Annotated in this window: 53 protein-coding genes (2 of these 53 running past the window's edge); 26 read left to right on the top strand and 27 right to left on the bottom strand. The window is 38.5% G+C overall.

The annotated features are described in order from the left end of the window. The 5 genes from ES711_RS08500 to ES711_RS08480 all read right to left on the bottom strand — a co-directional run. A protein-coding gene (locus ES711_RS08500) for a SusD/RagB family nutrient-binding outer membrane lipoprotein (RefSeq protein WP_146892579.1) crosses the window boundary here: on the bottom strand, positions 1-1,207 show its 5' portion. It extends 200 nt beyond the left edge of the window; 1,207 of the gene's 1,407 nt are visible here — the first part of the coding sequence; its start codon is at positions 1,205-1,207; its stop codon lies off the left edge, out of view. A 94-nt stretch (positions 1,208-1,301) separates the two neighbouring features. Then, on the bottom strand, positions 1,302-4,439 hold the full coding sequence (locus ES711_RS08495; RefSeq protein ID WP_146892578.1) for a SusC/RagA family TonB-linked outer membrane protein: 3,138 nt from the start codon (positions 4,437-4,439) through the stop codon (positions 1,302-1,304). 544 nt (positions 4,440-4,983) lie between these two features. Further along, the gene (locus ES711_RS08490) at positions 4,984-6,009 is read right to left on the bottom strand and encodes an aminotransferase class I/II-fold pyridoxal phosphate-dependent enzyme (RefSeq protein WP_146892576.1); all 1,026 of its coding nucleotides are present in this window, start codon (positions 6,007-6,009) and stop codon (positions 4,984-4,986) included. A gap of 4 nt (positions 6,010-6,013) precedes the next feature. Further along, entirely contained in the window at positions 6,014-7,027 is a 1,014-nt protein-coding gene (locus tag ES711_RS08485) for a dipeptide epimerase (protein ID WP_146892574.1), read from the bottom strand. Positions 7,028-7,182: 155 nt separating this feature from the next. Further along, positions 7,183-7,956 carry a DnaJ domain-containing protein gene (locus tag ES711_RS08480; protein ID WP_146892573.1) on the bottom strand — a complete coding sequence of 258 codons (774 nt, stop codon included), beginning with the start codon at positions 7,954-7,956 and terminating at the stop codon, positions 7,183-7,185. Between the two features lie 203 nt (positions 7,957-8,159). Between ES711_RS08480 and ES711_RS08475 the strand changes: the two genes are divergently transcribed. From ES711_RS08475 to ES711_RS08440, 6 genes are all read left to right on the top strand, one after another. After that, positions 8,160-8,570, top strand: a complete 411-nt coding sequence (locus tag ES711_RS08475; RefSeq protein WP_146892571.1) for a BrxA/BrxB family bacilliredoxin — start codon at positions 8,160-8,162, stop codon at positions 8,568-8,570. A gap of 110 nt (positions 8,571-8,680) precedes the next feature. After that, the gene (locus ES711_RS08470; RefSeq protein ID WP_146892569.1) at positions 8,681-9,073 is read left to right on the top strand and encodes a hypothetical protein; all 393 of its coding nucleotides are present in this window, start codon (positions 8,681-8,683) and stop codon (positions 9,071-9,073) included. Positions 9,074-9,109: 36 nt separating this feature from the next. Continuing rightward, the gene (locus ES711_RS08465; RefSeq protein WP_146892567.1) at positions 9,110-9,847 is read left to right on the top strand and encodes a lysophospholipid acyltransferase family protein; all 738 of its coding nucleotides are present in this window, start codon (positions 9,110-9,112) and stop codon (positions 9,845-9,847) included. Positions 9,848-9,858: 11 nt separating this feature from the next. Then, positions 9,859-10,848 carry an acyl-ACP desaturase gene (locus ES711_RS08460; protein WP_146892566.1) on the top strand — a complete coding sequence of 330 codons (990 nt, stop codon included), beginning with the start codon at positions 9,859-9,861 and terminating at the stop codon, positions 10,846-10,848. Between the two features lie 333 nt (positions 10,849-11,181). Further along, positions 11,182-11,478, top strand: a complete 297-nt coding sequence (locus ES711_RS08455; protein ID WP_246139151.1) for a GxxExxY protein — start codon at positions 11,182-11,184, stop codon at positions 11,476-11,478. Positions 11,479-12,264: 786 nt separating this feature from the next. Then, the gene (locus ES711_RS08440) at positions 12,265-12,921 is read left to right on the top strand and encodes an HD domain-containing protein (RefSeq protein ID WP_146892564.1); all 657 of its coding nucleotides are present in this window, start codon (positions 12,265-12,267) and stop codon (positions 12,919-12,921) included. On the opposite strand, the gene ES711_RS08435 is transcribed toward ES711_RS08440, so the two are convergent. Beyond that, positions 12,922-13,995, bottom strand: coding sequence for a PA0069 family radical SAM protein (locus ES711_RS08435; protein ID WP_146892562.1), 1,074 nt, complete (start codon positions 13,993-13,995; stop codon positions 12,922-12,924). Between the two features lie 224 nt (positions 13,996-14,219). On the opposite strand from ES711_RS08435, the gene ES711_RS08430 reads away from it, so the two are divergent. Further along, positions 14,220-16,376: a S46 family peptidase gene (locus tag ES711_RS08430; RefSeq protein ID WP_146892560.1), complete on the top strand. Its 2,157-nt coding sequence runs from the start codon at positions 14,220-14,222 to the stop codon at positions 16,374-16,376. 288 nt (positions 16,377-16,664) lie between these two features. On the opposite strand, the gene ES711_RS08425 is transcribed toward ES711_RS08430, so the two are convergent. The 6 genes from ES711_RS08425 to ES711_RS08400 form a co-directional block, all read right to left on the bottom strand. Continuing rightward, positions 16,665-17,447, bottom strand: a complete 783-nt coding sequence (locus ES711_RS08425) for an enoyl-CoA hydratase/isomerase family protein (protein WP_146892558.1) — start codon at positions 17,445-17,447, stop codon at positions 16,665-16,667. Positions 17,448-17,588: 141 nt separating this feature from the next. Continuing rightward, positions 17,589-19,040, bottom strand: coding sequence for a sensor histidine kinase (locus tag ES711_RS08420; RefSeq protein WP_146892556.1), 1,452 nt, complete (start codon positions 19,038-19,040; stop codon positions 17,589-17,591). Positions 19,041-19,153: 113 nt separating this feature from the next. Continuing rightward, positions 19,154-19,702: a CopD family protein gene (locus ES711_RS08415; protein WP_146892554.1), complete on the bottom strand. Its 549-nt coding sequence runs from the start codon at positions 19,700-19,702 to the stop codon at positions 19,154-19,156. Positions 19,703-19,715: 13 nt separating this feature from the next. After that, on the bottom strand, positions 19,716-21,068 hold the full coding sequence (locus ES711_RS08410; RefSeq protein WP_146892552.1) for an MATE family efflux transporter: 1,353 nt from the start codon (positions 21,066-21,068) through the stop codon (positions 19,716-19,718). Next, entirely contained in the window at positions 21,068-22,102 is a 1,035-nt protein-coding gene (gene hemH, locus ES711_RS08405) for a ferrochelatase (protein ID WP_146892550.1), read from the bottom strand. Before hemH ends, ES711_RS08410 begins: the two co-directional genes overlap by 1 nt. 82 nt (positions 22,103-22,184) lie before the next feature. After that, positions 22,185-23,072 carry a helix-turn-helix transcriptional regulator gene (locus tag ES711_RS08400; RefSeq protein WP_146892548.1) on the bottom strand — a complete coding sequence of 296 codons (888 nt, stop codon included), beginning with the start codon at positions 23,070-23,072 and terminating at the stop codon, positions 22,185-22,187. Positions 23,073-23,278: 206 nt separating this feature from the next. Here ES711_RS08400 and hemA point away from each other — a divergent pair, with 206 nt between their 5' ends. The 11 genes from hemA (at position 23,279) to ES711_RS08345 (ending at position 34,795) form a co-directional block, all read left to right on the top strand. Next, entirely contained in the window at positions 23,279-24,538 is a 1,260-nt protein-coding gene (gene hemA, locus ES711_RS08395) for a glutamyl-tRNA reductase (protein ID WP_146892546.1), read from the top strand. Further along, positions 24,531-26,108: a hydroxymethylbilane synthase gene (hemC, locus tag ES711_RS08390; protein WP_146892544.1), complete on the top strand. Its 1,578-nt coding sequence runs from the start codon at positions 24,531-24,533 to the stop codon at positions 26,106-26,108. Before hemA ends, hemC begins: the two co-directional genes overlap by 8 nt. Before the next feature lie 295 nt (positions 26,109-26,403). Continuing rightward, on the top strand, positions 26,404-27,435 hold the full coding sequence (gene hemE / locus ES711_RS08385; RefSeq protein WP_146892542.1) for a uroporphyrinogen decarboxylase: 1,032 nt from the start codon (positions 26,404-26,406) through the stop codon (positions 27,433-27,435). 65 nt (positions 27,436-27,500) lie between these two features. Continuing rightward, positions 27,501-28,262 (top strand): EI24 domain-containing protein, encoded by a 762-nt coding sequence (locus tag ES711_RS08380; RefSeq protein WP_146892540.1) that lies wholly within the window; start codon positions 27,501-27,503, stop codon positions 28,260-28,262. Further along, on the top strand, positions 28,252-28,785 hold the full coding sequence (locus ES711_RS08375) for a GNAT family N-acetyltransferase (protein ID WP_146892539.1): 534 nt from the start codon (positions 28,252-28,254) through the stop codon (positions 28,783-28,785). The genes ES711_RS08380 and ES711_RS08375 overlap by 11 nt, the downstream gene beginning before the upstream one ends. Then, entirely contained in the window at positions 28,782-29,693 is a 912-nt protein-coding gene (hemF, locus tag ES711_RS08370) for an oxygen-dependent coproporphyrinogen oxidase (RefSeq protein WP_146892537.1), read from the top strand. The genes ES711_RS08375 and hemF overlap by 4 nt, the downstream gene beginning before the upstream one ends. Positions 29,694-29,764: 71 nt before the next feature. Beyond that, a complete protein-coding gene (gene hemB / locus ES711_RS08365) occupies positions 29,765-30,757 on the top strand; it encodes a porphobilinogen synthase (protein WP_146892535.1) in 993 nt (330 codons plus the stop codon). A 444-nt stretch (positions 30,758-31,201) separates the two neighbouring features. Next, positions 31,202-32,320 carry a CNNM domain-containing protein gene (locus ES711_RS08360; protein WP_146892534.1) on the top strand — a complete coding sequence of 373 codons (1,119 nt, stop codon included), beginning with the start codon at positions 31,202-31,204 and terminating at the stop codon, positions 32,318-32,320. Next, positions 32,320-32,793 (top strand): methylated-DNA--[protein]-cysteine S-methyltransferase, encoded by a 474-nt coding sequence (locus ES711_RS08355; RefSeq protein ID WP_146892532.1) that lies wholly within the window; start codon positions 32,320-32,322, stop codon positions 32,791-32,793. Before ES711_RS08360 ends, ES711_RS08355 begins: the two co-directional genes overlap by 1 nt. A 127-nt stretch (positions 32,794-32,920) precedes the next feature. Next, positions 32,921-34,078: a serine hydrolase domain-containing protein gene (locus tag ES711_RS08350; RefSeq protein WP_146892530.1), complete on the top strand. Its 1,158-nt coding sequence runs from the start codon at positions 32,921-32,923 to the stop codon at positions 34,076-34,078. Between the two features lie 6 nt (positions 34,079-34,084). Further along, complete coding sequence (locus ES711_RS08345; protein ID WP_146892528.1) at positions 34,085-34,795, top strand: 3'-5' exonuclease; 711 nt, start codon at positions 34,085-34,087, stop codon at positions 34,793-34,795. Between the two features lie 525 nt (positions 34,796-35,320). On the opposite strand, the gene ES711_RS08340 is transcribed toward ES711_RS08345, so the two are convergent. The 7 genes from ES711_RS08340 to trhO all read right to left on the bottom strand — a co-directional run bounded on the left by ES711_RS08340 (position 35,321) and on the right by trhO (position 42,827). Beyond that, a complete protein-coding gene (locus ES711_RS08340) occupies positions 35,321-35,974 on the bottom strand; it encodes a 3-oxoacid CoA-transferase subunit B (protein ID WP_146892526.1) in 654 nt (217 codons plus the stop codon). Between the two features lie 40 nt (positions 35,975-36,014). Beyond that, positions 36,015-36,368, bottom strand: coding sequence for a four helix bundle protein (locus ES711_RS08335; RefSeq protein ID WP_146892524.1), 354 nt, complete (start codon positions 36,366-36,368; stop codon positions 36,015-36,017). Between the two features lie 23 nt (positions 36,369-36,391). After that, positions 36,392-37,090: a CoA transferase subunit A gene (locus ES711_RS08330; protein ID WP_146892522.1), complete on the bottom strand. Its 699-nt coding sequence runs from the start codon at positions 37,088-37,090 to the stop codon at positions 36,392-36,394. Between the two features lie 179 nt (positions 37,091-37,269). After that, positions 37,270-39,582, bottom strand: coding sequence for a transglycosylase domain-containing protein (locus tag ES711_RS08325; RefSeq protein ID WP_146892520.1), 2,313 nt, complete (start codon positions 39,580-39,582; stop codon positions 37,270-37,272). A gap of 8 nt (positions 39,583-39,590) precedes the next feature. Next, positions 39,591-40,079, bottom strand: a complete 489-nt coding sequence (locus tag ES711_RS08320; RefSeq protein ID WP_146892518.1) for a gliding motility lipoprotein GldH — start codon at positions 40,077-40,079, stop codon at positions 39,591-39,593. After that, the gene (locus ES711_RS08315) at positions 40,069-41,367 is read right to left on the bottom strand and encodes a PSP1 domain-containing protein (RefSeq protein ID WP_146892516.1); all 1,299 of its coding nucleotides are present in this window, start codon (positions 41,365-41,367) and stop codon (positions 40,069-40,071) included. Before ES711_RS08315 ends, ES711_RS08320 begins: the two co-directional genes overlap by 11 nt. 395 nt (positions 41,368-41,762) lie before the next feature. Beyond that, complete coding sequence (gene trhO, locus ES711_RS08310; RefSeq protein WP_146892514.1) at positions 41,763-42,827, bottom strand: oxygen-dependent tRNA uridine(34) hydroxylase TrhO; 1,065 nt, start codon at positions 42,825-42,827, stop codon at positions 41,763-41,765. Between the two features lie 675 nt (positions 42,828-43,502). Between trhO and recA the strand changes: the two genes are divergently transcribed. The 4 genes from recA (at position 43,503) to ES711_RS08290 (ending at position 47,146) form a co-directional block, all read left to right on the top strand. Continuing rightward, complete coding sequence (recA, locus tag ES711_RS08305; protein ID WP_146892512.1) at positions 43,503-44,519, top strand: recombinase RecA; 1,017 nt, start codon at positions 43,503-43,505, stop codon at positions 44,517-44,519. A gap of 136 nt (positions 44,520-44,655) precedes the next feature. Then, a complete protein-coding gene (locus ES711_RS08300; protein ID WP_146892510.1) occupies positions 44,656-45,084 on the top strand; it encodes a hypothetical protein in 429 nt (142 codons plus the stop codon). Positions 45,085-45,094: 10 nt separating this feature from the next. After that, positions 45,095-45,637, top strand: a complete 543-nt coding sequence (locus ES711_RS08295) for an RNA polymerase sigma factor (RefSeq protein WP_146892508.1) — start codon at positions 45,095-45,097, stop codon at positions 45,635-45,637. Continuing rightward, the gene (locus ES711_RS08290; protein WP_146892506.1) at positions 45,638-47,146 is read left to right on the top strand and encodes a hypothetical protein; all 1,509 of its coding nucleotides are present in this window, start codon (positions 45,638-45,640) and stop codon (positions 47,144-47,146) included. It begins immediately after the preceding gene. A 50-nt stretch (positions 47,147-47,196) separates the two neighbouring features. Here the strand turns inward: ES711_RS08290 and ES711_RS08285 are convergent, their stop codons facing one another. Next, the gene (locus ES711_RS08285; protein WP_146892504.1) at positions 47,197-47,961 is read right to left on the bottom strand and encodes a lysophospholipid acyltransferase family protein; all 765 of its coding nucleotides are present in this window, start codon (positions 47,959-47,961) and stop codon (positions 47,197-47,199) included. Between the two features lie 111 nt (positions 47,962-48,072). Between ES711_RS08285 and trpS the strand changes: the two genes are divergently transcribed. Continuing rightward, positions 48,073-49,041 (top strand): tryptophan--tRNA ligase, encoded by a 969-nt coding sequence (gene trpS / locus ES711_RS08280; RefSeq protein WP_146892502.1) that lies wholly within the window; start codon positions 48,073-48,075, stop codon positions 49,039-49,041. A gap of 217 nt (positions 49,042-49,258) precedes the next feature. On the opposite strand, the gene dprA is transcribed toward trpS, so the two are convergent. Beyond that, the gene (gene dprA / locus ES711_RS08275; protein ID WP_146892500.1) at positions 49,259-50,362 is read right to left on the bottom strand and encodes a DNA-processing protein DprA; all 1,104 of its coding nucleotides are present in this window, start codon (positions 50,360-50,362) and stop codon (positions 49,259-49,261) included. Between the two features lie 103 nt (positions 50,363-50,465). On the opposite strand from dprA, the gene ES711_RS08270 reads away from it, so the two are divergent. The 3 genes from ES711_RS08270 (at position 50,466) to ES711_RS16560 (ending at position 52,304) form a co-directional block, all read left to right on the top strand. Further along, the gene (locus tag ES711_RS08270) at positions 50,466-51,404 is read left to right on the top strand and encodes an HU domain-containing protein (RefSeq protein WP_146892498.1); all 939 of its coding nucleotides are present in this window, start codon (positions 50,466-50,468) and stop codon (positions 51,402-51,404) included. A 210-nt stretch (positions 51,405-51,614) separates the two neighbouring features. Beyond that, positions 51,615-52,124, top strand: a complete 510-nt coding sequence (locus ES711_RS08265) for an acyl-CoA thioesterase (protein ID WP_146892497.1) — start codon at positions 51,615-51,617, stop codon at positions 52,122-52,124. A gap of 51 nt (positions 52,125-52,175) precedes the next feature. Continuing rightward, complete coding sequence (locus tag ES711_RS16560) at positions 52,176-52,304, top strand: hypothetical protein (protein ID WP_262713419.1); 129 nt, start codon at positions 52,176-52,178, stop codon at positions 52,302-52,304. 60 nt (positions 52,305-52,364) lie between these two features. Here ES711_RS16560 and ES711_RS08260 read toward each other — a convergent pair whose 3' ends face one another. The 6 genes from ES711_RS08260 to ES711_RS08235 form a co-directional block, all read right to left on the bottom strand. Beyond that, positions 52,365-53,528 carry a murein hydrolase activator EnvC family protein gene (locus tag ES711_RS08260; protein ID WP_246139149.1) on the bottom strand — a complete coding sequence of 388 codons (1,164 nt, stop codon included), beginning with the start codon at positions 53,526-53,528 and terminating at the stop codon, positions 52,365-52,367. Positions 53,529-53,587: 59 nt separating this feature from the next. Next, positions 53,588-54,361: a DUF4292 domain-containing protein gene (locus tag ES711_RS08255; RefSeq protein ID WP_146892493.1), complete on the bottom strand. Its 774-nt coding sequence runs from the start codon at positions 54,359-54,361 to the stop codon at positions 53,588-53,590. After that, on the bottom strand, positions 54,358-55,719 hold the full coding sequence (locus ES711_RS08250) for a tetratricopeptide repeat protein (RefSeq protein WP_146892491.1): 1,362 nt from the start codon (positions 55,717-55,719) through the stop codon (positions 54,358-54,360). Before ES711_RS08250 ends, ES711_RS08255 begins: the two co-directional genes overlap by 4 nt. Before the next feature lie 47 nt (positions 55,720-55,766). Further along, positions 55,767-56,786 (bottom strand): sugar phosphate nucleotidyltransferase, encoded by a 1,020-nt coding sequence (locus ES711_RS08245; RefSeq protein ID WP_146892489.1) that lies wholly within the window; start codon positions 56,784-56,786, stop codon positions 55,767-55,769. Between the two features lie 226 nt (positions 56,787-57,012). Beyond that, positions 57,013-57,447: a dUTP diphosphatase gene (gene dut, locus ES711_RS08240; RefSeq protein ID WP_146892487.1), complete on the bottom strand. Its 435-nt coding sequence runs from the start codon at positions 57,445-57,447 to the stop codon at positions 57,013-57,015. Positions 57,448-57,504: 57 nt separating this feature from the next. Then, positions 57,505-57,671, bottom strand: the final stretch of a protein-coding gene (locus tag ES711_RS08235) for an oligosaccharide flippase family protein (protein WP_146892485.1). 1,297 nt of this gene lie beyond the right edge of the window; 167 of the gene's 1,464 nt are visible here — the last part of the coding sequence; the start codon falls outside the window, past its right edge; it ends in the stop codon at positions 57,505-57,507.

The raw sequence follows: 57,671 nt of genomic DNA, 5'->3' as shown, positions 1-57,671 counted from the left end.
GCGCAATGTATTTCTCTTTAAAAATCGTTTTTAAGGTTAAATTGCTAGCCCCAACGGCTACAACCGGATTGCTTAAATAACTATTTATATCTCCTTGCGCCACGTTCAATTTCTTCATGTGTGCTTCAATGCCTTCTAAATAAGCAGTATAAGCTTCCGTTGGTTTATTATCTCTCAGCTGCACCTCAGCTTCTATAAATTTCAATTCTGGGTAAGTAATTATAAATAGTGGTGATTCAGGACTGGAATAATATCCATCCGTGCTTAAATAAACCTCATAAGGGACCGTACCATCTCCAACCCTTCCGAAACCATTTTCAGTACCAATATAAGAGCCATCGGGCAGAGGATTTGTTATTTTTGGCAGCCTAGGATCAAAAACACCATAAGTGGTTCCATTCATAGCATCAACAACTTGTTCAGATAGCCAACCATCTAAAATGAGACCAGCGTTATTAATTGCCACCTGAGCCCAAGGATTTCTCTGTTGGAAATTGGTAAGTGCTGCATCGTCGGCATTAGATGTATAAGATTTACTTAACGCGTCTAAAACACCTGCTTTATCATATTTGGAAGTTGCAGAAAGATGATTCAAATATCGAGCTTTTAAAGCTTCAGCAGTTTTTTTCCAGGCCTGAATATTTCCATTGTGAATAAAATCATTCGCAGCAGTTAACGCTTCTCCTTCATTTGTCTGGTTAAATGCAACCAAGGCTTCATCTAACAAAGTTAGTATCTCAGAATACACAACCTCATCATCATCATAGGAAGGGGTAATAGTTTCAAAAGAAAACGATTCAGTATATGGAATGTCTCCATAAATGTCGACAGCCATTCCCATATTTAGTGCCATCAGAGTCTTTGCTACGCCAATATATTCAACGGAGTTGTTCTCCATAGCAAATTTTTCCATATCGTAAATATCGGAACTTACACTATAGATATTATTCCAGATTGAATTTGTACTGACTCGATCTTGAATATCCGTAGTACTCCCTGCATTAGGCGAGGAAAAATATTGAACATAATAATTGGTCGTATAAGCAGTTCGATAAACGTTTATCGCTGAATTGTACGTTACGTTTGACAGCAAACCCTTTATTGGTGGAGTTGTGGCTCCATTGGGGTTTTCATTAATTTCTAAATAATCATCACAGCTCATCACGGTTGATAAGATTAAAAAGAATATATATATTTTGTTTTTCATCTGTATATTTTTAATTGTTATTTCTTGTCAGATGGAATACTTAAAATTAAATATCCATGCACGTTGATATATTAAATGAGTATTTCATGTTTGTTTAAAAATTCATACGTAAAGTAAGTGCATAAGACCTTAATCCAGGATACGCGCCTAAGCCTGCAAAACCATCAGCATTTCCTTGACTTTCTGAAGCTTCAGGATCAAAACCTGTAAATTTTGTCTTCAACCATAAATTAGTCCCGCTGGCTGTTAAAGTCGCTCTATTTATTACGGTTCTGTCCAATAACGATTTCGGCAAATCATAGCTCAGTCTTACATTTTTTAGACGAATCCAAGAGGCATCCTGAACAAAATTTTCAGTTGCTCCACGATGTCTCACTCTATAATAACCATCTCCATAATTTTTACCATCTGGACCTATACCCTGTCCTAAGAAAACTGGAGTAGTGTTAGGTGTTCCATCTGCTTTAAATCCTTCAAAAACGATGGTCTGATCTCTGTTTTCTGTATATGGCGCAATCCCAAATGCCGCAAAGTAATTGTCTAAGTTATTATACTTTTCAAAACCTTGTCTAAAGTCAAAATTGAAACCAAGTGTAAGATTTTTATAGGTGAATTCATTACCAATATTCATCATCCAGTCTGGAGTAGAATTCCCCAAAATCTTTTGAGTAGTATTGATAATTGGAAACCCATCGGCACCAATTAATAAAGGTCTGCTTCTATCTAAAGTCAAAGCGGCCGCATCTGCAGGATTATCATAATACCTGGCAAAACTTCTTCCAAGAATGTTTCCATAAGGTTCTCCTACGTGTAAAACTTGGGAAGCAGAACTACCTGCATATCCAAAATTACTTTCGAGAAATATATTTTCAATCCCTTCTTTTATTGAAACCACTTCGTTTTTATTAGACGAAAAATTCACGTTCATATTCCAAGAAAAACTTTCATTTCGAATGGGAGTTGCATTCAACATAATTTCGAGACCTCGGTTCTCAATCTCTCCAGCATTGGTTGTGTAAGAACTATATCCCGAAGAATAAGAAAGTGGTACACCCAATATTTGATCTGCTGCATTGGACTTATAGACAGAAACATCTAAACCAAGTCTATTTTTGAAGAATCTTAGTTCTGCTCCAAATTCAATTTCTGTGGTTAATTCAGACTTTAGTAAAGGATCCGCTTTGTTATCCGGTCGGGTCCAACCAGTAACGTCTCCCACAGGAAAGTTACTCGCTGTAGCCCTGTAAACATCAGAAGTTAAATAGGCCCCAACAGCATCTTTTCCAATTTGTGCCCAAGAACCTCTCAGCTTACCATAATCAAACCAATCTGGCATGTTAAAATTTTCAGAAAATACATAACCGACACTAACGGAAGGATAATTAAAAGATCTATTATTCTTAGGCAAGGTAGACGCCCAATCATTTCTATCTGTTACCGTTAGATAAAGGAAGTTATCATAAGCCAAACCTAGTTCCCCGTAAAGGCCGACAGTTCTTGTTTTAGTTATTAACTGAGACGTTGTAATTAATGCGGCATTGCTCAAATGATAAAGATTATAAACTTCTAATTCATTTCCATTGGTAGTAACTCTATCGTAACCACGCTGAAAAACGTCAAAACCAGCTCTTAACGTCAAGTCAAATTTTTCATTTAATGCTGTGGTATAGGACACCATTATGTTGGAAGTGAGATCTTTGCTTAGTATTCTCGTTTCAGATATATAGCCATCATCATTATCTTCAAAATAATTTTCTCCTGCAATCCCAGTTCTCCCCGGAGCCGTTGCGGTACGTTTGTCAGAATAATAATCCATTCCAAAACGGTAATTGATATTCAATCCTTCGAAAGGGTTATAATTGAACCCAATATTTCCAAAAAAACGATCTACGTTATCTACATATCTATTCACTTTGTTCCCATATATGGGATTATTCCCTCCGGCTCCATCACCTTCATAACCTTTCATTGTGCCTTTTAAGGGGCCGTCTGTAAATTCGTAATCTCTAACATCCTTGGCGGGTGCCCAATAGGTCAATCTTTCATTAAAGTCACTGGCATGTATTTTAGGACCACCAGAATTGACGTAATCCAAAGAACTGAACACTTTAAATTTATCTGACAGTTTTATATCTCCAGAAATTTTAGCCCCTGTCTTTTTATAGGCAGAGAAATCCAAAACTCCTTGTTGATCAAACCTAGAAAAAGACGAATAAAAAGTCGCTTTATCACTTCCTCCAGAAGCACTAAAATGAATATTATTGGAATGACCAGTCTTATAGGCATTTTCATAATTATTAAAAATTTCCTTAGGATGAGTAGGATCTAATGCCCGAGCTTCCTCGACGGTAGGACCCCAAGATGGCCAAAAACTATCACGGTCGTAAACGCCTTTATAACCTTGAGTATATGTTTTTTGAGTTTCAGGAAATTTATTGACTTCATCCACAGTTGTCGTTGAAGAAAAACTAAAAGAGGCTTTCCCATCCCTTCCTTTCCTAGTAGTTATTATTATAGCGCCATTGGACGCTCTAACCCCATACAGAGCAGTAGCTGCTCCACCTTTCAATACAGTTAAATTTTCAATATCCTCCATATTAATATCTGCCCCTCTATTGGTGGCAGCTCTACCGGCACCTCCACCTGCAGTAAATTGATCATTACTAACTGGAACACCATCAACAATAAACAAAGGCTGGTTGTTGGCTCCTGGGTCTAACGAGTTAATACCTCTAATAATTATCCTTGCACCTTGACCTGGAGCGCCGCCTTGGCTTGAAATCTGAGCCCCCGCAATTTTCCCAGATAAAGCATTGACTAAATTGCTTTCCGGTGTCTTCATTAAATCTTCTGATTTCAATTCCTGAACCGAATATCCAATAGATTTTTTCTCTCTGGAAATCCCCATAGCAGTAACAACCACTTCGTCCAAGGCAGACGCGTCCTCTAACAAATTAACATTTAGCGTAGTATCTGAAATTATTACTTCTTGGGTTTTAAATCCTAAATATGAAAATGTTAAAACCACTCCTTTCGTTGCTGATATTTGGTATTTTCCATCAATATCAGTGGTTGTTCCCGAATTTGAATCCTTGACTTGGATGCTTACACCTGGTAATGGCATTCCATTTGCATTAGAAACTGTACCACTGACCGTGATATTTTGAGCAAATACAAATGAGCTTAATGTGGTAAAAACAACAAGGAAGGAAACTCTAATTTTTTTTCTCATAAGTTTGTGATTGATTAGTTAAAAATAAAACTCCAAAGATGGTTTTTGCACAAAAACACGTGTTAGATGCAGATGCTCGTTTTACAATTTAAATCATATTTTAAAATGATTTACTAAGGAATTAGCAAAAGTTTTAGATGATTTTTACATTAGATTTATATTTTAAGTTAATTTAACTAATATAATGAGTTTTTTTCGCAACCACAATAGTGTGGAACGATATTAACATCAATAAAATTTAGAAGTAGTAGTATGGCTTAGTAGAAATATTTCTAAATACATCGGAAAGTTTAAAAAAATCAAATCAGAAATTGACTTACTTTCATGTTGCAATAAACTTCTATAAGTAAACATTAGCTTTTAGGCTTTTTGATGATCCTTTAAGCGTTTCCTATCTTTAGAGAACTGGGTGCTACTATTTATAAACTGAGAATTGATTGTCTCATGGTGGTCACCCGATACATATTAGATGTAGCAAAAACATTAGTGAAGCACGGTACCATTTTTGTAAAATAGTACATAATTAAATTTGAAGGGTTTCTTTTTAGAATAACGTCAAAGCCGATTTTAATTGTTGCAAATCGGATTTTGTATGGTTGGCAGTAATCACAATCCGATTCATCAGCGTATCATAATTGGGATACTTAAAATTAGTGATGATAATGCCTTTGGATTTTAGGTAGTCAAAAATACCGTCGCTAGAAGAATAGATCACAGGATAATCCGAATTGTAAATAAAATTGTTGGGCAAATGTGTATCCTCAAATAAAAACTGAAGATGAGTTCTCAATTTTTTGAGTTGAGTTTGCAGTAAATCTTGACCATCCACCAAAGTTTGCAAGAATATAGGATTCATGCCTGCTGCCGAAACAAACACGGCTTCATTCTTAATAATCTCAATGAGGTGTTGATCTCCCCCAATGACCCCTCCAGAACAGCCATAAGCCTTGGTTAGAGAGCTGATCATTATTTTTTGTACGATTCGCGGATGATTAACGGTTTTAAAAATGCCATCACCAAAAGGTCCCACCACACCTAAACTGTGGGATTCATCCAGCACTAAGGTAATGCGTTTGCTGGGTGAGATAGCGTTCAGAAAATCAAAATCAGTAGGTATTACGGCCAACGACAATAACGCATCAGCAGTTATAACTATGGCTTCCTCTACAGTATTCGTCAAATCAGGATGCAAGGCTCCGTTAACGAATAAGGGCAGACTAGAAGATTTTAAAATAGCAGGATGCGTTTTGGGGTAGTGGTAAAATTTCTGGTGTTCTATTGACAAGTGATCAATCACAATTTTTCCTGCCAAAGTACCTGAAGACACCGTTAGTGCGGCATCAGCGCCAATAATTTTTGCCAATAGAGTTTCTGCCTTTTGATATATGCTCAATTTTATATTGGCATTTCTAGAACTTCCGTAGGCCGTCCCCCAAGTCTTAATACTATTAATCAATAAGTCTTGAAACTCAGGATGCGTGGCCATTCCCAAATATGACGTGCCTCCAAAATACAGATAAGATTGACCTGCAACAGTAATGGTCCGATCCGGAAAGTGTTCAACGGTCATTAAATTACGCGGTTAATGTAACGCCAGTTCCGTTCAAATCGCTGTAGATGACCTTGCCATCCTCAAGACTTACGCCAGTAGCAATGTCTTCGCCCAACAATAACGCTCCGTCCATATCCACATAATCCAACAGCGGTAATAAGTGGGCAATGGCTGAAATACCTACTGTAGATTCCGTCATACAGCCTACCATGGTTTTCATTCCTAACTGCCTTGCCTGTACCAACATGCGTCGGGCTGGTGTGAGTCCGCCACATTTAGTTAATTTCACATTTACGCCATGAAAATACTGGTAGCATTTTTCAACATCTGCTTCAACCTGGCAACTTTCGTCGGCAATTATTGGTAATACGGAGTTTTCGAAAACTTTTTTATGACCTTCCCAATCGTCTGCTGGTAAGGGCTGCTCGATAAATTCAACGCCCAATTCTTTTAGCGCAATGGCATTAGCAATGGTTTCATCTGCCGTCCATCCGCAATTGGCATCCACTCTAAAAACGGCATCGGTATGCTTACGCAATTCTTTTACAATCTCAATATCCCGATCAGATCCCAATTTAATTTTATAAATAGGCCACGGCATTTCCTCCATTTTAGAGACCATTTTTTCAATCGTATCAATGCCAATTGTATAATCAGAGAGTGGATTATTGTCAATATCGTAATCCCACAATTCATACAATTTTTTACCTTCTTTTCTGGCATACAAATCATTATAGGCCAAGTCTAATGCGCATAATGCAAACTTATTATTTGGCAATTGTGAGGCCATTTTCTCCCAAAATTCTTCGGGAGGCATTCCTGAGGAATCTGCAATAAGAGGCTCTATTTGTTCTAAATCCCGCATCATTCCTTTAATGCTGACGTTATAGTATGGATTGGACGTTGCTTCTCCATAACCAGAAAAACCATCTTCTCTTAATTGGACAATTAAAGACGGTTGTTCATCACGTGATTCTCTTGAAATGGTAAAAGTGTGTTTTAATTTTAAAATATAGGGCTTAAGAATAAGTTGCATGCTGTAGCTTTTTTTAAGACATCTCTCCCATTGCTAAAACAGGAATTTACGATGCAGTTTAGGTGAAACTAAATTAATAAATATTTAATATACTTGAGACGTAAGCGGCATAAAACAATAGTGAAATAACACTAAGAGTTTGCATAGCGTACTATTTAAAAACGGCGTTCTTTCTGAAGTTTTTCATAGGCCTCTTGCACCTGACGGAATTTATCCACAGCTCCTTTCTGATGTTCTTCCCCCAAATGAATCACACGGTCTGGATGGTATTTCTTGGCCATCTTTCTATACGCGGCTTTAATTTCGTCATTCGTGGCGTCCTTGGTGATTTCTAAAATTTTGTAAGCGTTATCGCTACTGTTGTAGAACATCGCTTTAATACTTTCATAGTCACGAGAACTGATGCCCAAATAGCCAGAAATGGTAAAGATTTGTTTAACTTCACTATCGGTCACCATCCCATCGGCCTTAGCAATTCCGAAAAGGAAATGCAAAAGTTGCAAGCGAGACGGATGATCCATCATTCGCTGTATTTGGAGACATACCTCGCGCACCGGTATGTGTTGCTGGTTAATGCCTTTAAATAATTTAAAAGCTTGATTGGCGCGATCCTGCCCATACATCCCTACAAATTGTTGACGCACATAATCCAACTCCCTTTGGTCCTGATGGCCGTCAGCTTTGATCACTACTGAAGCTAAGATTAAAAGACTGACCTCAAAATCTCCCGGTTGGGTTTGCGGTCGCGCTTGGGGTTCACTTCTGTAAGTGGGGCGTCTTTTTTGATCCGATTGCCAGTCCCCTAAAAGCGGCGTCCCATTTCCTGAAAGAGAATCAACAATACTCCCTAAAACCATTCCTATTATAGCGCCAATAGGACCTCCAAAAGACCATCCTAAACCTGCGCCTATCCATTTTGAAAAATTCATCTGTAATTTTTAATTTTTTGAACTTCAAATATACTATAGTTCAAGCTTTTTAGTTGAAAATATCCCTTGAATTTTTTGGATAGAAATCACGAATGGCAGCATTCAATCTCACTACTAAGAACTACTTTGAGAAGCAGATTTTTCCGTATCTTTGCAGTCTCGAAGTATCGGGGTCTAATATTAATCTTGAAAATTAAAAATATATGTATCCAGCAGAATTAGTAAAACCAATGCGAGAAGACTTGACCAAAGTTGGATTTGAAGAATTGCACACCGCTCAAGACGTTGATTCAGCCTTGTCAAAAGAAGGCACAACCTTAATTGTTGTGAATTCAGTTTGTGGCTGTGCTGCAGCAAATGCACGTCCAGGAGCTAGAATGAGTTTACAAAACGCAAAACGTCCTGACCATATCGTGACCGTTTTTGCAGGTGTAGATAAAGAAGCCGTGGATAAAGCCAGAGAACTTATGGTTCCGTTTCCTCCAAGCTCACCGTGTATGGCCTTATTTAAAGATGGCGAATTGGTACACATGTTAGAGCGTCACCATATTGAAGGCAGACCTGCTGAGTTAATTGCAGAAAACCTTGTAGATGCTTATAATGAGCACTGCTAAAAAAAAAAACAGTCTTAAAATTATAAAAAACCACGGTAACTTTACTGTGGTTTTTTTGGTTTTATACGCAACCAATTGAAAATTTAACATCTATCTTAAAATAATTTCCCATGAAAACAATCCTCACATTTCTTTTAAGTTCGCTCTTTATAGTGTTAAGTGCTAACACATGCGATAACCAAGACGCTATGACCTGTGAAGAAATGCGTGACAATTTAAATGAGATGAAAACGACCATTCAAAATTTAGCAGATACTTCCGTTTGCAACGCAGCATTTGAATGCCGATCCATAGCATTAGGAAGTAAACCGTGCGGGGGCCCTTGGGGATACTTGGTGTACTCCACATCTATTGACACGCTCAAACTCTCTAATTTAGTCGCTACTTATAATCAACAGGAAAAATTAATGAATACAGAATGTGGCTTAATTTCGGACTGCTCCTTTGTCAGCCCTCCGCAACAATTAGAATGTAAAAACAATAGGTGCATTGCCATTTATTAGTAGGTTTGTAGCCTGACTTTTTATTAATTTTGTAGGATGCGAAAAATATTGGCTTACCCACTAACAGTTTTGTATCTCATCTGTTTTGGAATCACTTTAATAGTGTTCCATCCTATCCAATGGATCTGTTTCAATGTCTTTGGATATAAAGCACATAAGATTAGTGTCGATTGGCTGCAGTTTTTTTTGATTCGCTGTCTTAATGTATTAGGTACGCGATTCACTTTTACCAATCCTCACGACATCCCAACGGACCAGCCCCTTATTATTGTGGCCAACCATCAAAGCATGTACGATATTTCGCCAATCATGTGGCACATGCGTAAACACCACCCGAAGTTTATCGCAAAAAAAGAATTGGGAAAAGGCATTCCGAGTGTTTCTTACAATTTGCGTCATGGCGGCTCTGTACTTATTGATCGGAAAAATCCGAGGCAAGCTTTACCTGCCATTATGAAATTTGGAGAGTACATTGAAAACACCAAACATGCCGCAGTAATTTTCCCTGAAGGCACCCGAAGTAAAACTGGCGTTCCTAAACCTTTTCAAACAAAAGGCTTGGAAGTTATGATGAGAAAAGCACCGTCAGCCCTTATTGTACCTATCAGCATTAACAATTCGTGGAAGATGTTGCGCTATGGTAAATTTCCTATGGGTATCGGAAATCATTTGAAATTCACGGTACATCAACCTCTCAAAATTGCTACCTTTGTAGATAAGGAAGAATTGATCAGGACTGTTGAACAGACGATTTCTTCAAATATTCATCTCTAAATTACAACATTATGTCTCAAAAGAATGTACGATTGGAAGTGATGCAGCATCTGGAAAAAGACGTCGAATCACTCATTCAAAAATATTTAATCCCCGCCGAACAAATTTGGCAACCCACAGATTTTTTGCCGAATTCAGAAGGTGATAACTTTTTTGAAGAGGTACGAGAAATACGTGAACTCTCTAAAGAACTCCCTTATGACTTTTGGGTGGTTTTAGTGGGCGATATGATTACTGAAGAAGCGTTACCAACTTACGAATCGTGGTTAATGGATGTTGAAGGTGTAGATCAGGTAGGTCGTAATTCTTGGGGAAAATGGGTACGCCATTGGACGGCTGAAGAAAACAGACACGGCGATGTGCTGAATAAATACCTTTATTTATCAGGCCGCGTGAACATGAAAGAAATTGAAAAAACCACCCAGCATCTCATTGCTGATGGTTTTGATATTGGTACGGATAGAGATCCGTATAAAAACTTTATATACACCAGTTTTCAAGAATTGGCGACTTATGTGTCCCATAATCGCGTAGCGAAAATTGCCAAAGAAAAAGGGAATAAATCGCTCTTTAAAATGTGTAACATTATTGCTGGTGATGAAATGCGTCACCACCACGCTTACGCAGAATTTGTAGAGCGCATATTTGCAGTAGATCCGAGTCAGATGATGATTGCATTTCAAACTATGATGAAGCAAAAAATCACCATGCCGGCACATTTCCTAAGAGAATCTGGCGATCAGATTGGAACTGCTTTTGAAGAGTTTTCAAATACTGCGCAGCGTATTGGAGTGTACACCTCAGCCGATTATGTGGACATTTTGGAAAAGTTAATCAAGCGATGGGAAATTGGCAATGTCCAAAATTTATCTGATGATGCTGAGAAAGCTAGAGATTATTTGATGAAACTTCCAGACCGTATGAAACGCTTAGCTGACCGAATGAAGATACCGGAAAATTCGTATCAGTTTAAATGGGTGGAACCTGCGCGACTGAAGTAGGATGGAATGCTGATTTGGCAGATTTTAGCTGATTTTCACTGATTTTCACTGATTTTTTGTTGCCTATTTTATGGAACTTATGTTAAACTGTTAAACGCGGATTTAGCTGATTTTAAATTCTCTATAATTGATAATAGATAAACAGTTAAAAACATTCAAAATCTACGGTTTTATGTTAAATTGTTGAACTCTGATCACACTGATTTAGCAGATTTGCACTGATTTTTTTGTTCCTTATTACATTTACTTGATGGACAACTCTAAACATTCAGAAACTACGGATCTTATTTTGAAATGTTTCTACAATGTATATAATCAATTAGGTTATGGGTTTTGGAGAAAGTCTATGAAAAAGCGATGTTCATTGAATTGAAAAGTTTGGGTGTTTTTGTAGAACGACAAAAACAAATCAATGTTCATTATAAGGATCAAATAGTTGGGGAATATAATGCTGATCTAATTGTATCGGAAACCGTTATTATTGAAATTAAAGCTGCGGAATCTTTGTGTGAGGCGCACGAATTTCAACTTATAAACTTTCTCAAAGCCACAGAAATTGAAGTTGGACTGCTGCTGAATTTTGAGAAGACTCCTCAAATAAAACGGAAAATATTTTCGAATAAATTTTAGACCTATTGTAGAACGCAGATGACGCGGATTTAGCTGATTTTTAATTCTCATAATTGTTAATTTAAATAGTTAAAAGCATTCAGAAACTGCCGATTATACATATTAAAGCAGCTGAGTCACTTTGCGAAGCACATGAATTTCAACTTATAAACTAACTCAAAACCACAGAAATTGAAGTTGGACTACTGCTGAATTTTGGAAAAACGCCTCAAATAAAACGGATAATATTTTCGAATAAATTTTAAATGTATTGTAGAACGCAGATGACGCGGATTTAGCTGATTTTTAATTCTCATAATTGTTAATTTAAATAGTTAAAAGCATTCAGAAACTGCCGATTATACATATTAAAGCAGCTGAGTCACTTTGCGAAGCACATGAATTTCAACTTATAAACTAACTCAAAACCACAGAAATTGAAGTTGGACTACTGCTGAATTTTGGAAAAACGCCTCAAATAAAACGGATAATATTTTCGAATAAATTTTAAATGTATTGTAGAACGCAGATGACGCGGATTTAGCTGGTTTTAACTGATTTTTTAGTTCTCTATAACGCACATTCACGATCCACAATCGTTTATGAACTTTTTCTAATAAGTAAAAAATTAGAGTAGAATAACTACTTTGCCATTCATACGAATTTCATTATCTAATTATCTAAATCCTTAAGAATTAACGATCGGATTACTGCTAAATTAACGACTCTTAATCATTTACCAGAAGTAATTTAAAGCAATCTGCGACCATCATAAAAATCCGCGTCATCAGCGTTCTACTCTTTCACATGGAAAATAAACATAATCAAATTGAACAAACCATCTCCTTCGTCAAATCCCAACTGAAAAACGCCGAAGGCGGACACGATTGGTTCCACATCCAAAGGGTGCTAAATAATGCCTTGCTTATAGCCAAAACAGAACACGTTGATGTATTTGTGGTTCAACTCGGGGCATTGCTCCACGACATTGCCGACAGTAAATTCCATAATGGCGATGAAACGGTTGGTCCAAATGTAGCACGCGAGTTCCTAATGAAGATTAATGTAGATTCAAACGTCATTGAGCATGTGGTGAACATCATAGAAAACATCTCTTTTAAAGGTGGAAATGAGCCCCAAAATTTTACTTCCCAGGAGCTTGACGTCATTCAGGATGCCGATCGATTGGATGCTCTTGGAGCTATCGGGATTGCTCGAACTTTCAATTATGGGGGCTTTAAAAATCGAGCCTTATACGATCCCGAGATTCCGCCAAATTTAGCAATGACCAAAGAAGCATATAAAGCATCAAACGCTCCTACCATCAATCACTTCTACGAAAAATTATTACTTCTAAAAGATAAAATGAATACCGAAACAGGCCGAAAAGTTGCTATTGAACGCCATGTCTTCATGGAACAATTCCTCGAGCAGTTTTATGCGGAATGGCAAGGAATGAAATAATTAAAACAACTTCAATTGCCCATCCTTATACTGCTCGTGTAGTGCCGTATTTAAAGTAGGCATAGCTTTGCCCTTAAAATATTTAAGCTTAGCCAATGTCACCATGTCGTTGATTTGTTTGGCAATCTCTCCCTCGCCACGCATACGTGTTCCGTAGCGTGAATCGCTTAAATTTCCACCGTGGCAACTTGCAATCTGATGCAAAACCTTATCCGCCCGATCCGGCATCGTTTTTTTGATCCAATCTGAAAAGATTTCGCCTATGGCCCCGTTTAGTCGCACAATGGTGTGGCCCATACTCGAAGCACCCATTTCTGACACTTTTTTGGCTAAGGGTAAGACTTCGTGACTATTAATGGACGGAATGATAGGTGCCATCATCACATTTACAGGAATACCGTTTTCAGACAAGATTTTTACAGTTTCCAAACGTTTTTTGATGGTTGCCGTTCTTGGCTCCAACACCAGCCTGGTTTCTTCGGACAACGAAGTAATGGACAGATTCACCGCAATTAAATTGTCTTTGGCCAGTGCTTTTAGCAAATCCAGATCTCGCAAAATCAGAGAATTTTTTGTAATGATGCCTACCGGATGCTTGTATTTTAGAAACACTTCCAAACATTGACAGGTCAATTTAAATTTTTGTTCAGCCGGTTGGTAACAGTCCGTATTCCCAGACATCACAATAGGATATGCATGCCAGCTTTTCCTTGTGATGAATTTTTCCAACAGAAGGGGCGCATCTTTTTTTACTAAAATGCGGCGTTCAAAATCGAGTCCCGCACTATAACCCCAAAACTCATGAGTATTGCGGGCATAGCAATAAATACATCCGTGCTCACACCCTTGATACATATTCATAGAATAACCCATTCCCACATCAGGACTGTCCACTTTATTGACAATGGTCTTTGGGAACACTTCCAAATAAAGCGTTTTATTCTTATCGGCCTCCTCCCCTTCTTTAGCGCAATATTCTAAAAAATCATCACGCATTTCATGACTCAATTCAAAGAATTTATTGCGTAGGTTAATTTGTGCACCACGACCTTTAATAGTTGGGTTTGAGTCCATTTTTAGGGATTTATGGGGATTACTATTAATGAGATAAGACCACAAAGTTACTGCCAAACACATCGCTATGATGGCTACAAAATGTAGAAACTAGAATCAACTACTTAGTATCAAATATTTATAACGTGACAGATGTTTAAAAAATAACAGTGTTTTAACAGTTGAAAGTCGTCATAAACCCCCAAAAATTCAATAATTTTAGCCCTCACAAATATTCTTATAACATGAAAAAATTATTGCTCTCCCTCACCATTTTTATGATGACGTTTTCATCGGCGATTAAAGCAGATGAAGGCATGTGGTTTTTGATGCATATTGAGCGTCTTAACCACAGAGACATGCAGAAAATGGGACTTCAATTGACTGCTGAAGAAATTTACAGCGTTAATAACCGTAGTTTAAAAGATGCTATTGTTCAATTTAATGGTGGTTGTACTGCCAGTATTGTGTCTGATAGTGGCTTGGTGTTAACCAATCACCATTGTGGTTACAATGCTATTGCTGAATTATCATCGGCAGACAGAAATCACCTGAAAGATGGCTATTGGGCTAAATCTTTAGATGCCGAATTAAAACCAGAAAGCTTATTCGTAAGATTCTTTGTACGAATGGATGATGTATCTAAACGCATCCTATCACAAGTTAATGCTGGCATGTCTGAAAAAGATCGCGAAGCTGCCATCAACAGAGAAATTGCCAAAATTGAGCAAGAAAATAATGAAGGTGGAAAATATACCGTTTCTGTACGTTCATTTTATCAAGGCAATGAATTCTACTACTTCGTTTATGAAGATTATAAAGATGTCCGTTTGGTAGGTACACCTCCAGAAAGTGTAGGAAAATACGGTGGCGATACCGATAACTGGGAATGGCCAAGACATACTGGCGACTTTGCATTATTCAGAGTGTATGCGGACCAAGATGGAAATCCTGCAGAATACTCCACTGCAAACGTGCCGTTAAAATCTAAATACCATCTTCCTGTAAGTCTTGATGGCGTTAAAGAAAACGATTTTGCAATGATCTTGGGTTACCCAGGAAGAACTAATCGTTGGATGCCAGCACAAGGCGTTGAACAAAACGTAAAGTATGCTTATCCTGCTTGGGTTGAAGGTTCAAAATTGAGCATGGATGTGATGAAGAAATACATGGATAGTGATGAAGCCATCAACTTAATGTATGCGTCTTCTTACGCAAGTATCGCCAACTATTGGAAAAATCGTGGCGGGATGATTGATGCTTTAACAGATCATAAAACTGTTGCCACCAAAACTAAGGTTGAAGATGCTTTTAACAAGTGGGCCAATAAAAAAGAGAATAAAGCACAATATGGAAATGTAATTTCTGATATTAATGCTTATTATAAATTGACCAATGAAAAGGCACAACACGACAATTACTTAACAGGAATTTTACGTGCGAGTAAATTTGCTGCTTTGCCTTCAAGACTAGGTAGTGCTTTAAAACAGTATGCTGAATCTAATGAAGCTGCTCGCGAAAATATGATGCCTAAATTACAGCCGATGATCGATGCATCTTTTAAAGATTTTCATATGCCATTAGAAAAGGAAATTTTGGCAAAACAGTTAAATCTATACGCATCGAAAACCAATTATCCGCTTCCAGAAATGGTTAAGGAAATAGCTGATAAGAACACTAATGATTTTACAGCATTTGTAGATTCTGCTTTTGATACCAGCATCTTTTCTTCTAAACAAAATGTACAAGCTTTCTTGGCAAATCCTGATGTTTCTAAATTAGAAAATGATGTGTTATACAAATTATCTGGTCAGTTATTGACTAAATACAGAGAGCAACCAGAACACTTGGTACAACCTGAAAATAATTATCAAGCGGCTTTCAGAAAGATGGTGGCTGGATTGCGCGAGTCGAAGTTGAGCAACATTCAATATCCTGATGCCAACTCAACCTTACGTTTAAGCTACGGGAAAGTGAGAGCATTACCTGCTGATGACAGAAATGATGCAGCCGTGAACAACTACACCACTTTAAAAGGGATGGTTGCTAAATACGTTCCAAATGACGATGAGTTTGATTTACCTCAAGAGATGCTAGACATTTATGAGAAGAAAGATTACGGCCGTTATGCGAATGAGAAAGGCGAACTTTCAGTAAACTTCTTATCAGACAATGATATTACTGGTGGTAATTCAGGATCTCCTGTCATTAACGGAAAAGGCGAATTGATCGGATTGGCTTTTGACGGTAACATTGAAGCAATGGCTGGTGATGTTATTTTTGATAGCGACCTACAACGTACTATTAATGTTGATATCCGTTATGTACTTTGGTTGATTGACAAATATTCCAACGCAAAACACATTGTTGATGAATTGACGATTGTTGGTGGAAAATTATAAATAGTATTAAGACCGCTTCGCTTTTAGAAGTGAGAATTAAGACTAAAAGGAAAAATGCGAACTATTAATTTAGTTCGCATTTTTTTATATGTATCAATTGATCTTTGAAAATCAACCCAATCAAGGTTATCCGTGTTCTTTAAGACTTGTAACAAACTAGAACAATTGCCCATCTTAATCGACAAGACAGTTGATAGATGATTCAATAAAGATTGAAAATTAAACAACAAAGGGTTATTTTGTCCTATACAATCAGTGAAAATCACCGCAATCAGCGTCTTCTGCGTTCTATTTCCCTGGAAACTCAGCCTTACGCTTTTCTAAAAATGCGGTTGTGCCTTCCGTAAAATCTTCGGTTCCAAAGCACTTACCAAATTGCTTGATTTCTACTTTGTATCCATCAACCCCATCTTTATAATTGGCGTTAATCGCCTTTATAGCGCCTTTTATGGCCACTGTAGAATTACGCATGATCTTGCCTGCAATCTTCTCACATAAAGGCATCAGCTCCTCCTGAGTGGTCACATGATTCACTAAGCCATAAGCTTTGGCAGTTTCGGCGTCAATCATTCCTGCAGTCATCACCATTTCCATAGCACGACCTTTGCCTACCAATTGCGGTAAACGCTGGGTTCCACCATATCCTGGAATCACGCCCAATGAAGTTTCTGGTAGACCCATCTTAGCATTATCGCTGGCCACTCTAAAATGACATGCCATCGCTAATTCAAGTCCACCACCTAATGCGAAACCATTAACTGCGGCAATTACCGGCGTGGATAAATTCTCAACAAAATCAAACAGTAACTCCTGTCCTTTGGCGGCAAGCTTGCCACCGTTTTCTACATCAAAATCGGCAAATTCACTAATATCAGCACCTGCAACAAAAGCTTTTTCGCCACTACCAGTAACGATTATGACTTTGGTTTTCTTGTCTTTATTAGCAACTTTAAACGCTTGGTTAAGCTCATTAATGGTGGCTTTGTTTAAAGCATTTAGCTTATTGGGACGGTTAATGGTTATGGTAGTGATACCATCTTTAGTTTTGGATAATATGTTTTCGTATGACATTATGTTATTTTTTAAAGTTTAGATCTAAATCCTGCAAATTTACACTCGCCAGCTCCTCAAATGGAGTGCAGGGAAACATTTAAAGATACAGAAATTGAAAATTAAGAATAATTTCATAAGATACCTGCGTTTACAGCCAACTTATTGTTTTGGGAATGTTACGGTAAAAGTGGTGCCCTTCCCTTTTTGAGAGGTAAAGGTGATGGTGCCTTTGTAGGTCTCTACGATATTTTTTACCATCGCCAAACCAAGGCCCATCCCGCTAGATTTGGTGGTGAATTTAGGCTCAAAGATTCTCGGAATATTTTCTTCAGATATTCCACGGCCGTTGTCAGCAACAGAAATTTTCACCAATTGATCTTCAGACATGACGCTTACCACAACTTTTGGATCTTTATCTTCAGCAACGGCCTGGGTCGCATTCTTAACTAAATTGGTCACCACGCGGATTAATTGCGTCCGATCCCATTGGGCAATGATTTCTTTTTCATCGGCAATAAAGACAATATAATCTTCGCTAAAAATATCTAAAGCCAATTTCACAATATGCACCACATTAAGGGTTTCATTTTGCTGAGCGGGCATTTTGGCAAAATTTGAAAATGCTGAAGCAATGGAACTCATGGTATCAATTTGCTGAATAAGGGTTTGGCTATACTCCTCAACTTTATGATGAATATCTGGATCTTCAGGATTAAACTTGCGCTGAAAACTTTGCACACTCAAGCGCATTGGCGTCAAGGGATTTTTAATTTCGTGGGCTACCTGTTTTGCCATCTCACGCCAAGCCGCTTCCCGTTCTGAAGTTGCCAATTTTACGGCACTTGCTTGCAATTCATCAATCATGCTGTTATAGGAATTTACTAACGTAGCAATTTCCTCGCTTGATGATTCAATCTCAATGCGTTTATTCTGTTTACCCAGTCGGGTTTCCTTGATTTTATCACTAATTGTTTTTAGCGATTTTGTAATGTATTTTGAAAGAAAATAGGCCAATACAATTGCTAAAACGAGCATCACCAAATACGCATAGCCTAAGCGCTCTAAAAATTCGCGCAATTCTTTATTTAAAAATTCATCATTTTCTAAATAGGGCAAATTTAAGATGGCAATAGGTTTAAATTTTTTGTCTGTAATATAGGTGTAGGACGATTGGAAGGTTTGATTGTTGAGTGTGGTTTTTTCAACATACCGATGTTCTGCCGTGTTGGAAAGATTATTTAAAATATCTGCATTTAAGCATTTTGCGATGGTGTCGCCTTCAATGCTCGACTTAGATGATTTAATTAATCCGCCTTCCAAATCGAGTAAATTAACTTGTAATTGATGGATATCCGCAATTTTATAAATCTCATGCATAAAAATCAACCGGATATTTTCAGTTTTCACCTCCCAAGTGGTTTCTCTTATGACAAAATCGATATGTCGCTTAATATTGTCTTCCTTCCGCTCTAAACGATCTCTATGGTAATCTTGTGCTTCTTCATTGTATTGATATATGGTAACAGCGGCAATAAGCACTGACGCAATTAGCACCAATAAAATCATAGCAAAAAAGATACGTACGCGTAAGGAAAGTCGTCTGAGTTTCATTTAGAAAATTGTAGCGGGATAAATATAGCAATAATCACACCAAATGGCCACTTTTGAAAATGTCCAACATTAGATTCTTAAATTCCATGAGACTACTGTAAAGAACACTGCAGTTAAGCGTCTGGATTTTTTGCCCGTATATTTTTGTAGATTTTAAAGCCGAGCATCAACAGCACGCCTAAAACAATGATGCCAATTACCCCAAAAATCCAATTGATGGAATTTTTTAGAATCACCAGAAATACGACGGAAAATAGAATAAAGGTCGCGCCTTCGTTCCAGAGTCGCATAAAATTGGAGGTTTTCGTGACTTGGCCACGTTGCAGTTGTTTGAAATATTGATGGGTTTTTAGATGGTAAATACTCAGTAAGACAACGAATGCCAATTTCACGTGCATCCACCCTTGGTGTAACCACGCCGGCATCAATACAATCAACCAAATTGCAAAAAATGTGGCGAGAATAGCAGAAGGCCAGGTAATGATATTCCATAGCCGTTTCGCCATCAATTTCAGCTGTTCGCCTAAAATTTCCTTAGCAGGTGAGGGTTTTTGAGAGGCTTCAATTTGATAGACAAATAATCTGGGAATGTAAAACAACCCCGCAAACCAAGTGATGACAAAAATAAGATGTAAGGCTTTGATGTAGTTGTAATATTCCATGGCGTAAAATTAATTAAACATCTTTGGGAATTAAATTTTTCTTAACCTCACGATTCAAAAAATAAGCGGTCACAATAGTGGCCAAAATATCGGAAATTGGAAAGGAAATCCACACCCCTAATTCGCCGAAAAATTTTGGTAAAATTAAAATGAGGGGAATAAAGAAAAACCCTTGCCGTAATAAGGTTAGCAATAATGCTGGCATTGCTTTCCCAATGGCTTGAAAATAAGCCGCTCCAATTAATTGCCAGGCAATAATAGGAGTTGCGACAAACACCCATCGCATATCGTTGGGCGCCTGACGGAGCACCTCAGCATCCGTAGTAAACATTCGGGTAATTTGTTCCGGAAAAATCATCAAGACAATAAATACGATAGAGGCTAAAATAGCGGCGTATTTAATGGCAATGTTTAGCGTTTCCCTAACCCGATGGTAATTTTCTGCACCGTAATTAAATCCTGCAATTGGCAAGAAGCCTTGGGTAACCCCTAAAACAGGAAACATGGCAAACATTAACATCCGGCCCGCAATGGCGTAAGATGTTACGGAAGTTTCGCCGCCCAAATCGAACAAAATATTGTTCATAAATAAATAGGTGATACTCACGACGGCTTGTCGGGCAAGCGTGACAAAACCAAGCGATGAAATTTCCTTAACGATTGGGAAATTCAATCCCAAATGAGAAAAATTAATTTTTAGTTCTGATTTATTGGAGGCATAAAACCAAATGATAAATGCTAAACAAAACACATAAGATAATGTGGTGGCCCAAGCAGCGCCCGCCATTCCGTAATCTAATACATAAATAAAAATATAATCCATGATCAGGTTACTGACCGACGGAATCATCATGGCATACATGGCGAATTTCGGTTTGCCTTCCGCGCGAATCACCGTGTTGGCCATCATGCAAAGTGCCAAAACAGGTACGCCGTAAAGCACAATTTCATAATAGGTTTTAGCCGGTTCAAAAATGGCACCTCGACCCCCAAAAGAATCGATAATGGCATTAGAAAAAAGCAAACCGACTGTTACCAAGGTCATGGTTAACACCAAGGTTAAGGTAATCTGATTGCCAAAGGTTTTGAGGGCTTTTTGATAATTATTCCCTCCAAGCGCTCTCGAAATTATGGAGGAACCACCAATACCAATGGACATCCCTAAGGCAGCAATAAAAAATGACACGGGCAATACCACATTAATTGCGGCAATGGCCGTGGCACCAATCCAATTCCCCACAAATATGGTATCGACCAAAATATTTAGTGACATCACTAAAATCCCGATAGACGCCGGCAACGCTTGCTTAATAATAAGCTTGCTTATGGGTTTAGTACCCAAATCCTGTGAAGAATCATTAGCCATTATGCGGTGACGGTTTCAGAAATTGCCCAATCATTGATCCAATTGGACAGTAATGCTACAAATTCGGCGTCGTCATTTAAACACGGTACGGTGGTAAAATCCTTACCGCCCATTTCGTGAAAAATTTCTTCGCCTTCCATAGCAATTTCTTCCAAAGTTTCCAGACAATCGCTCACAAACGCTGGAGTAACGACCGCCATTTTTTTGACACCTTGTTTCCCAAAACGTTCAATTGTCAAGTCCGTTGGTGGTTGTAACCATGGATCAAATCCTAATCGCGATTGGAAAGAGCTGGAATAAGTTCCCGGCGCCAAATTCAATTTTTCAGCTACCAAACGGGTCACTTCCAAACATTGGTGACGGTAGCAAAATTCGTGTGCTGGCGATGGCGTGATGCAGCAGCTCTTATCGATTTTACAATGCGATTTCGTAATGTCGCGCTTGCGGATATGACGTTCCGGAACACCGTGATACGAAAAGAGCAAATGTTCGTAGGGATTATTTTCCAAATGTCTGGCAATGGAATTTGAAAGCACATCTATATAATCTTCACGATTGTAAAAGGCTTTTAAGTCGGATATTTTAAGATTTGGAAAATGCTCTTTACGGATTTCCTCGGCCAAAACTAAAATGGTTTCAGTGGTAGCCATGGCAAATTGCGGGTAAAGTGGCATTAAAAACACGTCCTCTACACCCTTATCGACCAATTCTTGAAGCCCTTTTTTAATGGTCATACTTCCGTAACGCATGGCTAAGGCCACAGGTAGTTCCGTTTGTTGCTGAATCTTTTTTTGAAGCCGCTCCGAAATCACAATAAGCGGCGAGCCTTCGTCCCACCATATTTTTTTATAGGCTTCCGCAGATGCCTTAGGTCGTGTGTTTAAAATAATGCCTTTCACAATAAGCGTTCGCGCCCAAAGTGGTACATCAATGACGCGTTCGTCCATTAAAAACTCACTTAAATAAGGCTTAACATCTTCAGGTGTTGGGCTCTCTGGCGACCCAAGATTAACAAGTAGTACTCCTTTTTTCATTGAACAGTTTTTATCATACCTTCTTGAGAAGGTCACTTTTTTCAAGCCTTTAGGTCTTAGAAACCAGCAAGCCATTTATAATTTACGAAGATAAGGACATTAGGTATTTTTTTGGTGTGGTACCAAACTTCTTTTTAAATGCCGCAATAAAATGACTCGATGCGCTGTAGCCAACTTTTAAACCAACTTCATTAACATTATGTTCTCCTGATTCTAGCAGCTTTCTCGCCACTTCCATCTTATAATCAAATAAGAAACTATACACGGTATCCCCATAAATCTGTTTGAAACCTTCTTTTAATTTTTTCAAATTCAGCCCAATCTCATCAGATAGCTCCTGCAATGTGGGCGGTTCGGCCATTCTGGAAATGATGATATCTTTGGCTTTTCTTATTTTGATGACATTGGTTTCATCCACCAAAAATGGACATTGTTCAATATTCGCATCTTCACTCCTATTAAAATACAGACTCAACAATTCATACGCCTTTCCCTTAAAGTATAAGTTTTTAATGGATGAATTCAGGTTGTAGTGCATCAATTGGGTCAGCACTATGGCCGAAGAAGGGGAAATCTTGCCATCTTTATAGTATTTTTTATCTTTATTGTCATCACTTAAAAAAGTGATGTAATCGGCTTCTTGGGAAAATAAACCGTGAAATTTTTTGATGGAGATCAAAATGGACACCAACCACGTGTTGGGCTGCATTTCCAAATGTATGGGCAGATCGCGTTGCGGATTATACAGCAGAAGCGAATTTTCTTCCATAATGTCCAAAGCGTAGCGGCCTTCATTAAACATAAATTTACTGGAGCCCTTTAAACAAAAGTGAAATTGTATATAATTACTGTCAATCTCGCGTTGGACAACTTTAACCCGTGGCTCTTCATTTTGACAGGTCAGTACAAAAAATCCATCCTCTACTTGTGTCTCTTCAAATGAACCTTTAGCGACATTTTTCAAATCCATAATCTTTAAAATTAGATATCCTTTATTTAGATTCATTCTAAACAAATAGCGCTTAAAGCACTGATATGACTGCAAAAATATGATATTTATCATACTTTTAGAGTTAAAAGGGGTAAAAAACCACAAGCGACACTAATAGTTCTTCGAGCGTTGTTTTTATTCGATGGACATTTCTATTTTTGCTATGAAAATTTTCCAAATCAGGTATGGAGCATTACCACATGACAAGAGGCACATATTTTTATGCCATTGGTTTAAGCTATAAAAAGGCGGATGCCGATGTTAGAGGGCATTTTAGTTTAGATGAAACATCTAAAGAAACCCTTCTTAACCAGGCAAAAACCGAAGGTATTGAGAGTTTGATCGTCACCTCAACCTGTAACCGAACAGAAATTTACGGCTTTGCAGAACACCCGTACCAACTCATCAAATTACTTTGTGACAATACAAAAGGCACGGTTGAAGAATTTCAGGAAGTAGCCTATATTTATAAAAATAAAGAAGCCATTTCTCACATGTTCCGGGTTGGATCAGGATTGGACAGCCAAATTTTAGGCGATTTCGAAATCATCAGTCAACTTAAAAAGAGTGCTAGAGAGTCTAAAAAATTAGGATTACTTAATGCTTTTACGGAGCGTTTGATCAATGCGGTCATTCAGGCCAGCAAACGTATTAAGACAGAAACCGAAATTTCCTCAGGAGCCACCTCCGTATCTTTTGCATCGGTACATTATATTCTGAAGACGGTAGAAGAAGTTTCGAGTAAAAATATTCTACTATTCGGAACGGGCAAAATTGGTAGAAACACCTGCGAAAATCTTGTAAAACACACTAAAAACGATCATATCACCCTTATCAACAGAACAAAAACTAAAGCTGAAGAAGTTGCTGGTAAGTTTAATTTGTTGGTAAAGGATTATGCTAATCTTCAGGAGGAAATCAACGCTTCTGACATTTTAATCGTGGCTACTGGGGCACTCAATCCTACGGTAGACAAGCACTGCATCCAATCTAAAAAACCATTATTAATTTTAGATTTGTCCATCCCAAGAAACGTGAATCAAAACGTGACGGAATTGGAACATGTCACTTTAGTGCATTTGGACGATTTGTCGCAAATGACGGATGACACCTTAGAGCGCAGAAAAGCGTTCATTCCGGTAGCCGAACAAATTCTTGAAGAGGTAAAATTAGACTTTAACAGCTGGTTGGCCACCCGAAAATTTGCACCAACCATCAATGCTTTAAAGCACAAGTTGCTCGATTTCAAAAATGCGGAATTAGAGACACAACGTAAAAAACACGCCGATTTTAATGAAGCTCAAGCCGAATTGATCAGCAATAATATCATTCAAAAAATAACGAACCACTTTGCATACCATCTCAAAAACGATGATATGTCTACTGACGACAGTATCGAACTTATCAAAAAAGTGTTCCAGTTAGAATCTCCATCACATGTCTAAACTTATAAGAATTGGTACCCGCGATAGCGAACTTGCGCTATGGCAAGCCAAAACTATACAACAACAACTCGAACATTTGGGTCATAAAACCGTCTTGGTTCCCGTGAAATCTACCGGCGATATGCTGCTGGATAAACCCATTTACGAATTAGGCATTACCGGCGTCTTTACACGTATTCTTGACACGGCTATGCTCAACAATAAAATTGATATTGCCGTACATTCTTTAAAGGATGTGCCTACGTTATTGCCTACAGGCATTGTACAGGCCGCCGTTATAAAACGCGGCAATGTTAGAGATACTTTAGTTTTTAAAGACAATGAAGAGTTTTTATCCCAACGGGAAGCCATTATTGCGACCGGAAGTTTAAGACGTAAAGCCCAATGGCTCAGCCGTTACCCAACCCACACAATCGTCGGTTTACGCGGAAATGTGAATACCAGATTACAAAAACTGGAAGATAATGAAGATTGGGATGGTGCCATATTTGCCGCCGCGGGTATTGGCAGAATTGGTGTACGCCCAGAAGAAGCTATAAATTTAGAGTGGATGGTTCCGGCACCGGGACAGGGCGCTATTATGGTTACTGCTCGTGAAGACGATGAGGAAATCCTGGCCATGTGCAAAGAAATAAACCATGAAGAAACAGAAATTTGCACTACTATAGAGCGTACATTTTTAAATCTGTTGGAAGGTGGCTGTTCAGCACCAATTGGTGCTTTGGCTTTCATTAAAAATGAAGAAGTATCCTTTCAAGGGGTCTTGTTGAGTTTAGATGGCAGCAAAAAAATTGAAGTGACTCGTAAAGAGAAACTCGGCAACCACCATAATATGGCGCAATATGCTGCCGAATATGTTTTGGAGCGTGGCGGAAGCAGAATCATGAATGAACTTGACGATGCAGATAAAAATGTAAAAATATTCTCTACCAAGAACTTGTCTGAATTGCAGCGTCAGCGTTTTCAGAATGTGAATGTAGAAAGTACTGATTTTTTAAAAATTAGCTTGAACAGAATTCCAAAACCACTTTTAAAGTCGCCTATTCAAAATGTGATCATCACCAGTCAAAATGCGGTGGAAGCTATTACTGCTATTGTTCCAAAAGAAGAATTACAGTTTAAAAACATTTATTGCGTGGGTCGTCGCACCAAAAAACTGATTGAAACGAAAATTGGAAAAGTTAAACATTCTGAAAATTACGCCAAATTGTTAGCTGATCATTTAGTGGAATTTATTGACGGCACAGAAGTGACTCATTTTTGTAGTGATATCCGTTTGGACGAGATTTCTCAAACGCTAGAAAAGAACCACATTAAAGTGAATGAGGTTGAGGCTTATAAAACAATATTGGACGCGACAGAAATCGATTCTAAAATTGAAGGCATTATGTTTTACAGCCCTTCCACTGTTGCCGCTTTTTTAGAACATAATGAGCCAGCACAAAAAGTGGCCTACTGTATAGGCGAGACGACCGCGAACGAAGCTAAAAAGCATTTTGAAGATGTACGCGTGGCAAAAATTCCAACGGTGGAAAGTGTGATTGATTTGGTCAACGAACAGTACGCATAACCATTTGCGGCTTCAAGCCTTTTTAAAATAGAATTAATAGGTTGTATTGACAACATCATATATTAAATGAACAACCTCGACCCAAGGGTACGAGGTATCAGGTAGAAGTTCCTTTTTTATTTCAACGCAGAGCGTCGGGGAATAAAACCCAAGGATCCCGCTAAAAAGCGGGATTAGTTCAACCAACAATTTTTAATTCATTGCTTCGCAACTTTTAAAAATTGAGTTTCACTAATTTAAAAGAATATTTATAACTTAAAACAAGGAGATTCTTGCCATCGCAGGAATGTGGGACATGATAAAAAACGATTTATACTTAAAAGCATTAAGAGGAGAAACAGTTGATCGTCCTCCAGTTTGGATGATGCGTCAAGCGGGACGTTACTTACCGGAGTTTCAAGAAATAAAAGCTAAATACGACTTCTTTACACGTTGCCGTACTCCAGAATTGGCCAGTGAAATTACGGTGCAACCTATACGTCGTTACAGTATGGATGCCGCCATTTTATTCAGCGATATTTTGGTCATCCCTCAAGCGATGAATATTGAGGTGCAAATGAAACCGGATTTTGGACCATATTTACCAAATCCTATCCGCACTCAAAAGGATGTTGACAATGTCATTGTTCCTGATGTTCATGTCGCATTGGATTATGTGATGCAAGCCATTAAACTCACAAAGGAAATGCTGAATGACGAGGTGCCACTTATTGGTTTTGCCGGTTCACCTTGGACGATATTATGCTATTGTGTACAAGGTCAGGGCAGTAAAAACTTTGACAAAGCGAAGCAGTTTTGTTTTACAAATCCCATTGCAGCACACCAATTATTACAAAAAATTACTGATACCACCATCACTTACTTAAAAGCTAAAGTAGCCGTTGGTTGTGATGCAGTGCAGATTTTTGATTCGTGGGGAGGCATGTTATCGCCTACTGATTATACAGAATTTTCATGGCAATACATCAACCAAATCATTGAAGCCCTAAAGGATGATGCTCCAGTAATTGCCTTTGGTAAAGGCTGTTGGTTTGCGTTGCACGATATGGCTCATTCTAATGCCTCTGCTTTGGGAATTGATTGGACCTGTTCTCCACAGAATGCACGGTATTTATCTGGTGGAAAAATCACCTTACAAGGTAATTTTGACCCAACCCGACTATTTTCTCCACCTGCAGAAATCAAAAAGATGGTACATCAGATGATTAATGAGTTTGGCAAAGACAGATATATCGTAAATTTAGGTCACGGTATTTTACCTAACATTCCATTAGACAATGCAAAAGCGTTTATTGATGCAGTGAAGGAATACCAAATTCCAAACTAAAATATAAAAACCCTCATAGATTTTGAGTCGCGAAATTCCGGAGCTATGAGGTGTTATCTCAAGCTATGGTACGCAATATTTTTAGAGGTATAACAGCCTATGCCGGAACGTTCAAACTGATTTCCAAACTCAACCTTTGGAAGTATTTTGGCGTCCCTATAGGTATCAGCATCGTTGTTGCGAGCACCATCATCATTGCAGCGTATGGCCTATCTGATAATTTTGGAAATTATATTTCAAAACTATGGATATGGGATTGGGGAAAAGAAACTTTTTTGCTCATTAGTGAGATTTTAAGCGGAGTTTTAATTCTTATCATAGGATTTATTCTTTACAAACATATTGTAATGGCCTTGGCCGCGCCATTTATGAGCCCCGTGTCAGAAAAAATTGAGGCGCATCTATTAGGGGTTGAAAGGCATAATCATCGGGATACCTCGTTTGCAGAACAATTATGGAGAGGTACACGAATTAACCTACGGAATTTGTTGTTAGAACTGCTATTCACCATTCCTATTATACTGATTGGGTTTATTCCGGTTGTGGGTATCATCTCGACAGTTTTAGTGTTTTTGATACAAGCCTATTATGCAGGATTCGGAAATATGGACTACACCTTGGAGCGCCATTTTAAATACGATGAAAGCATCACTTTTGTAAAAGAACATCGCGGATTGGCCATTGGCAACGGAATAGTATTTATGCTCTTCCTTTTGATTCCGGTGATAGGAATTATTCTAGTGTTACCCCTATCAGTAACTGCAGCCTCAACAGAAACCGTAAAAGCCCTAAAAGCACAAAACAGACTAACCTCTCATGATCTATAGTTCAGACTCGCTCAGCATTTCAGAATTAGTGCCCGATGATGCCTTGCAACTGAACAAACTATTGGTATCCAATACTCAACGATTTATACGTTTTTTACCGTTGACCTTAGCGGATAACAGAACCTTACAAAGCACCAAAAATTACATCAAAATAAAAATTGAAGCAGCTGAAAATAAAGAGGAATTTGTATTTGTCCTAAAAGATAAATATCACATTCAAATTATAGGTTTGATCATTTTAAAACAAATTAATTGGGATACTAACCAGGGCGAATTTGCGTATTGCATCGGTAACGGTCACAAAGGTAAAGGTTTGATGAGTGAAGCCATTTTAGCAGTGTCGTCCTACGTCAGAGATAAGCTCGGATTGACAACCATGCAAATCATTACCCATAAAACCAACGTCTCTAGCCTAAACGTCGCTTTAAATGCTGGGTTTACATGGAAACGGACTTTAATTAATGAATTTACGCCCTTAAATGAAGCTCCTCTAGATATGGAACTATTTGAATTAACAATATGAAAGATAAATTTTACAATTATATACTCGAATTACAAGATACCATCACTGCAAAACTTGAAGAAGTTGATGGCAAAGCGACATTTCGACAGGATGTTTGGGAACGCCCCGAAGGTGGCGGCGGACGGACGCGCGTTATAGAAAACGGAGACGTTTTTGAAAAAGGAGGTGTCAACATTTCTGCAGTTCATGGCGAATTACCGGAAAGTATGCAACAGTACTTTGGGGTTACTGATGCCAACTTTTTCGCCTGTGGCCTAAGCTTGGTATTGCATCCAAAAAACCCAAAGGTCCCAACAGTACATGCCAATTGGCGCTATTTTGAATTGTACGATCAAAATGGAAATATTGCCGATTCTTGGTTTGGCGGCGGACAGGATTTAACGCCCTATTATTTGTTTGAAGATGATGCCGTCCATTTTCATCAGGTTTGTAAAGCCGCTTGCGACAAACACCATCCGGAATATTATGATTTCTACAAAAAGAAGTGTGATGCCTATTTCTGGAATGCTCATCGCAATGAAGCCCGTGGAGTTGGGGGTTTATTCTTTGATTATTGCAAATCTACCGATACATTTTCTATGCAAGATTGGTTTGCATTTGTAACAGAGGTCGGTAATAGTTTCTTAGAATCTTATGTACCCATTGTAGAAAAACGTAAACATCTTGATTACACAGATGCCCAAAGAACTTGGCAAGAAATACGTCGTGGGCGCTATGTAGAGTTCAACTTGGTACACGATAAAGGCACCTTGTTCGGGTTAAAAACCAATGGTCGCATAGAAAGTATTTTGATGAGTTTACCGCCACACGTGCAGTGGGTGTATGACCACCATCCAGAAGCAGGGAGCGAAGAGGAACAATTATTAAATGTTTTGAAAAATCCAGTCGATTGGATTACAATACCGTAAACAACGTACGCGAATTGCGTAACATATTATATAAACCGCAGTAGTGATGCTGCACTTTGAAGATTTAAATTATGTACCCATTAAGAAGAAATAGACGTTTGAGAGCTAATGAAGCCATTCGTTCATTGGTAAGAGAGACTATCATCTCTCCAAACGATTTTTTAGTCCCACTTTTTGTAGTGGAAGGCAAAAACGTGAAAGAGGAAATAGCATCCATGCCAAATTATTACCGCTACAGTTTAGACTTACTTGAAAAAGAAGTGAAAGACTTATGGCAGATGGGCTTAAAATCAGTATTACTTTTTGTAAAAGTACCGGATAACCTTAAAGACAATAAGGGCGCTGAAGCACTTAATGACAACGGCTTAATGCAACGTGCTATTAAAACGGTTAAAAATGCCTGTCCAGAGATGTTGGTAATGACTGACGTGGCCTTTGATCCGTATTCGGCTTATGGCCACGACGGGATTATTGAAAATGGCATCATTTTAAATGACGAGAGTGCTGACATGTTAGCGCAAATGAGCGTTTCGCACGCTAACGCTGGTGCCGATTTTGTTGCACCGAGTGATATGATGGACGGTCGCATTTTAGCCATTAGAGAGGCACTAGAAGACGAAGGCTTTACGGACACCGGCATTATGAGCTATTCCGCAAAATATGCTTCGTCATTTTATGGTCCTTTCCGTGATGCCTTAGATTCTGCACCTGTAAACATGAAAAATATTCCAAAGGATAAGAAAACCTATCAAATGGATTACGCCAACAGATTTGAAGCGCTCAGAGAAACCGAAATGGATATTGACGAAGGGGCAGATATTGTCATGATTAAACCAGGTTTGTGCTATTTGGATATCGTTCGCGAAATTAAAAATGCCGTAGATGTACCTGTAGCGGTGTACCAAGTGTCTGGCGAATATGCCATGCTAAAAGCAGCCGCAGAAAAAGGTTGGCTAGACCACGATGCAGTGGTGATGGAGCAAATTACCGCCATAAAACGTGCCGGTGCTGATGTGATTGCTTCCTATTTTGCCAAAGATGTCATCAGGATTTTGAATTCTTAAAACACGACCAAATAAATTTTACATTGAGCACTTTATGGTGAGTTTCATCCCGAATTGGAAACTTCATAAAGCGCTCAATTTTTAGCAACCATAACCATTAGAAGTTTGAACGCTGGCCCTAGGAAAATGGAGCAAGCAATTGGTAGAAAAAGACACCATTCTATGCTATTATCGAATATGAAGTCCTGTAATTGATTACCATACACACCACTTCGAACCAAATTCTAAATCAGGAACACGAACAACGTTGCGATCAAACGGGAGAAGAACGACGCTCCAATTAAGGTTCTTTCAAAAACAAAAGAATAGTTCTCCACCTTTAGAACCCATTCTAAATTCGTTGTTTTTCAACACCAACATTTTTCTAGAGAGTTAAAATTTATTGTTATGAGGAAACATAGACTCTAATAATATCCCTAAATTAGCATTTAAACTCCAAGCTTAATGACATTACTCTTCCTATATGCCTTCGTTTCCATTTTCTTTTCCTTTCTATGTTCCATTTTAGAAGCGGTTTTATTGAGTGTTACGCCAACGTTTATCAATATTAAAAAGAAAGAAAATAAAAGTTACGCTGAGACCTTGGAAGCGTTAAAAAAGGATGTTGACAAACCACTAATTGCTATCTTAACATTAAATACCATAGCGCATACTGTAGGTGCTATTTTGGTGGGTGTTCAAGCTGAAAAAGTATTTGGAAACGGCGATAATTCCATTATGATTGTGTCTGCAGTGATGACGCTTTTGATCTTAGTTTTATCTGAAATCATCCCAAAAACCATTGGTGCAACCTATTGGAAAAAATTGGGTGGATTTACGACGACGGCGCTCACGATTTTAATTTTTCCATTAAAATATACTGGTATCCTTTGGCTGTTACAATTGACAACTAAGTTAATTGGCGGGAAAAACGCCCATGTGAGCACGGTAAGCAGAGACAGTTTTTTGGCCATGGCGGACATTGCGCAAGACGAAGGCGTTTTTAAAGAATCAGAAAGTAAGGTGATCAAAAACCTATTGAACTTTAGAAAAATTTTAGCCAAAGATATCATGACGCCACGCACCATCATGGTGTCTGAAGATGAAACGACCTCTGTTAAAACATTTTTTGATAAGAATCAGGATCTCCGTGTGTCCAGAATTCCAGTGTATTCTGAAAACCCAGATAATATTACCGGTTTGGTGTTAAAGGATGATATCTATAAAGAAATGGCTTTAGATCATGACACGAAAACACTGGCAGATATCCGACGGGAAATTATCATCATTGAACGCAATCTCGCTATTCCGACATTGTTTGAAAAATTAGTGGAAAGTAAAAATCATATGGCCTTGGTGGTGGATGAATACGGAACGGTAACCGGATTGGTCACTATGGAAGATGTGATTGAAACCCTTTTAGGACTCGAAATTATGGACGAAAGCGATAATGTTGCTGATCTTCAGGAGCAGGCTAGAAAAAGCTGGGCATCTCGCGCCAAACGTTTAGGGATGCTCAATGAAGAGGTGGATCATCCTGATGTGATCAAACCGCAAGAGAAAGGCTCAACCCCTACCAGCTAGTGGAACAATGCATCATTTCATCGCCCTTAGGGTTCACCAAAATTAGTGGCGACGCTCAGGGCATAGCGTCAATAACGATTCTCAACTCCGAAGAAAGACATACAGACATCATACCTGTTGCACTCCAAGATTGTGTGCAGCAACTTTTAGAATATTTTGAAGGAACCCGAAAAGTCTTCGACCTTAATCTCAATCCCCAAGGCACAGCCTTTCAAAACCGCGTCTGGGAAGCTCTTCAAAACATTCCCTACGGAACTACCCTATCCTATCTCCAACTCTCCCAACAATTAGGCGACGTTAAAGCGATCAGAGCTGTCGCCAACGCCAACGGTAAAAATCCACTCTGGATTGTGGTACCGTGTCATCGCGTCATCGGAAGTGATGGTAGCCTAACCGGCTATGCTGGTGGATTATTGCGCAAACAATGGTTGTTAGAGCATGAAAGCCCTTATAAACAACAACGTCTATTTTAAGTGATCCTTCTAATGTTTTTTTTGTCATTCCGACATTATAATCAGAAGTAATACTAAACCCTATTAAAATTACGTAGTACGGATGATGCGCAAATTTCCCTATATTTATTCTTCCTAACACCACCTTATGAAAATGCTTACAACTTCCTTAAAATGGATCCTCGCTGTATTACTCTTAACCGTAGCCATTCTATACATTACAGACACTGATTATCTATTAAAAGCGGTACGTACCATATATTTAAAAGGCCATTCTACAGCCTATCTTGAGGACTATAAAGAATTCGATAACCAAATTGTGGCTAATGGCACCGCACAACCTTGGCCCAATCACGTCAACTATAACGTCGCCAAAGAAACAGAGTCACTTCAAAAAATAAATGCTCAATTAGGTACCGTGGCTTACGTTATTATAAAAAATGATAGTATTTGGTATGAGAATTACTACGATGGTTTTACGGAAGATTCTAAATCGAATTCCTTTTCTATGGCCAAGAGTTATGTGTCTGGATTGATGCAAAAGGCTATTGAAGAAGGTCATATTAAGAGCTTAGACCAACCCGTAGGCGATTTCTTCGCTGAATTTAGTAAAGGAAAAGCGGCTCAAATGACCGTGGGCGATTTATCATCGATGAGCTCAGGAACCAATTGGGATGAAGCTTACTATTCCCCATTATCTATTACCACCCGCGCCTATTTTGACGATGACTTAGAAAAAGTTATTCTGGGATTAAAAGTGGTAGATACACCTGGACAAACTTTTAAATATGCCAGTGGAGACACCCAATTGTTGGCCATGGTCATCGAAAAAGCTACAGGCAAAAAATTATACGACTATTTCTCAGAATCCTTCTGGAAACCTTTAGGTTCTGAAAATGCCACACTTTGGCAAGTAGATAGTGAAGACAATGATCTAGTTAAAGCCTATTGCTGTATTGCCAGCAACGCTAAAGATTTTGCACGCTATGGAAAGTTGTTTAAAGACCACGGCAAATGGAACGGGAAACAACTATTAGACTCGGCATTTGTTGCGAAGTCGATTACGCCACGCTTTTCCAAAAGTCCGGAATACGGCTACGGCTGGTGGCTGCTCCAAAACCACAATGGAAGGGATTACTTCATGATGCGTGGCCATTTAGGCCAATACGTTATTGTGCAACCTGAAGACAACCTAATTATTATTCGATTAGGGCATCACTCTTTAAAAGTGGATGAAGCTGTAGATCCCTTTACGGAAGATATTTATACGTATATTGATGAAACCTATAAGATGATGGCTCAATAATAGCATATGATAAACAAACTCAATCTTGAAGACATCTTATTTTTGGATATTGAAACGGTTCCGGAAACGCCTCATTTCTCAGACTTAGATTCTATAAAACAGGATCTATGGGAACTTAAATCGAAATACCAACGTGCAGATATTTCAGCGGAGGAATTCTATGAACGTGCGGGTATTTGGGCCGAGTTTGGCAAAATTGTCTGCATTTCAGTGGGCTATTTTAAATTTCAGGGCACTCTTAGAAGTTTTCGGGTGACTTCATTTTCCGGTGATGAACATCAAATCTTAAAAGATTTCAAAAATTTAATCCTATCCCATTTCAATCAGACCAAGCATCTATTATGTGCGCATAACGGAAAGGAGTTTGACTTCCCATATATCGCCAGACGTATGATTATCCATCATATCGAATTGCCAAATAAATTAAATCTCTTTGGGAAGAAACCTTGGGAAGTGCCGCATTTGGACACATTAGAGCTCTGGAAGTTTGGGGATTATAAAAACTATACGTCCTTAAAACTATTAACCAATGTGCTGGGTATCCCGTCACCAAAAGATGATATCGATGGCAGTGAAGTGGGGCGCGTTTTCTATGACGAGAATGACCTTAACCGCATAGTGGTTTACTGCGAAAAGGATACCATTGCCGTGGCGCAAATCTTCTTAAGACTTCGTGGCGATTCTATATTGGACGCCAGTGAAATCAAACATATTTGAAGTCCACTTCAACATATGAATACTATAAATTTTAAAGAAAAAATTATTATAAAAAAATCATGTTCCGATCCGGGCTGGATTAGAACATGAATAGTTTTTTTGTGAGTAGAAAAACACTTTTTAACAGATGTACTGTTTCTTGAAAAGCCTCAACGAATTTGTTACGAGACAAGGTGGGTTTTGGTAGATTTTGGGCAATATTCATAAGTTAAAAATTATGATAGATTTGGGGCCAAACATAAATTAAGTTATGGTCAATTTGGTTTGTAGGTTGATCAGATTTGGGTATGTAAAAATAAACATTGAATGGTATGTATCAGCTTAAAAGCTTATTTATTCGATGAAATACCTTATAATTTCACATTTCGGCTTCTTTGTGGCGATTAATCCTACAACAACAAACTAAATACTGTCGCCATTAAATTGTAAACTCTTTAGAATCTAACTAAAATAAGCCATAACATTACAGATGTTGTAGTCAAACATTTGAAATATTGTGGCTTAGTTAAGATACTGTTACACTACTTATAAGATCATTTCTGGGATATCGCCCTCAATAATCAAAGTCCCTTCTGTGGCTTTTTTAATAGCTTCCACCGAAATTCCAGGCGCGCGCTCTAGTAATTTAAACCCTTCCGGTGTGATTTCTATAACGGCTAGATTAGTGACGATTTTCTTTACACAACCTACGCCAGTCAGTGGCAAACTACATTTTTTTAATAGTTTCGATTCGCCTGCTTTATTGGTATGCATCATGGCGACGATAATATTTTCCGCACTGGCCACCAAATCCATGGCGCCTCCCATGCCCTTTACCATTTTCCCAGGAATTTTCCAATTGGCAATATCACCCTCTTCAGAGACCTCCATAGCCCCTAAAATAGTAAGATGAACATGTTGTCCTCTAATCATAGAGAAACTCATGGAAGAGTCAAAAAAACTAGCTCCAGGCAAGGTGGTAATGGTTTGTTTGCCGGCATTGATCAAATCGGCATCTTCTTCACCTTCAAAAGGGAAAGGCCCCATGCCCAGTACCCCATTTTCGCTTTGAAATTCCACTTCAATATCATCGCGCACATAATTGGCGACGAGCGTTGGAATACCTATCCCAAGATTGACATAATAGCCATCCTTGACCTCTTGTGCAATACGTTTTGCGATTCCTATTTTATCTAACATAATAATGATTTGAAAATTTTATGATTTGAAAATTTGATAATTAGCCTTTCTTACTAGATGAAATGATTTTAGATATAATTAAAGTTATTGATCTTAGTTCTGAATGAAGTGCTTCACCCGGATTTGGATAAAAGTCTGATGCTTCACACAATTTCAGCCAATACTTAAGTTCGTCTGCTTCCTTAGCTGAGATTTTAAATTTATGAATAAAATCGGCTTTACTTTCAACATTTTGAGCCTCCATAATATTCGCACCAATGGATGTGCCGCTTCTGAAAATTTGTGAAGCCATTTCATACTTATGAAGCGCTCTTAATTCTTCGGAATACGAAATAATTTTCAATGAAAATTCAAAAGTCAATCTTACAATGATATTTTCTTTATCATCTCTCATTTTCAAATTTTCAAATTGATCAATTATTTTTTGATTACCGTGCGTTGTTCAATCCGCTTCTCATAATCCTTCCCTTCAAAAATACGCTGTACAAATATTCCGGGAATATGGATCTGATTCGGATCTAAACTCCCAACCGGCACAAGCTCTTCAACTTCAGCCACCGTAATTTTTGCCGCACCACACATGGCGGGATTAAAATTTCTGGCGGTCCCTTTAAAAACCAAATTGCCGGCAGCATCGCCTTTCCAAGCTTTTACAAAGGCAAAATCAGCCTTAAAGGCATGTTCCAATACATACATTTTACCATCAAATTCTCTAACTTCCTTACCTTCGGCCACTTCTGTACCGTATCCGGCAGGAGTAAAAAAGGCAGGGAATCCAGATTGTGCAGCTCTACATCGCTCCACCAGTGTTCCTTGTGGCACGAGTTCTACATCCAATTCGCCACTGAGCATCTGGCGTTCAAATTCGTCATTTTCGCCTACATACGAAGAAATCATCTTTTTTATCTGACGCTTGTGTAACAACAGGCCTAAGCCAAAATCATCGACTCCAGCGTTATTGGAAATACAGGTCAACCCTTTGACGTTTAGCTTTACTAAATGGTTGATTGCGTTTTCCGGAATACCACACAGTCCGAAACCACCCAACATAAAAGTCATATCGTCTTTTACACCAGCCATGGCCTCAGTAACATCGGCTACTTTTTTATTAATCATGAGAATTATTTTTAAGAGTCTGAAAATTACGAAATAAAATAGCCATTCTAAAATCAATTGGCTGACATGAGTGTATGACTATGGTCAATAGTCAATAGTCAATAGGAATATAAAAAAATCCCATTTAAAATGAAGGTTCACTTTAAATGGGATTTTAAACTCTTTCTAAAATTTAAGTTTTAAAAATCTAAGCTATCATCAAAACCATCGGTATCCGATGACGAGTTCATATTGTGCCTACTACAATCAACATTAATAGAAAGGTTGGCAGGACGTTCAAATTCACCTGTCGACACATCAAGGTCTTTATCCGCATAACATTTTTTCATAAAGAGACCCCAAATAGGCAAGGCCATTGAAGCACCTTGACCGTAGGCGATGCTCTTAAAATGCGTCGCTCGCTCTTCGCCACCTACCCAAACACCAGTCACTAAATTAGGAACCATTCCCATGAACCAACCGTCACTTTGGTTTTGTGTAGTTCCTGTTTTCCCGGCAATAGGGTTTGTAAACGCATAAGGGTATCCGGTAATAATTTCTTTGTATAATGTAGAGGGTGGCCCCGTGCGTCTCAATCGGGTACCCGAGCCGCCTTCTGTCACGCCTTGCAATAAATTGGTCGTCACATAAGCCACTTCTTCACTTAAAACATCTTTAGATTCGGGTGTAAATTGGAATAACACTGTTCCATTTTTATCTTCAATACGCATCACCATTACGGGCTTATTATACACACCTTTATTGGCAAATGTACCGTAAGCTGCTACCATTTCATACACACTTAAATCTGGTGTACCTAAAGCGATTGCGGGAACTGCGGGTATTTCGGATTCAATTCCCAAGTTTTTCGCCATGTCAATAACCGGTTGCGGCCCCACTTTATCCATCAAACGCGCCGTGATGGTATTAATAGAATTAGCCAGCGCACTCTTTAAAGTTCTAAATCCACCATATGTACGGTCAGCATTATCAGGACTCCACGGTAATGGATTTCCAAATTTACCAGCCTCAATGGTTATTTTAGTATTTGGGAAGGTATCACAAGGTGATAAATGCAATTGATCAATAGCCGTAGCATATACAAATGGTTTAAAGGTAGAACCAACTTGGCGTTTACCTTGTTTGACGTGATCATATTGAAAGTGTCTGTAGTTGATGCCACCTACCCAAGCTTTTACATGGCCCGTTTGAGGGTCCATAGACATCATCCCAGCATGTAAAAATGATTTGTAATAGCGCATAGAATCTGCAGGTTTCATGATGGTATCAATTTCACCCTTCCATGAAAATACCGTCATTGGTGTTGGTTTATCAAATGAGGCTATAATCTCATTATCACTCTTTCCGTTTGCCTTCATTTTTCTCCAGCGTTCAGATTGTCGCATACTCCTATTGAGCAACGTGGTAATTTCTTCGGGTTTTAAATCTAAAAATGGTGCCGTTTTATTACGCTCAGGCGTATTCTGATTGAAAAATTCCTTTTGCAAACGCGCCATATGTTCAGAAGTCGCATCTTCAGCATACTGCTGCATACGGGAGTCAATAGTGGTATAAATTTTCAGACCGTCATCATACAAGTTATATAGCCCAGTACCGTCTGTTTTAGGATTATTTTTAATCCAATCCTTTAAAAAATCGGTAAGATAAGCTCTAAAGTAAGTTGCCAATCCTTCACGATGGGATTCTGGCGAGTAGCGTAACCCCAAATCTAATTTGCTCAGGGAATCCTTAACAGTTTCAGGAATATAGCCGTATTTTTCCATTTGATACAGGACCACATTACGACGATTTTTAGTTCCTACGGGGTTCCAAGCTGGTCTTGGATTATAAAGTGATGAGTTTTTAAACATCCCCACTAACATTGCCGATTCCTTGACATCTAAATTCATCGGTTCTTTCCCAAAATAAATTCGGGCTGCACTTCTAATCCCATCGGCATTATTACCAAAATCATAGATATTAAAATACATGGCAATAATTTCCTCCTTCGTGTACTGGCGCTCCAAACGAATGGCGATAATCCATTCTTTAGCTTTTTGGGTAATTCTCCCTAAGATATCCTTTGCACCTTCACCGTGAAACAATTGTTTTGCCAATTGCTGAGAAATAGTACTGGCACCACCGCCCTTACCTAGGGTGAAAATGGCACGTAAGGTTCCTCTAGCATCAACACCTGAATGTTCTCTGTAGCGTGCATCCTCCGTAGCGATTAAGGCCTCAACCAGATGGTCTGGAAGCTCAGTAAAATCGACCGGTGTCCGATTGTCATTATGATATATTTTTGCAAGCAATTCGCCATCTGAAGAAATAATCTCGGTGGCCAAATTGGTAGTCGGATTTTCCAATCGTGTGTGATCTGGCATTTCGCCAAAAACGCCCCAAGACGCCAATAAAAATAATAGAACAATCACTAACAAACCTCCAATAATAGTTAACCAAAACCATTTGATATACGCGGAAAAGTTTTGAGTTTCTGCTTTCTTTTTTGCCATAATTTACATTAATTGATTGCAGGTTCTATTCTAAAACCTACATCTGTAATACCTTCTAAGTTATCAACGCCCTCAACCTCTCCATTATTACGCATAACGTGTTGAATTGTTATGGTGTAAGGTCCAATTTCATCAAACTTAACCGCTTCCTTATACCACAATTTATTCTCTTTAACATCAGTAAAGCCTTCACCTAACAAGGTTCCGTCTGGCTTTGCCATTTGATATTCTAAAGTATCCTTCACAATTTTGCCATTGGGGAAATCGATTTCTGCAATCAAAAATAAATTGCTGAACTTATAATCATTAGTGTTCCGGATGTTGATAAATAAATTATAAAGCTGTGTTGAATCAGGCGGTGTTACGGTAAAGGACATCACAGAATCTTTGTGCCATTGATTCGGCACTGTTTTATACTCGTCAAAAATTTGATTGGAATCACAACTGAACCCCATAAGCACAACTGTTAAAACTATCCAAGAAAATTTATTTGGCATCGTCTGAATTGGATTTTTTAGGGTTCGGGTTTGGATTTGGCTTTCGTCGTTTCTTTTGCGCCGTTCTTGGCGGACGCTTTTGCGTTGATTTCTCCTGTGGTTTATCTTGAGATTTCCCCTGATCGTCATTAGGGTTTGTCTGTCCTGGGCGATTAGTCTTAGCCTTGTTTGGCTTGCGTTTTGGCTTTCGCTTTGGTGTATCAAAACGGGTCAAACTATCTTGACCGACCACATTTTCAAAGTCCGCTTTAACATCTTCAATAAGCTCTGAAGCGTATTCTTCAAGACTGGCTACCTTTTGTTTTTTCTTGTTTAAGCCGATAATTTCATTGGCTTGATCAGTGGTCAATTTATGCCAATTCATCCACTCTCCTTCATAGGCATACCACATAAACCCTCCAAAAATATCGGTTTTTTGACATACTGCCGTTCCCTTTTCAGTATAGAGTTTGACTTCTGTTTTTGGAAAACTTTTTAAAGCGTCCAGATAAGAATCCAATTCATAATTTAAACAACATTTCAACTTTCCACATTGACCAGCTAATTTTAGCGGATTAAGAGATAATTGTTGGTAACGAGCCGCTGAGGTACTGACTGATCTAAAATCTGTCAACCATGTAGAACAGCACAATTCCCGTCCGCAAGATCCAATGCCACCTAAACGAGCAGCTTCCTGACGGAATCCCACTTGCTTCATCTCAATACGGGTACGGAATTCTTTCGCGAATAACTTGATCAACTCTCTAAAATCGACACGCTCTTCGGCAGTATAATAAAAAGTCGCTTTACTGGCATCACCTTGATATTCAATGTCAGAAATTTTCATTTGCAATTTTAAATCGATTGCAAATCGACGCGCCTTCACCTTCATAGGCTCTTCCTTATCACGGGCATCAGACCAAATATCAATATCGCGTTGGGAGGCTTTACGGTAAATTTTTAAAACGTTTTCTTCGTCGTCAATCTTAACGTGTTTACGTTTCATTTGTATCCTTACCAGCTCGCCAGTAAGGGTTACCATCCCAATGTCATGACCGGATTGCGCTTGTACAGCTACAACATCGCCAATACTTAAGGTTAAATTTTCTGTGTTTCTATAATATTCTTTACGTCCATTTTTAAAACGTACTTCAACTCCAATAAAAGGCTCTTCTCCTTGTGGAAGAGACATGTTGGCCAACCAATCAAAAACAGTTAACTTATTGCAGCTATCAGTGCCACAGGTACCATTGTTCTTGCATCCTTTTGGTTGTCCATCCTTTCCGGTTGAGCAACTGTTACAACTCATGTTATGTTATATATATAATTCGTCTGGAAACGAATGAGGATTAATAAATTATGACTTTACACTCCAAAAATTTTCAATCAAAATGAAACTGGTAATGCCATATAATTTTAAAACGTAAAGATAAGATTATTTATTTCAGTTATATAATTCATAGTCGTGTAACTGACTATATTAGATTAAAATTTTATAAATAATTGACAGCTATTTATTTACAGGCATTTTTCGGGTTTATGGAAAGGCTCAACAACGCAACTAAAAAAGAATTAACCTACCCTTTTTCGCAGCTAAGAATAGCCACTATTTAAGGAGCGTCACGGAATTTTTATCAATGCAATCCGTAACATAATTAATTTTGAATCAAAAAAAAAGCTTCCGTTGTGTGGAAGCCTTTTAAATTATTTTTCAAGAACATCAAAGATGTTGCGTAAGTCTTTTTTATAGGGCAGATGGTCTGTACGTCCTTTTTTAAAGATATCGTTGCTATTACCTTGGCCTTTTCTGAGTTCCTTTTGCTCTTCATATGGCAATTGAATTACTTCCATACAGGTTGTGGAACAGCAATTTTCCATTTTTTCCTTACAAGCATCGCATTGAATGAAGAGCAAATGGCACGCTTCATTAGCGCAATTGGTATGCAAATCGGCTGGATTTCCGCATTGGTGGCACTGGGCAATGACATGGTCAGAAATACGTTCTGAACGACGCTGGTCAAAAACAAAATTCTTACCAATAAATTTGTTTTCTAAACCTTTTTCATTGATTTGCCGTACATAATTGATGATGCCTCCGTCTAACTGAAACACATTTTTAAAACCTTTGTGCTTGTAATACGCACTAGCTTTTTCGCAACGGATACCGCCGGTACAATACATCACCAAATTTTTGTCTTCCTTATGATCTTTTAAATCGGCTTCTATAATATCCAACGATTCTCTAAACGTATCCACATCAGGAGTGACGGCATTTTTAAAATGTCCTATTTCACTTTCATAATGGTTTCTCATATCCACTAAAACCGTGTTCTCATCTTCAATAAGCGCATTGAATTTTTCAGCATCCACATGAACACCAATATTTCTCACATCAAAGGTGTCGTCATTCAATCCGTCCGCCACAATTTTATCCCGTACTTTTACTTTGAGTTTTAGAAACGCAAAATTATCGTGTTCAATCGCGATATTTAGTCGGACATTTTCTAAAAAGCTAATGCTATCCAAATGGGCCTTAAATGCCTCAAAATGATCAGCAGGCACGGATAATTGGGCATTAATCCCCTCATGGGCCACGTATATTCTACCAAGGACGTCAAGCTCATTCCAAGCTAAAAACATATGGTTTCTAAAAAGTTCTGGATTGCCAATCTTGGCGTAGGCATAGAAAGAGATGGTCAAACGGTCTTCTCCCGCTTGCGCAATAAGATCTGCTCTTTCTTTAGCGCTTAAGTTATTGTACAGTTGCATGCTATACTAATTATGTTAAGGTTAAAGTGGGGCAAAGATAGGGAAAAAATTTGGGCAGTGTTTGGTCTTCAGTCTACAGTTTGCAGTCCTCAGTACTCAGTTGGCAGTATTCAGTCCTCAGTATTCAGTTGGCAGTATTCAGTTGGCAGTATTCAGTTGGCAGTATTCAGTTGGCAGTCCTCAGTCTTCAGTTGGCAGTTGGCAGTGTTCAGTACTGAGTCAACAATCAACATTCAGCAACCCACCCGTACCGAAAAGGTACGTTCGGGCGGGTCAGCAATCTTCAATCTGTAATCTTCAATCTCCATCTCTCCATTATTTAAAACAAAAAAAGCACCGCAGATCAATCTGGGGTGCTTTTTTGAGGACTAACTCGTTAGTATAAATTTTAAATATCAATTTACAAATTTACATTACGAGCTAGCCACCGTCAGATTTACAATTCCCATTTACAGTAATGGAAACTGAAAGGCCCAAAGCCTTGTTAAAAACAATTTTGATAAAAAATTTCATCTGCAGTATGTTATAATTCAGATAAAAAGGGTTTTTTCATAGCGTGATTTCCCCATCTTATCATGTAGATGTAAAAACAACAAAAAGGTTGCGCGATATCCTGATCAAAGAGGAAAAATTGTCGTAATTTAGCTTCGATAAAATTTAGAAAAAGAACAACAAATGAGTAGTGAAAAAGAAGCAAAACTAAAAGCCCTAAAACTAACTTTAGACAAGTTGGATAAAGCCTATGGCAAAGGGACTGTAATGAAAATGAGTGACAAGGCCGTGGTAGATGTTGATGCCATTTCTTCAGGATCTCTAGGATTGGATATTGCCTTAGGCGTTGGTGGATATCCACGTGGAAGGGTTATCGAAATATACGGACCGGAATCTTCTGGTAAAACAACTTTAACCTTACATGCCATAGCAGAAGCACAAAAAACCGGTGGCATTGCCGCCTTTATTGATGCGGAACATGCATTTGATAGAACTTACGCTGAAAAATTAGGGGTAGATTTAGAAAACTTGATCATTTCTCAACCTGATAATGGGGAGCAAGCTTTAGAAATTGCCGATAATTTAATCCGTTCAGGCGCTATTGATATCGTAGTCATCGATTCTGTGGCTGCATTAACTCCTAAAAGTGAGATTGAAGGTGAGATGGGCGACTCTAAAATGGGTCTGCATGCACGATTGATGTCTCAAGCTTTGAGAAAATTAACGGGTTCTATTAGCAAAACCAACTGTACCGTGATTTTTATTAACCAATTACGTGAAAAAATTGGGGTAATGTTTGGAAACCCTGAAACCACTACAGGTGGTAATGCCTTAAAATTTTATGCCTCTGTACGTTTGGATATTAGACGTTCAACTCAAATTAAAGAGACAGATGGTAATGTTTCTGGTAATAAAACACGGGTAAAAGTGGTGAAGAATAAAGTTGCACCACCTTTTAAAATGGCAGAATTTGACATTATGTATGGCGAAGGAATCTCTAAAGTTGGGGAAATTTTAGATATCGCTGTAGAACATGAAATCGTTAAGAAAAGCGGGTCATGGTTCAGCTATGAAGATACAAAATTAGGGCAAGGTAGAGATGCTGTGAAAGCCTTGATAAAAGACAATCCTGAATTGATGGATGAGTTGGAAGCTAAGGTTAGAAAAATTGCCAAAGCAGCAACTTCAGGCGAAGAGTAAACAACGCTTAAGTTTGTAAGACAGCCACTAAATTATTAAAATCCCTTTCTGAAGGGATTTTTTTTGTTTACAACGCAACCTTTAAGATCGTGCAGCATCTAATAAATGAAAAAGATTTTTATTTAAACTATATCTTATGAAAAAGCTCATTTTTTTATGTGTTGTACTACTAACTTTGGCGTCTTGTAGTATTGATGATTCCAACGAATTTTACACTAAAATTTTACCGATTGAAAGCGTAGATATCCCAGAAGAGTTTGTTCTTGGCAAAGTTTACCCCATCACTGTTACCTATATCAGACCCGCTGGATGCTCCGCTTTTTATGATTTCTATTATTCGCGCGATTTGAATCAGCGTACTGTAGCGGTAATCGATGCCGAATATCCTAATCAAGATTGTGGATTGGATATCACCTCAGAAGTGGAAGCTACATTTAACTTTAAAGTGACCAGTAATGGCACTTATGTATTTAAATTTTGGCAGGGCAAAGATGACAGCGGCACAGATTTATATTATATTGTAGAAGTGCCTGTAGTAGAAAACGGTGAAAAAATAACTCATTAATCCCATACCTGTGAGTTTAGAGCAACTCATCATCAATTGTAAAAAAAATGATGCGCAAGCACAAAGCCAAATATACAAGCTCTTCTCGGGCAAATTATTTTCGCTGTGTCTGAAGTATTCAAAGAATTATGCGGAGGCCCAGGACAATCTGCAAGATGCCTTTGTAACCATTTTTAACAAGATAGATCAGTTCAGCCACAAAGGTTCCTTAGAAGGTTGGATGAAGCGCATTACCATCAATACAGCGCTTCAGCGCTACAGAACTGTGGGTGTTTTTGATATTGTCAATGAAGATCAAATTGAAGACGTAGCCATTGAAATTAATGAGGATGAGGTTAGTCTTGATTTTCTATTAGGCATCATCCAAGAATTGCCTGACCGGTATAGATTGGTATTCAATCTTTATGTTCTGGATGATTATTCACATAAAGAAATTGCTGACATGTTAGATATTTCCACAGGAACCTCAAAATCGAATCTCGCTCGGGCCCGGATGATTTTAAAAGATAAAATTGAGCACTACAAAACACAATTTAATTCGCAGAGTTTATAAATGAACGATAAAAAACATATAGACCGTCTTTTTCAGGAGAAATTCAAAAATTTCGAAGCCACTCCTGATGACGCTGTTTGGGAGAACATTCATAATGCCCTACATAAAGATGAACGCAAACGACGTGTGATACCATTATGGTGGAAATTAGCAGGTGTTGCGGCTCTGTTAGCGTTATTATTCACGGTGGGCAGTATAATATTTGAAACTAAAAATGGCGAATTTACTCCCGAAAACCAAATGGTTGGGACTGAGAAAGTACAAGATACATCAGCATCTTCTGTCACAGAATCTTATGAGAATGCCACTAAAATCGTCACTTCAGCGGAAGATTCGGAACCATCAAATGGAAATCCTACTCTCAACCAAACAGCGCCTACAATTAATCCCCACACCAATGCAGCCACCCAAATTGTCGGCAACACACCTACTAAAGAAAACACCAATGCTCCCTTAATTCTAAATAACGCAGCGTCCAAAGCAAACAGCATAAGCGCTAAAACAGAAAATAAAGCAGTAGTGAAAAACACTCCAAATCTACCACAACCGAAATCTAAGGATGACATTTACAAACGAGACCACAAGACCAATGATGCTATTGCAAACGCTAAAAGTGAGGCTTTAAAAATGGCGCAAACACCCATTCAAAATCCAGAGGAAAAACAAACTTTAGAATTACCTTCAGATCCCGAAGAGTCCATCACTTTAAGTAAAAACGATGATAGCATTGAGGAGGCTATTGCTGAAGCTAATGCTATCCGTAAAGAAGATCCTGATACGCAACCCAACAGATGGAACATCACGCCTACTGTCGCGCCGGTTTATTTTAATACTTTAGGAAAAGGTTCCTCTATTGATGGTCAGTTTGTAAATAACAGCAAAAGTGGCGAAGTGAATATGAGTTACGGGATCAACGGAAGTTACGCCATATCGGACAAAATAAAGGTAAGAGCAGGTATCAATAAAGTCAATTTAGGATATAGCACGAATGGGGTAATGGCATATAACCAATTGAATAGTTTTGGTTCAGCAGCAAAAACCAATCAGTTGCAAAATATTAATTTTAGAAATCATGGGAGTTCCAATAGCTTTCTGAGCACGTCCAACCTCAGCAATAATTCTGCACCACAAGCTTTAGTTTCTAATACTGAAGGAGCTCTGGAGCAGCAATTTGGTTATATTGAAATTCCCTTAGAGATGGAATACACGATTATTGACCGTAAATTCGGGTTCAATATAATTGGTGGTTTTAGCACCCTTTTTCTTAACAATAACGAAGTGTTTTCAGTTTTGGAAAATCAGAGAGCACTTATAGGAGAAGCCAACAATATTAACAGTACCAGTTATAGTGCCAATTTTGGTTTGGGATTTAATTATAACCTATCGCGCATGTTAAGGCTTAATCTGGAGCCGATGTTCAAATACCAAATCAATACGTTTACCAATACTTCCGGCGATTTTAGACCATATTACATTGGGGTCTATACCGGATTTAGTTTTAAATTTTAGTTTTTTAGTTGGTTAGATAGATATTGCAGCAATGCAATACTTAGGAAAAGCTACTCTGTGCCAAGAGTAGCTTTTTTAATTTTATGAGAGGCCAACAACTGTGTAAGAATAATAGTTCTGGCCTGCTCATTTAACACCTTGGCATCCTTTGAAGTCAAACCTTCGGTACTTAGGAATTTATGCACTGTAACCCGCATCTTCCCTGGACCGCCACTAAAAAACACATAAGAAAATCGCTTTTTATTATCCGCAAAAGTCATTGGAACAACGGGAATTTGGTGATTAATAGCCAATCTGAAAGCGCCATCCTTAAAGTCGTCTAATACAACATCTTCATGAGGCACACCGCCTTCAGGGAAAATACAAATACTCATCCCTTGTTTTAATCTTTTTTGAGCCCTTAAAAACACGGCTTTTCTGCTTTTTTCAGAGCTTCGGTCTACCAAAATGCAGGTACGTTTATAGAAAAACCCAAATAGTGGAATTTTAGCCAACTCCGCCTTGCCCACAAATACAAAAGGATTTTTCACACTCACCAACATCAGCATGATATCTGCCATAGAGGTATGGTTGGCCACAAACATGTAGCTTTTATCAGGTTCTGGAGTTTGCGCTCTTTTAACAGTCCAGCGAAACCCCATCCCCATCAAGATAAAAGCGGCCCAAAATTGTGCCATCTTAAAAAAATAAGGATACCATTCTTCTTTCAAAATTGAAATTACTAAAAAAGGAAACATAATTAGTATTGGCAAGGCCACGAGTACATAGAACCAAATGCGGTATAGAATCCAGAATGCGTATTTCAAAATTTTCATCGGGTCCAAAACTAATTAAATTAATTGAGCTATTCCTTCAAAAAAATTACCTTTGCGGTATAAATAATTTTGTTTAATTAAATGAGATTCCCGCTTTCGCGGGAAGTAAACATGGCAAGAATTCTTACAGGCATACAAAGTACGGGCACCCCACATTTAGGAAATATTTTAGGGGCGATCCTCCCGGCAATAGAGATGGCGAATGACACCAATAACAACTCGTTTCTATTTATTGCAGACATGCATTCTCTAACTCAAATTAAAGATGCGGAAACTTTAAGACACAATACCTACAGCGTTGCGGCAACCTGGCTCGCTTTTGATTTAAATATTGACAACGTTGTTTTTTACCGTCAGAGCGATGTGCCACAAACCACCGAATTAAGTTGGTATTTAAGCTGCTTTTTTCCGTACCAACGCCTAACCTTAGCGCACGGGTTTAAAGATAAAGCCGATAGATTGGAGGATGTGAATGCGGGCTTGTTTACTTACCCAATGCTGATGGCTGCGGATATTTTATTATACGATGCTGAAATTATACCAGTAGGAAAAGACCAATTGCAACATATTGAAATGACCCGTGATGTCGCGTCGCGTTTTCACGCTAAAATGGGTGAAACATTTGTACTTCCGGAAGGTAAAATACAAGAAAACAATATGCTTATTCCGGGAACTGACGGGGCCAAAATGAGCAAGAGCAAAAATAATTATATCAATATTTTTCTACCAGAAAAACAGTTGCGCAAACAAATCATGTCTATTGAGACAGACAGCACACCTTTAGAAGAACCAAAAGACTGGAGTACCTGTAACTGTTTTGCACTGTACAGTTTATTGGCGTCTGATGAAGACATTAGCACGATGAAGCAAAACTACGAGCAAGGCAATTATGGTTACGGCCACGCTAAGCAAGCTTTATACGAATTGATTTTAGCAAAATTTGAAAGGCCTCGTGAGCGTTACAATTACTACATGAACAATCTCGAGGAAATCGAAAAAGCATTGGCCGTTGGCGCTGAAAAAGCTAAAATTGTAGCAGATGACGTCTTGGCACGTGTACGCAAGAAGATTGGGTACTAAATAATCAGGTTTAATAAAACCCTTCCGGCTTTGAACTCTTTTTAGAGTTCAAAGCCACCTTCCCTTAAAAAAGGGAAGGGATTCATTACTCAACAAAATTTTTAATACTAAAAGTAAAAGCTAAACTTCTCCTCCTTTTAAAGCAAGAGTGGCTTTTGCTTCAGAACCTAAGCAAAAGGCGAGGGGGTTATTTCAATAATTCCAGCAATTAAGTTTATTAAATCACTTCAAACAACTTCCCGGGAAGTGGTCTAATTACGCCTTTCAATTCCATATTCAAAAGTACGCCGGCTACTTTAAAAATAGGCATACGACATTCTAGAGCTATACTATCTAACAATTGTTGCTCCTTAGATTTCAGATAATTATAGATGATTTTTTCGTCCGCTTCCAATTCCACAAAGAGCTGTTTTTGAATGGCTGGCTTTTTTTCGTTTTCAAGTTCCCAATTCAAAATATAAGGAACGTCCATAGGGTTTGACAACAAATGGGCTTTTTGATACTTAATCAGATTATTACATCCTGTACTTTGCGCATCCGTGGTTCTTCCTGGCACCGCAAACACATCACGATTATAAGAATTGGCAATATCAGCCGTAACCAGACTTCCGCCCCGTTCTGCAGACTCGATGACAATGGTAGCTTCACTGACGCCGGCAATAATCCGATTGCGCTTTAAGAAATTTTCCCGTTCAGGATGGGAGGTGCTCCAAAATTCGGTTAAAAAACCGCCGTTTTGCTCAATCTCCGCCACATAGCGTTTGTGAACTTTAGGATAGATTTGATTCAAGCCATGAGCCAAACAGCCCACCGTTTGCAATTTGTGCTTTACGGCCGCTTTTTGGGCGGTAATATCCGTGCCATAAGCAAACCCGGAAATGATTACCGGATTAAAAACTGCCAATTGTTCAATCAACTGTTCACAAAATGCCACCCCAGAAGACGTGATTTTGCGAGTCCCCACAATGCTGATCAAACGCTGACGTTTCAGATTGACTTGGCCCGCCTGAAACAATAGAATGGGACCGTCAATACAATGCTTTAATTTTTCAGGATAACTATTATCCATAAAATATAAGGGTTGGATATTGTTGTCTCTGATAAATTTCAGTTCGTTTTCTGCAGCCAAGACATGACTATTATTAAAAATATCTTCCAACATGCTGCCTCCAATCCCATCAATTTTTAAGAGCTGTTGCTTCTTTTCTCTGAATACAGCTTCTGCAGAACCGCAGTGGGCGATCAGTTTTTTGGCTGTGATGTCGCCTATTTTCGGCACATTTTGAAGTGCAAGAATGAAAATTAAGTCCTGATCTGACATTTATAAGGTTGATTAAGAAGGAAAACGGTTTAAATTTAAGCAATGTTGATAAATAGTAGGACTTTAATTTCGGCGAAAATCAAAAATTCTTAACTTTGTTTCGATGCATATAGAAACTTACATAAGCGATTTACTGTACCGTTACGACTGTGTGACGATTCCAGAATTTGGTGCCTTTTTAACCAAACGTGTCTCGGCTAGAATGGATGAGAACACGCATACCTTTTTTCCACCTAAAAAAGTGATATCGTTTAATGAGCAACTAAAGCATAATGACGGCTTATTGGCAAGCTATATCGCTGATGTTGAAAAGATTCCTTACGAAGTTGCCGTTCAAAAAATCAGTAAGCAAGTTAAATCCATAAACGCTTTTTTGATTGAGGGGGAAACTCTGAATTTTAGCAGCATTGGAGATTTAATCTTGAATGCCGATGGAAAAATTGTTTTTGAACCTTCACATAGCAGCAATTATCTTACCGATGCTTTTGGACTTACTGAATTTAAAGCAGCGCAGGTTAAGCGTGAAGTCTATAAAAAACAAGTTGAAACTTTGGAAGATGTCATTCCTATTGACATCACTCCTGAACGACGTTCAAGCCGTTCATTCCTTAAATATGCAGCCGTAGCACTTATTGCCTTAACTGTAGGCGGATTTGGAGTTGCAACCTTTCATAATAATCAAGTAGAAACCCACAATCAACTAGCTCAGGAAGCCGCCAATGAGCAATTGGATGCCAAGGTTCAGCAAGCAACATTTGTGATTGAAAACCCGTTGCCTGCAACAACTTTAAACGTCGAAAAGCAACAAGGTAATTATCATCTGATTGCAGGAGCTTATCGAGTGGCTGAAAATGCTGATAAAAAAGTTGAACAACTTCAAGAACAAGGCTTTAAAGCACGAACAATTGGCGTTAATAAATACGGACTGCATGAAGTCGTATATTCTAGCTACGAAAATAGCAATGAAGCCCTAGTTGCACTCCGCAGTATTCGTCGCAACTTTAACCAAGATGCGTGGTTGTTGGTGAGAGCACTTAAATAAGCGTCATCACACATTTCATACCATTCATACCATCTCATTTCTGACATCTTATACTATTCTAAATTCCGGTCCTTGTTTGGAAAAAGGCGTTCTTTTTGGTCTTAAAAGAGACGTTTTTATTCCTCTAAAACTCACCTTCAGGAGTCCGTTGTGTCATTGAAAATTCACAAATTCCACCTATCTTTGCATTTAATTTTAAAAAAACACCCAATGCAAGCCAAACATCCAAGCGATTCCATCTGTATCATGACTGATTTGGTACTTCCGAGTGAGACCAATCCACTAAATAATCTCTTTGGAGGAGAATTGTTGGCACGCATGGACCGCGCTGCGAGTATTGCAGCCAGACGTCATAGCCGCCGCATTGTGGTTACAGCATCGGTTAATCACGTGGCTTTTAACAGAACTATTCCCTTAGGATCTGTAGTTACCATTGAAGCGAAGGTGTCTAGAGCCTTTAAAACCTCAATGGAAGTGTTTATGGACGTTTGGATAGAAGATCGCGAATCAGGGGTCAGAGCAAAAGCTAATGAGGCGATTTATACCTTTGTGGCTGTAGACGAAACAGGTCTACCAACACAAATTGCGGAAATTACTCCAGAAACGGAGTTGGAAAAAACCAGGTTTGAAGCCGCATTACGCCGTAAACAATTGAGTTTGGTACTGGCTGGAAAAATGAAAGCTCAGGATGCTACGGAGTTGAAAGCTTTGTTTCAATAGATTGGGATTATTTATTTATTGGGTTAGAATTGATGGTGGAAAACACCAATAATGACGAAAGAATTGTTGGTGGAAAACACCAACAATGGCAGGAAAACACCTAATGGCAGGAAAACACCAACAACGGCCTTAAAAACATCATCAAGGTTTTTTCAAGTTGTTGGTGGAAAACACCAATAATGGCGTGGAAAACACCTATAATGGCGGGAGCTAAAATTTCACTTTGAATCCTTATTCTTTTTATCTCACAATCCATACGGCAGGATCCTGAAATTTTGAATCTTTATAGATAGCAAAGCTCAACATGGTTTCGCCGTTAGACGGGTCAGTAAAGACTTCTCCGATATCCTGATTGGTAGTGACCTTATTGCCTTTTGATACATATACTTTGGAAAGATTCTTATATACTGTAATGTAGTTACCGTGCTGGATTAAAATCCAAGGATTTCCATTTTTTGTACTTTGTACCGCCAACACTTCTCCATTAAAGACAGAACGCACTTTCGCATTTTTATCCGTAGCAATACGGATACCATTACTATTAATCTCAATAGTATTGTCAATCAGAGAACGCTGTGTACCGTATTTCACCTTCACCACTCCGGTACGAACTGGCCACGGTAATCTGCCTTTATTCGACTCGAATTTGGCCTCTAGTGCTTTCGCTTCTGGCGTTAAGGAGAATCCTTTAGATGCCGTTGTCGATTTTCCCGCTTTTTTATTAGAAGCAGCAATCGCCTCACGAATTAGTTTTTCTATTTCGCGGTCAATTTTATCGGCTTCCTGTTGTTTGCTCTTAATTTGAGAGGCATAAGAACTCATGTTTTTCCTAACCGATTCCATCAGTTTTTGATGCTCTTTTACATCCTCTTCCAACTTTTGCTTGGCCAATCGGTTTTCTTCAATCAATCTGGTCTTATCCTTTTTCTGCTGCAATAATTCCGTATTCAGGACCTGTAATTTCTCTGTTTTACTCCTTATTTCTTCACCTTGCTCCTTTTGGTAGTCTGTATATTGTCTGATATACTGAAGTCGCTTATAGGCCTGCTTAAAATTTTCAGAAGACAGCAAAAACATCACCCTACTTTGTTCAGATTTGCTTTTATAAGACTTCACCACCATCGCGGCGTAATCTTCTTTTAAACTTTTTAACTGATCTCTTAGTGTGCTAATTTGCTTCTGATTGGTATTGATTTCCCGTGTCAATAAATTTGCCTGGTCATTGGTAACCTTTATGAGGTTTTTGCGCACATTCACTTTATAATTTAAATCTTCAACCGTAGAGATGATCGTTTTCTCTTCTTTCTTTTTGGTGAAGAGTAAATTGTTAATCTGTTGGATTTCCTTCAGAATGGACTGGCGCTTGGCTTCCAACTCTTGTTGCTTTTGGCTTTGTGCATTCATAGCGAAGCTCCACAAAGAAAAGAGTAAGATCAATCTGTAAATGTTAGGTTGGTAACGCATTATTCAAGTTCAATTTCTTTATATCCTGATGGAATGTTGAATGGAAAACGGACTTCCCCATTTAAACTGATGGCTTTAAAGTCGAGGTCAATAATGATTTCATCATTTTTTTCCACTGCAATAATACGAATGTTTTCAGGAAAAATTTGCTTGCTCACAGTTTGATATGTTTTATAATCTATCTGCAACATCCGCTTTTCATTAGGTTGATACAACTGTTGCGAATCCAATTTAAAAAAGCCTGGATTCACTAGAAAAAACAATTCGAAAAGTGCGCGTTGTTCTTTTGGTTGTAATACATAAGACGAATCGTTTGGCACGCTAACGTAAGTGTCGTTCTTTAAATTAAATATGGGCTCCCCAAGAAAGATGTTCTGAACTTTTTCAAAATCGATATCTGTACCTAACAATCGCGTTAATAATGAAAAATCGCCGTCAAAATATTGGTTGTTGAGTTTGTCATAAAACCTGACGCTATCTTGAGTAATCATAACGCGGGCGACGCCTAAAGGTGCGCTCATCCAAATGACTTTGTCCTTTTCCATCCTCAAATTAACAGTAGTGCCATTGCTATTATCACCCTCAGTATAATCAATACGCACTTTAGCCTGCAAAGTTTTAAACCGCACTTCCTGTTTCGCATTTTCTCGAATGATCTGTTTTGCGGACATGTTTTTATCAATCTCCGCAGTACCCGTTAAGGTTTTGGTCGATCTACAACTAACACTTAAAACCAATAAAAGTACTAGGGCACTTAATTTGTAAAGTCTCATTCATTAGGATTTTTTAAAGCGGCTGCCTTTTTTGCAAACGATTCAGATTTGGTATTATTATTATTCAACTTATATGCCATACTCAATTGCGTGTAAAAATCAGCTTCCATTTTCGGATCTTCAATTACATAATCCAAACCTGATTCTAAACTAGCCACAGCATCTTTAGACTGTTTTAAGTTGTTATGTGCTACTCCTTTAATGAGGTATAGTATGGGTTGTGCTGGAAACAACTCCAAAGCCTCCCGACTTCTGACCACAGCTTTCTCGTTGAAATCTAAATCAATCTGAAGTAAAAGTGCGTCTTTAATGACTGCAAAATTTGTAGGTTCTAACTTTAGAGCGTCTTCAAAATACATCAAAGCTTTTGACTTGTCTTCTAACTTTAAATAGTATTGGGCCAACTCAACCAAAGTTTTAAAACTTTTGCTCTCATCAATCATGGCAGTCACATCAATAAGATCTTTTTCGTGCTGCGGATTTTTAGCCACAAAATTTATAAAGTCATTGAGAACTTTAGTTTTCGCATCCGGATTGATTTCTGGCGCGGTCAACACAATTTGCATAGAGGCGATGGCACTTTCTGCCTGGTTATTATCGAGATAAAATTTATACAATGCCAAATGCACCAATTTTGATTCTGGGTGAACTTTTAGCAATTGTTGCGCCGTATGAAACGCCTGTTCCGTTTCGCCAGTTTCACTATAGCGGTAGATGAGCGTTAAATAATTGGTTTCGTCTTCTGGATTTTTGTCCAAACGCTCTTGCAAATTTTCGATTCTTTCCTCATCACGCCCAGTAATTGTGTAGACTTGATTTCTTAGATAATCTCTATCTGCACTGATTCCGAACTCTTTATCCAGTTCATCCAAGAGTTTTATGGCCTCCTTGTATTCTTTACTCTTGATGTATAATGAGGCCAAATCCTGACGGTAATCAGGATGGTATTTGACCAATTGTTTGACGGTTTTTATCGCTTTTTTAGTATCTCCCTGTTGGTTATAGACATCATAAAGCTCATCTAAATACCATTCGTTTTCAGGCTCTTTAGAAACCGCTCGTTTTAGAGCATCTTCAGCGGCACCAAAATTTTTAAGCTTATTATAATTCTTGCCCAATTGATAATACACTACAGATTTGTCGTCTATGGCTTTGCATTTTAAAAGGGCATCAATCGCCCGCTGATAATTCTCGATGCCTTGTTGTTTTAAGGCTTCAAAAAAATGCTCTTGAAATTGGTCTTCTACGTTGCCAAGATCATCAGTTGGTTTTTGATTGGGATCAACTTGGGCATAACACGTCTGGGCGACGAAAACTATCGCAAATAGACATGTTACTATGTAATCTTTAAAATTCATATTGACAGGCCCTTTTTAACTTAACACTAGTTGCTCCTCTCGACTGCTTATTCTAAAACAGAATAATCTCCAATACTCACCGTTTTAAACTTCCCATCATATTGCACGTGATTACCGATCATCGCCTCATCAAAATTAGCGTTTTTAATGGTGCTATGAGTTTGAATCAAACTGTTTTTAATTGTAGATTCTGATATATTACAATTATTACCAATAGATACATTTGGTCCGATGGTAGCATTTTTTAGAATTACATTTTCACCAATAAAACACGGTTCAATAATGGTTGAATTCTCCAGTTTAACCGAAGGCGCTACCATATTTTCATCACCATCAGCTTTAATAAAGCCTAACATTCTGGTGTTCGTCTCGACGGTTACGGCTTTATTACCGCAATCCATCCACTCTGCAACTTCCCCAGTTTTAAAAACCTTGCCTTTGGCCATCATGCCTTTAATGCCATCATTAATTTGGTATTCGCCACCATGGATGATGTTATTATCTAAAACATACTGCAACTCCTGTTTAAGAACGTTTACATCTTTAAAGTAGTATATGCCAATAACCGCCAAATCACTGATAAAATCTTTTGGTTTCTCAACAAGCTCTACAATTTCCATTTGAGCATTTAATTTAACCACGCCGTAGGCCTCCGGTTGGTCCACTTGTTTCACCCAAATAACTGCATCGGCAGTAGGATCTAGATTAAAATCGGCTCTAATCAAAGTGTCCGCATAAGCAATCACTGCTGGGCCCGATAAGGAGTCTTTAGCGCACATAATAGCGTGACCTGTACCCAAAGGCTGGTATTGACGGTAAATGGCCGCTTTAGCTCCCAAACTGGTGGCCAATTCTTTTAAACTTGTAACAACATCGTTACCAAAAAAGGCTGGATCGCCCAAAATAAAGGCAATCTCCTCAATGGGTTGGTCTAGAACTTTCGCAATATCTTTTACCAAGCGATGGACAATAGGTTGCCCGGCTACAGGAATTAATGGTTTTGGTACGGTTAAGGTGTGTGGGCGCAAACGTGATCCACGTCCTGCCATTGGTACAATTATTTTCATATCATTACCTGCTAAGGCAGGTGTTTTTTATGGGTTATACTTAGGGATGCCTGCAGGGGCAGGTATCTACTCTTATTTATTCTTTGTTTATCAGATGTCGTGCTTTTGCATATTGTCGGCTCAGGTTCCGACTGCGCTCAACCAGACATCATAATTTTAAAAAAATTTGCGGTTATATCTTAGGAGTCGGCATCAGAAGACATGTCCCATAGCAAAGAAGTGACCATTACTTAGTTCCGGTGGAACCAAACCCGCCTTCACCACGTTTGGTTTCTGACAGTGTATCTACTGCAGTCCATTCGGCACGCTCGTGCTTGGCAATCACTAATTGTGCAATGCGTTCGCCGTTAACTATTTCAAAATCGTCATTGGAGAGATTCACTAAAATGACGCCAATTTCGCCTCTGTAATCCGCATCAATGGTTCCGGGAGCGTTCAGCACGGTGATGCCGTTTTTAGCAGCGAGTCCGCTTCTTGGGCGTACTTGTGCTTCGTAACCGATAGGAAGTTCCATAAACAGGCCAGTGCCTACAATGCTCCTTTCCAAAGGTTTTAAAATTCTCGATTCTGATAAATTCGCCCGCAAATCCATTCCCGCAGAAGCTATGGTTTCATAGTTGGGTAAGGCGTGATTGGATTTATTGATAATTTTAATAGTCATAAGTGTATTTTAATGCAAGATCTCAAAAAGGATTAACGCCTATAGTGAGGATTTATGCTATTTAGAATGTATGATTTGTTTGATTTGTTTTTTTTCGAGCAGGACTACCATGATTGCAAATGCTAAAAGTAAGCTGATTCCCACCGGATAATTCTCCCGAAATACATAAAACGAAATTACCGAAAATGCCGATGAAACCAATAAATACAATCCCATTTTTTTTA

The sequence above is a fragment of the Gelidibacter salicanalis genome, assembly GCF_007997285.1.
Lineage (GTDB): Bacteria > Bacteroidota > Bacteroidia > Flavobacteriales > Flavobacteriaceae > Gelidibacter > Gelidibacter salicanalis.
The sequence above is the reverse complement of the archived record's forward strand: the minus strand, read 5'-3'. Positions and strand labels throughout refer to the sequence as shown.

Excerpts from the sequence above, each read along its gene's own strand:
- ES711_RS08465 (WP_146892567.1), top strand. The coding sequence starts at position 9,110 with ATGCGAAAAATATTGGCTTACCCACTAACAGTTTTGTATCTCATCTGT.
- ES711_RS08415 (WP_146892554.1), bottom strand. The coding sequence starts at position 19,702 with ATGGAATATTACAACTACATCAAAGCCTTACATCTTATTTTTGTCATC.
- trpS (WP_146892502.1), top strand. The coding sequence starts at position 48,073 with ATGGCAAGAATTCTTACAGGCATACAAAGTACGGGCACCCCACATTTA.
- ES711_RS16560 (WP_262713419.1), top strand. The coding sequence starts at position 52,176 with ATGACGAAAGAATTGTTGGTGGAAAACACCAACAATGGCAGGAAAACA.
- hemB (WP_146892535.1), top strand. The coding sequence starts at position 29,765 with ATGTACCCATTAAGAAGAAATAGACGTTTGAGAGCTAATGAAGCCATT.
- ES711_RS08245 (WP_146892489.1), bottom strand. The coding sequence starts at position 56,786 with ATGAAAATAATTGTACCAATGGCAGGACGTGGATCACGTTTGCGCCCA.
- ES711_RS08460 (WP_146892566.1), top strand. The coding sequence starts at position 9,859 with ATGTCTCAAAAGAATGTACGATTGGAAGTGATGCAGCATCTGGAAAAA.
- ES711_RS08495 (WP_146892578.1), bottom strand. The coding sequence starts at position 4,439 with ATGAGAAAAAAAATTAGAGTTTCCTTCCTTGTTGTTTTTACCACATTA.
- ES711_RS08340 (WP_146892526.1), bottom strand. The coding sequence starts at position 35,974 with ATGTTAGATAAAATAGGAATCGCAAAACGTATTGCACAAGAGGTCAAG.
- ES711_RS08430 (WP_146892560.1), top strand. The coding sequence starts at position 14,220 with ATGAAAAAATTATTGCTCTCCCTCACCATTTTTATGATGACGTTTTCA.
- ES711_RS08470 (WP_146892569.1), top strand. The coding sequence starts at position 8,681 with ATGAAAACAATCCTCACATTTCTTTTAAGTTCGCTCTTTATAGTGTTA.
- ES711_RS08270 (WP_146892498.1), top strand. The coding sequence starts at position 50,466 with ATGCATATAGAAACTTACATAAGCGATTTACTGTACCGTTACGACTGT.
- ES711_RS08360 (WP_146892534.1), top strand. The coding sequence starts at position 31,202 with ATGACATTACTCTTCCTATATGCCTTCGTTTCCATTTTCTTTTCCTTT.
- ES711_RS08420 (WP_146892556.1), bottom strand. The coding sequence starts at position 19,040 with ATGAAACTCAGACGACTTTCCTTACGCGTACGTATCTTTTTTGCTATG.
- ES711_RS08410 (WP_146892552.1), bottom strand. The coding sequence starts at position 21,068 with ATGGCTAATGATTCTTCACAGGATTTGGGTACTAAACCCATAAGCAAG.
- ES711_RS08290 (WP_146892506.1), top strand. The coding sequence starts at position 45,638 with ATGAACGATAAAAAACATATAGACCGTCTTTTTCAGGAGAAATTCAAA.
- ES711_RS08435 (WP_146892562.1), bottom strand. The coding sequence starts at position 13,995 with ATGGACTCAAACCCAACTATTAAAGGTCGTGGTGCACAAATTAACCTA.
- ES711_RS08330 (WP_146892522.1), bottom strand. The coding sequence starts at position 37,090 with ATGATTAATAAAAAAGTAGCCGATGTTACTGAGGCCATGGCTGGTGTA.
- ES711_RS08320 (WP_146892518.1), bottom strand. The coding sequence starts at position 40,079 with ATGCCAAATAAATTTTCTTGGATAGTTTTAACAGTTGTGCTTATGGGG.
- ES711_RS08300 (WP_146892510.1), top strand. The coding sequence starts at position 44,656 with ATGAAAAAGCTCATTTTTTTATGTGTTGTACTACTAACTTTGGCGTCT.
- trhO (WP_146892514.1), bottom strand. The coding sequence starts at position 42,827 with ATGCAACTGTACAATAACTTAAGCGCTAAAGAAAGAGCAGATCTTATT.
- ES711_RS08265 (WP_146892497.1), top strand. The coding sequence starts at position 51,615 with ATGCAAGCCAAACATCCAAGCGATTCCATCTGTATCATGACTGATTTG.
- hemC (WP_146892544.1), top strand. The coding sequence starts at position 24,531 with ATGTCTAAACTTATAAGAATTGGTACCCGCGATAGCGAACTTGCGCTA.
- ES711_RS08335 (WP_146892524.1), bottom strand. The coding sequence starts at position 36,368 with ATGAGAGATGATAAAGAAAATATCATTGTAAGATTGACTTTTGAATTT.
- ES711_RS08480 (WP_146892573.1), bottom strand. The coding sequence starts at position 7,956 with ATGAATTTTTCAAAATGGATAGGCGCAGGTTTAGGATGGTCTTTTGGA.
- ES711_RS08255 (WP_146892493.1), bottom strand. The coding sequence starts at position 54,361 with ATGAGACTTTACAAATTAAGTGCCCTAGTACTTTTATTGGTTTTAAGT.
- hemH (WP_146892550.1), bottom strand. The coding sequence starts at position 22,102 with ATGAAAAAAGGAGTACTACTTGTTAATCTTGGGTCGCCAGAGAGCCCA.
- hemA (WP_146892546.1), top strand. The coding sequence starts at position 23,279 with ATGGAGCATTACCACATGACAAGAGGCACATATTTTTATGCCATTGGT.
- recA (WP_146892512.1), top strand. The coding sequence starts at position 43,503 with ATGAGTAGTGAAAAAGAAGCAAAACTAAAAGCCCTAAAACTAACTTTA.
- hemE (WP_146892542.1), top strand. The coding sequence starts at position 26,404 with ATGATAAAAAACGATTTATACTTAAAAGCATTAAGAGGAGAAACAGTT.
- ES711_RS08425 (WP_146892558.1), bottom strand. The coding sequence starts at position 17,447 with ATGTCATACGAAAACATATTATCCAAAACTAAAGATGGTATCACTACC.
- ES711_RS08485 (WP_146892574.1), bottom strand. The coding sequence starts at position 7,027 with ATGCAACTTATTCTTAAGCCCTATATTTTAAAATTAAAACACACTTTT.
- ES711_RS08260 (WP_246139149.1), bottom strand. The coding sequence starts at position 53,528 with ATGAATGCACAAAGCCAAAAGCAACAAGAGTTGGAAGCCAAGCGCCAG.
- dprA (WP_146892500.1), bottom strand. The coding sequence starts at position 50,362 with ATGTCAGATCAGGACTTAATTTTCATTCTTGCACTTCAAAATGTGCCG.
- ES711_RS08400 (WP_146892548.1), bottom strand. The coding sequence starts at position 23,072 with ATGGATTTGAAAAATGTCGCTAAAGGTTCATTTGAAGAGACACAAGTA.
- ES711_RS08375 (WP_146892539.1), top strand. The coding sequence starts at position 28,252 with ATGATCTATAGTTCAGACTCGCTCAGCATTTCAGAATTAGTGCCCGAT.
- ES711_RS08350 (WP_146892530.1), top strand. The coding sequence starts at position 32,921 with ATGAAAATGCTTACAACTTCCTTAAAATGGATCCTCGCTGTATTACTC.
- hemF (WP_146892537.1), top strand. The coding sequence starts at position 28,782 with ATGAAAGATAAATTTTACAATTATATACTCGAATTACAAGATACCATC.
- ES711_RS08345 (WP_146892528.1), top strand. The coding sequence starts at position 34,085 with ATGATAAACAAACTCAATCTTGAAGACATCTTATTTTTGGATATTGAA.
- ES711_RS08475 (WP_146892571.1), top strand. The coding sequence starts at position 8,160 with ATGTATCCAGCAGAATTAGTAAAACCAATGCGAGAAGACTTGACCAAA.
- ES711_RS08315 (WP_146892516.1), bottom strand. The coding sequence starts at position 41,367 with ATGAGTTGTAACAGTTGCTCAACCGGAAAGGATGGACAACCAAAAGGA.
- ES711_RS08380 (WP_146892540.1), top strand. The coding sequence starts at position 27,501 with ATGGTACGCAATATTTTTAGAGGTATAACAGCCTATGCCGGAACGTTC.
- ES711_RS08285 (WP_146892504.1), bottom strand. The coding sequence starts at position 47,961 with ATGAAAATTTTGAAATACGCATTCTGGATTCTATACCGCATTTGGTTC.
- ES711_RS08440 (WP_146892564.1), top strand. The coding sequence starts at position 12,265 with ATGGAAAATAAACATAATCAAATTGAACAAACCATCTCCTTCGTCAAA.
- dut (WP_146892487.1), bottom strand. The coding sequence starts at position 57,447 with ATGACTATTAAAATTATCAATAAATCCAATCACGCCTTACCCAACTAT.
- ES711_RS08325 (WP_146892520.1), bottom strand. The coding sequence starts at position 39,582 with ATGGCAAAAAAGAAAGCAGAAACTCAAAACTTTTCCGCGTATATCAAA.
- ES711_RS08250 (WP_146892491.1), bottom strand. The coding sequence starts at position 55,719 with ATGAATTTTAAAGATTACATAGTAACATGTCTATTTGCGATAGTTTTC.
- ES711_RS08490 (WP_146892576.1), bottom strand. The coding sequence starts at position 6,009 with ATGACCGTTGAACACTTTCCGGATCGGACCATTACTGTTGCAGGTCAA.